We start from the raw sequence: 54,473 nt of genomic DNA, 5'->3' as shown, positions 1-54,473 counted from the left end.
GTGACGCCACACGAGTCGGACAAGAGGAGGCACGGATGGTTCTGGCAACAGCGAAGATCGAAGACTTCGACCGCTTCTGGGGAACGTTCTCGACCAAGGGCGCTGAGAAGCGGAAGGCGCACGGTTGTAAGGGGGCGCACGTCTTTCAGGATCCGAATGAGAGCGACCGGGTGTGGGCGATCTTCGACTGGGACGAGGCGGGCTGGCGCAGCTTCACGTCCGACCCTGAGGTTCCCGCGATCTTCCAGGAAGCCGGGTTCACGCAGGGTCCGCCCAAGTCGGCGGCGCTCCTCCGCGACCACTACGCGTAGACACCCCGCGCGAGTCCACGACCCGATCTAGGCACCAGACCGGGATCGGGCCGAACAGCGCCTCCACCGCCGGGGCGGAGGTAACGCTCGGCCGTCGCCACGAGCCGGAAGCGCGCGGGGAACAGCGCGCGGCCGCCCACCCGCGCAACCGACACGACGCCGTCCTCGAGCGGCTGCCGCAGGGCTTCCAGCACCGAGCGCGGGAACTCGGGCAGCTCGTCGAGCAGGAGCACGCCGCGGTGCGCGAGGCTCACCTCCCCCGGCCGCGGGACGGTCCCTCCACCGATCACCGCCGCGGCCGATGCCCCATGGTGGGGCGCCCGGAACGGTGGTGTCGTGAGGAGCCCTGAGCCCGGTCGCAACGTTCCCGAGACGGAGTGGATGCGGGTCACCTCGAGCGCCTCCTCCTGGGTGAGCCGCGGCAGGATGGAGGGAAGTCGCCGCCCGAGCATGGTCTTGCCCGTCCCGGGCGGGCCGGCGAGCAGGAGGTTGTGCGATCCCGCCGCGGCGAGCTCGAGCGCCCGGCGACCGCGTTCCTGGCCGCGCACGTCGGCGAGGTCCGGGAGGCGCGTGTCGACCGGGAGCGTGTCCTGCTCCGGCGATGCGGGCTCGATGTCGTCCTCGCCGCGGAGGTAACCGACGGCCTCGGCGATGTGCCGCACGCCCACCGCTTCGATCCCCGCGAGCGCAGCCTCCCGTGAGGAATCCGACGCGCAGAGCAGCCGCGAGAACCCTGCCCGAGCCGCTCCCTCAGCGGCTGCGATCGTGCCCACGACCGGCCGGATGCGCCCGTCGAGCCCGAGCTCGCCGATGCACGCGTGCTCGGCGAGCCGCTTGGCCGGCACCTCGTCGGACGCGGCGAGCAGCGTCAGGGCGATCGCGAGATCGAAGCCCGTCCCCTCCTTCCGCAACGCGGCGGGTGCGAGGTTCACGGTGATCACCATGTCCGGCCACGGCAGGAGCGCCGAGTGGACACCGCTGCGCACACGGTGCTTCGCCTCCTGGCAGGCGCGGTCGGCCAGCCCGACGATGGAGAACGTCGGCTGCTGGCCCGAGCGGAGGTGCGCCTCGACCTCGACGCGCCGCGGCTCGAGCCCGACGAGCGCGAACGTGACCGCCCGACCGAACACGCTTCGACCGTACGGCCGAAGGTGTCACGAGTTCGTGCCGTCTTCGAGCCAGGTTTGCGACGGTGGGGCCTCGGCGGCCCCACCGTCGGCGTGTCCTCGTCAGCCCGTGTAGCAGAGGACGTAGAGCGTGAACGTGCTCGTGTTGCCGCTGTCGTTGCCGCCCGTGCCCCGGTAGCCGGTGACAGCGTTGTTCGTGATGACCGGCGTGATCCGCTGCGTCCAGAGCTCGCGGTCCGCGGCGTCGTCGCTCCAGCCGGTCCCGGCCGAGATCGCCTTCTCGTTCGCGTTGCAGTTCACGCCCACCGTCACGGTGTCGTAGGCGCCGTTCTCGGCAACGCCGCCCGGCACGACCGCGCTCGCCTGTCGCACCGTGATCGGGCCGATCGTGCCTGCAGGGCCGGCGGGGCCCGCCGGGCCGGCCGGACCTGCGGGGCCGGCGGGGCCGGCGGGAAGCGAGGCGGATGCGAAGTCGTCCCGCGTGAGCGACCCGTTCAGGACCAACGAGCCCGTGACTGCGTTCCGGGCGATCTTCGCTCCGGTCACGTTGCGGTTCTTGATCTTCGCCGCGGTGACGGCGTTCGCCCGGATCTTTGCCCCGGTGACGGCGCTCGCTCTGATCTGCGCGGTGCCGACGGAGTTCGGCGCGAGCGCCGAGACGGCGGCAACGCTCGTGCCCGTGAGGGCGACGAGGAGCGCGAGGCATGCGACGACCATGGCCGGCGACGGCCGGTGACGGATCAACGTTCTCATGTGACCTCCTGGTCGGGAGCGGATCGATCGCAAGGATGGAACAGCCGTGTGAGGATCCTGCAAAGGGCGTCGAGCGCGCTCAGGCGGCGCGGCAGACGAGGATCGACTCGAAGTACTCCCCTGCGCGACGGCCGGTGCGGCGGTTCACATGGCGCTCGAGGCGGTCCTCGAGGCGAAGCTCGGCACGCCGCAGGATCTCGGGATAGAGGTCGCGGCGATCGTTCACGACGATGCACACGGGGGCGCTCGGACCGAGTCGCCGGCGTGCGTTCGCGAGCACTGCTGCGACGCCCTCGACGTAGGCACGGATCGCATCGCGACCGAGCCCCCGGGCGGGACGACCAAGCTCAGCCTCACGGCGCTCGTCGAGACCGAGCAGCTCGTACGCGTACCGATGCTGCTCGTGGTAGTCGATCAGGCCGGGGTACGGCGGCGAGGTGACGACGCCGTCGAACGGCCCGCCGAGCTCGAGGTCTCGAGCGTCGCCGTGCTGCACCGAAGCGTGGACGTCGGCTGCACGGGCCGCAGTGAATGTCTCGATGCGGTCGAGCGTGTCGAGCGTGTACCGCAGGAGGAACCTCCGCGCCTCGCCGACGGGCGTGCACGTGCGGCGATGCTTGTGACACCAGTACGGCCCGTGCTGCGGCTCGCGGGGGAAGTCGAGGTCGAAGTGCGTCGTGCGGCGGGCCGACCGGGCGGCCCGCGCGAGGATCACGCGCAGCACGTCGGCCGAGGCGACCTGCTCGACGAGCGAGCGAAAGTGCAGCAGCTCGGCGACCGCGCGCGGCGCGAACCAGTCGCGGAGGTAGGGCGTCGCCCCGGAAGGCATCCGCTCGTCGGCCGCAAACGCCGAGGCCTGCTCGTGAGCCCAGAGCAGATCGCGCCGGACCGCGTCCAGGTTGTGACGCCGTGTCTTCACACGCATCAGCAGGCAGTTGAAGCCGGCGATGTCGACGCCGGTCGCGTCACGGCCCGATTCGAGGGCCTGTACCAGGGTCGTCCCCGAGCCTGCGAACGGGTCGAGCACGTGCCCACCCGGAGCGACGTACCGCTCGAGCAGCGCCTCGACGAGCTGCGGCACGAACTTGCCCAGGTACGGATGGAGGCGGTGGACGTGCTTCGTCCGCTCACGCTCGGGCAGCTGTCCTTCCGACCACGAGAGGTCGAGGTCGAGCCGCCCCGCGTACAGGGCCTCCTGCGTCGCCGCCATGGGCGCATATTTCGGCGCCCATGGCTCGGACTCCTCGGAGCTCCTGTCAGAGGCCGCGTGCGGCGTCGAGCGCCTCGAGTCGCGCGATCCGCACCGGGATCGGCGGATGCGTCGAGAAGAGCGACGACATGCCGCCCCTGGAGAGCGGATTGGCGATGTAGAGCGACGCCGTCGCGGGGTTGACCTGCATCGGCAGCGCCTCCACCCCGCGCTCGAGCGTCCCGAGCGCGTCCGCGAGCGGGCGTCCCGTGCCGAGCAGCTCGGCCGCCGTCGCATCCGCGAGGAACTCGCGCTGCCGCGAGATCGCGAACTGCAGCAGCATCGCGGCGATCGGGGCGATCAGGATCGCCGCGATCGTTCCGATGAAGCCGAGCGGGCTCTCGTCGTCGTCGCCGCCGAAGAGCCACTGGAACTGGAGGAAGTTCGCGATCGCCGAAATGGCGGCGCCGATCATCGCCGCGATCGTCGTCACGAGCACGTCGCGGTTGCGGATGTGCGAGAGCTCATGGGCGAGCACGCCGCGCACCTGGTCGCGCGGCATCAGCGCGACGAGGCCCTCGGTCACCGCGACTGCCGAGTGCTGCGGGTTGCGTCCCGTGGCGAACGCGTTCGGCTGCTGCGAGGGGATGACGTAGAGGCGCGGGACCGGGATGCGTGCGCGCGCCGAGAGGTCCTCGACGTCGGCGACGAGATCGGGCATCTGCCCGGCCTCGAGCGGCCGCGCTCGGCTCATCTTGAGGGCGATCCGGTCCGAGAACCAGAACATCGCGAAGTTGAACACGATCGCGATCGCGAGGAAGACGACGATGCCGCCGGTGCCTCCGACGAGCCCGCCGACGGCGACGAAGAGCGCCGAGAGGCCGGCGAGCAGGATCCAGGTACGTGAACGGCTGGTCATGGGGCGGTTCGATTCCTTTCCGGCTGACGTGGATTCCCTGTCAGCCGGAGGTTTCTCCCGCCCCCGCTCCGCGGAGGCCGACGCGCCCGGGAACGTGGGTGCTGCCACCTCACGGCCGTGTTGACGAGCGCGCCCGTTGGGGGATAGTGCCCCCCGGCTCTTTTCTTGGTTACGAGTGTAACGGAACGGGCGTTCCCGTCATTCCCGTCGCCCGAGTGCCCTCAGCTGTCCGCGAACCGGAGTCGCTCGACACGGCTGTCGCTGACGGACACGACTTCGAAGCGGATCTCGAGGGAAGCGGTCTCCGGATGCGCCTGGAGCCACGACGCCGCCGCGCGGCGCACCCTGCGGCGCTTCTCCGCGTTCACCGCCGCGACGCCTCCCCCGAACCGATCGCACGCCCGTTCCTTCACTTCGACGAACACGAGTCGCCTGCCGCGGCGCGCGATCAGGTCGAGCTCGTAGCCGCCGCTTCGGACGTTCGCCCCGAGGATTCGGTAGCCGTGGAGCCGGTAGTGGCGCGCGGCGATCCGCTCGCCGCGGTTCACGCCGCGACGGTCTCGAGGTACGCCCGGGCCTGGAACGACCGGCGGTGCTGCGGGCACGGCCCGTGCGTGAGGACCGCCCGCGTGTGCTCGGGCGTGATGTAGCCGACATGGGAGGAGAAGCCATAGCGTGGGTAGAGCGCGTCGAGCCGACGCATGAGGCGGTCGCGTGTCACCTTCGCGACGATCGACGCGGCGGCGATCGCGGCGCTCTTCGTGTCGCCGTCGACGACGGCCGTGTGCGGCGGCGCCAGCGATCCGAGCCGGAACCCGTCGACCAGGCACGCCTCCGCGGGAGGATGGAGCTCCGTGAGGACCTCTCGGAGCCCGCGGAGGTTCGAGCGGTGCAGGCCGCGGCCGTCGATCTCGGTCGAGGAGATGACGCGCACCGTGACGGCGCTCGCGGCGGTGAGCACGGCGTGGAAGAGGCGCTCGCGTTCCTCGGGGTCGACCTGCTTGGAGTCGTTGAGCAGCGCGAGCGGCCTCACGCGGTGCCCGCGCAGTGCCCCGTAGTCGAGCAGCACGCCCGCGACGACGAGGGGTCCCGCGAGCGACCCGCGACCGGCCTCGTCGGCACCGGCGACGAACCGCGCACCGAGGCGCCGATCGTGGCGGAGCAACCGCTGGCCGGTCGAGAGCGGCACGGCAGGAGGATATCCCGCGTTCTCGGACGGGACCGTGCCGCCTTCGTGCCGTCTCTACACGCCCAGCGTGCAGCCTGCGTCCGGCGAGTCGAGCCGGACCCGCGTCGTGACGGCCGCGCCGACGGGGATCAGGTCGACGTGGAACCAGTCGCAGCCGCCCCCGGCACGCGGAACCGCGCAGATCGACTCGGTTGCCTGCCTCTCCACGAACCAGGGCCGCGGGTTGCCCGTGCAATGAGTCCCGTCGGCCTCGTAGGCGGGGTCCCCGGCCACGTGGGCCACGACCGCCTCGCGCGCGAGCCGCTGCGACGCATCCTCCGTCCCGCCGCAGCCGGCGAGCACGAGCAGCGCGCAACACGATGCCACGAGCGCGAACAGCACGCGCACGGAAGCGAATCTAGCCGGGATCGCGCGCAGCGCGAGACCGGCTACGACTGGCGCAGCTCGCGCACCCGCGACTTCTTGCCGACGCGGCCACGGAGGTAGTAGAGCTTCGCCCGGTTCACGTCGCCGATCATCGCCACCTCGAGCTTCTCGATCTTCGGCGAATGAAGGGGGAAGGTCCGCTCGACCCCGACGCCGAACGAGTTCTTGCGCACCGTGAACGTCTCGCGCGCACCGGAGCCCTGCCGCTTGATGCAGATGCCCTCGAACACCTGGACGCGCTGGCGGTTGCCCTCGATCACCTTGAAGTGGACGCGCAGCGTGTCGCCGGCCTTGAAGGCGGGAACGTCACGCAGCTGACGCTGCTCGAGGCTCTCGATGATCGTGCTCATAGGAAGGTGGCCGGACGGCCGGTCGCGGATCATAGCGAAACGACTCGAGGGGTCTGTCCCCGAAGGGGACCGCCCCTGTGAGCGTCGCGGGGGACGGGCGTCTTCGGGGCCAGTCCCCTAATGCAGACTCAGCCGGTTCGGCGGCCAGTACGTGGCGAAGACCTTGCCGATCAGGTTGCCGCGGGGCACCGACCCCCATTCGCGCGAGTCGCAGGACTGCGAGCGGTTGTCGCCCATCATGAAGTAGTTGTCCTTCCGGACCTTGACCGGCCCGAAGTCCTCCGTCGAGCGCCTGCTCGCCTGGATGTACGGCTCGCGGAGCTCCTTCCCGTTGATGAAGACGTAGCCCAGGCCGCTCCGCAGGCGAACCTCGACGGTCTCGCCAGGAAGCCCGATCAGGCGCTTGACGAACGTCCCGCCCGCGCCGCACTTGATCCGCGCAGCATCGGGTGTGTCGAAGACGACGATCTCGCCGCGCCGTGGGTCGCGCAGGTGGTAGATGAACCTGTTGGCGAGGACACGGTCCGAGAACCGCGCCTCGCAGCCCGATGCAGGCTTGGCGCAGTGGAGCGTCGGCTCCATCGACGACGACGGGATGCGGTACGGGTTGACGACGTACGCCTTCACGAGGAGCACGATCGCGACGGCGCCGACGATCGTGATCACCCAGTCGACGACGACCCGGATCGGGTCGGGAAGGCCGCGCGTCAGCCGGTCGACGGGGTTTCGCGAGTGCCGCTGCGGACGGGCGGCGGCCGACGGCGCCGGCGGCCCACCGGCCTCGTCGTCCGGGCCCTCGAGCGGCTCCGCAGGCGTGGTCGGCCAGCCCGGCTGCGGTTGGTCTCCGTCGGCCTCGGGCAACGGCGCCGGACGGGGCACGATCGGCTCGTCGGGGCGCGTCTCCGGGTCGCCGAGCCCGCTCACGAGAGGCTCCTGGCGCGGCTCTGCTCGCGGCGCCAGCGGTCGATGCGGGCGTGGTCGCCGGACAGCAGGATCTCGGGGACGTCCCACCCCCGATATTCCGCCGGGCGCGTGTAATGGGGGTACTCGAGACCCCTGTCCAGCTCCTCGGAGAAGCTCTCGTGCTCGCCCGACCCCTCCGAGAGGGCGCCGGGCAGCCTGCGGGCGATTGCGTCCAGCAGCACCAGCGCCGGAAGCTCTCCGCCGGACAGGACGTACGGCCCGATCGACACAGCGTCCGTGCAGAGGTGGGTCACGATCCGCTCGTCGAATCCCTCGAAGCGTGACGAGAGAAGCGCGAGCTCGCTTTCTGCGGCGAGCTCCTCGACGAGCATCTGATCCAGCTGTCGGCCCTGCGGCGTCAGCGCGACGATCCGCGACGGCCGGCCACCACCGTAGGCCGTCTCGAGCGCGGCGTCGACGACGTCCACCCGCAGCACCATGCCCGCGCCGCCGCCGTACGGGTCGTCGTCGACCTGACCGGCGCGCAGCGGCGTCGTGTCGCGGTAGTTGAGGAGCCGGAGCTCGAGCTCGCCGCCGAGCACGGTCGCCAGCGGCTTCTGCTCCGTCAGCCAGGCGAAGGCGTGCGGAACCTGCGTGAAGACGTCGATGCGCACGGCGATGCAGGGTACCCCCTCGGGTCGACGGGCCCGAGTCTCCGACCCCCGTCGTAACGTCGGCTTCGCGGCCGAATCAACCGAGAAAGCCGCGGTCGACGACGATCGTTCGGCCCTCGAGGTCGACCGATCGGACGGCGTCCTCGATCAGCGGCACGAGGCGCCCGTCCTCCAGCTCGAGGTTGTCGTTCGCCGCACCGGGATGAACTGCGATCACGCGTCCGAGCGGATCCCGGCCCTCGTCGACGACGACCAGCCCGACGAGCTGGAACGCGTAGTACGTGTCGGGCTCGGGGCTCGGTAGCTCCGACCGCTCGACCGTGAGCTCGGCACCGCGCTCGACCGGTCGATCCAGGCGGATCGCCCGCCGGCCGCTGCCAACACGGCGGGAGACCTCGATCGTGGCCGGAGCGCCGTCGACGTGCAGCGATGCGCCGACCTGCCAGCGCCGGTCGTCGTCGCTCGCGTGCTCGACGACGAATGCGCCGTCGAGCCCGTGCGGCCGCCCGACCCGGCCGATCGGCACGAGCCGTTCGTCCAGGGCTCAGTCCGCGATCTCGAGCACGAGCCGGCGGTCGCCGCGCGCCGCCGCCGACCGCACGACCGTGCGCAGCGCCCGCACGACCCGACCCTGGCGGCCGATCACCTTGCCCACGTCGTCGGGCGCGACGTGGAGCCGAAGGACGACCACGTCGCCCTCGTCGAAGCGCTCGACCTGGACAGCCTCGGGCTCGTCCACGAGCCCGCGCGCGATCCAGGCGAGGAGCTCCTCCACGCCTAGCCTTCGATGCCGGCTGCCTTGATGAGCCGAGCGACCGGGTCCGACGGCTGCGCGCCCTTGGCGAGCCAGTCCTTGACCTTGTCCGCATCGAGGTCGATCGTCGACGGGTCGGTCTGCGGGTTGTAGCGCCCGACGATCTCGATGAAGCGCCCGTCGCGCGGGGAGCGCGAGTCGGCCACGACGACGCGGTAGATCGGGTTCTTCTTCGACCCGACGCGCGTCAATCTCATGCGTACCGCCATGTTCCAGCCTTTCTCATTGGTGAAAGCGTGATTGTGCCCGAAGCCGCTCCGCTGCTCCCGCCACTAGATCTTCTAGCGCCGGCCGCGCTTCGCGCGGCTGGCGCCGGTGAGCTCCGGCGGCAGCGTCGGCATCTTGCCCTTCCCCATCGCCTTCATCATCTTCTCCATCTGCTTGCGCGCCTGAAGCAGACGGTTGACGTCCTCGATCGACGTCCCGCTCCCTGCCGCGATCCGTCGCCGGCGCGGCCCGTTGATGAGATGCGGCGTCCGCCGCTCGTGCGGGGTCATCGAGAGCACGATCGCCTCGATCCGTCCCATCTGGCTCTCGTCCACGTCGAGGCCCTCGAGCTGGCGGCCCATGCCGGGGACGAGCTTCATCACGCCCTTGAGCGGCCCCATCTTCTTCAGCATCCGCGTCGAGGCGAGGAAGTCGTCGAAGGTGAACTGCCCGGCGAGCAGGCGCTTCTCCATCTCCTCCTGCTCGTCCTGCTCGACCGCCTGCTCCGCCTTCTCGATCAGCGTCAGGACGTCGCCCATCCCGAGGATCCGCGATGCCATCCGGTCGGGGTGAAAGACCTCGAGCTGGTCGAGCTTCTCACCGACCGACGCGAACTTCACGGGCCGACCGGTGATCGCCTTGACCGAGAGCGCAGCGCCGCCGCGCGCGTCGCCGTCGAGCTTCGTCAGCACGACGCCGTCGAAGGCGATCCGATCCTGGAACGCGCGCGCGACCGACACTGCCTCCTGACCGGTCATCGCATCGAGCACGAGCAGCACGTTGAGCGGCTTGACGGCGTCGCGGACGTGCGCGAGCTCCTCCATCAGCGCCTCGTCGATCTGGAGACGACCCGCGGTGTCGACGATCACGACGTCGCAGCCGTCGGCGGTCGCGCGCTCGAGCCCCTCGCGGGCGGCGACGACGGCGTCGGTCGTGTCGGTGCGGTAGACGGGGACCTGCAGCTGCCGGCCGAGCTGCTCGAGCTGGTCGATCGCTGCGGGGCGCTGGAGGTCGGCAGCCACCAGACCGGGCGTCTTCTTCTCGTGCTTGCGCAGGTGCAGGGCGAGCTTGGCGGCGGCGGTCGTCTTGCCCGAGCCCTGGAGCCCGCACAGCAGGACGACCGTCGGCGGGCGCCCGAAAGCGAGCTTCGAGTCGGAGGAGCCCATCAGCTCCGTGAGCTCCTCGTGGACTATCTTGACGACCTGCTGGCCCGGCTCGAGCCCCTTCAGCACGTCCTGCCCGAGGGCGCGCTCGCGGACGGACGCGACGAAGTCCTTGACGACCTCGAAGTCGACGTCGGCCTCGAGCAGGGCGAGGCGAATCTCCCGCGTCGCGCGAGTGACGGTCTCCTCGTCGAGGCGCGAGCGACGTCCGAGGTCGCCCATGGCGTCCTGAAGGCGGTTGGCGAGTGCGTCGAACATCGCCCGGAAGCGTAGCCCCGCGCTCCGTCAGGGCGGTCACGCTGACCGGCGCCGGCTCGTGGAACGGATCCAACCGTCCTAGACTCCGGCCGTGGCCGAATGCGACCATTGCGGCGAGCACAACCTCGACTCCTCGCGCTTCTGCAGCGCATGCGGGACGGCGCTGCCGAGACGTGTCCACGAGGGGCTCGAGGTTCGCAAGACCGTCACGATCCTCTTCTGCGACGTCGTGGGCTCGACGTCGCTCGGCGAGGCGACCGACCCCGAGACGACGCGCCGTGTGATGGCGCGCTACGCCGAGTCGATGAGGGAGGTGATCGAGCACCACGGTGGGACGGTCGAACGCTTCCGGGGCGACGAGGTGATGGCCGTCTTCGGGATCCCGGTCGCGCACGAGGACGACGCGCTCCGCGCGGTGCGGGCGGCCACGGCGATGCAGCGTCGTCTCGCCCAGCTGAACGCGGAGCTCCGTGCGACATGGGGCGTCGAGCTCGCGTGCCGCATCGGCGTCAATACCGGTGAGGTCGTCGCGGGTGATCCCGGCACCGGCGAGACGTTCGTCACCGGGGACGCCGTGAATCTCGCCAAGCGACTCGAGCAAGCCGCGGAACCGGGAACGATCCTGATCGGGACGGCGACGTATCCGCTCGTCAAGGACGCCGTCACGGTGGGACCTCGCGAGCGGTTCAGCGCGAAGGGGAAGAGCGAGCCGGTAGCGCGGTTCCGCGTCGACGAGGTCGACGAGGACGCGGCGGGCTACGAACGGCGCCTCGACGCGCCGCTCGTCAACCGGGTGGACGAGCTCGCGACACTCCGCCCCCTCGTCAGCGATGCCTTCACCGAGCGCCGCTGCCGCATCGTCACGGTGCTCGGCCCTGCAGGGATCGGAAAGTCCCGGCTGGCGCGCGAGCTCGCGACAGAGCTCGGCGACGTCGCCGACGTCGCGACCGGACGCTGCCTTCCCTACGGCAGCGGGATCACCTTCTGGCCGCTACAGCAGCTCCTCGCCGATCTGGGCGGCGTCGCCGCGGCCGAGGCCGCGCTCGCCGGGACGCACGACGGGCCGGTCGTGCTCGAGCGGCTCCGTACGGTCACGACGGCGGACGACGGCGGAGCGCCGAGCACGGAGGTGTTCTGGGCCGTCAGGCGCTTCCTGGAGCGGATCTCGGAACGGCGGCCGCTGCTCGTCGTGTTCGAGGACCTCCACTGGGCCGAGCCGACGATGCTCGACCTCGTCGAGTATCTCGCGGCCTTCGCGTCGGGGCCGCTCGTGCTGCTCTGCATCGCCAGGCCGGAGCTGCTCGAGACGCGCCCGGGTCTCGCCTCGGCGATGCTCCAGCTCGAGCAGCTCTCCGAGACCGAGACGGCGGAGCTCGTCGAGGCGCTCGGTGTGGGCGACGCCGAGTTGCAGCAGCGCATCACCTCGACCTCGGAGGGAAACCCGCTCTTCGCCGAGCAGCTGGCGGCGATGACGGCCGATGCCGGGCCCAGCGACGCGATCGAGCTCCCTGCTTCCATCCATGCACTGCTGGCCGCCAGGATCGACAGCCTCGAGGCCGCCGAGCGGAGGACGCTCGAGCGGGCCTCGATCGTCGGCAAGGAGTTCTGGCCGCGCGCCCTCGTCGGCCTTTCGTCGCGCGCGGACGAGCCGTTCGTGACCAACCGCCTGCTCAGCCTCGTGCGCAAGGGGCTCGTGCAGCCGTCACGCGCGGAGGTACCGGGGGAGGACGCGTACCGTTTTCGACATTCGCTGATCTGCGACGAGACGTACGCCGGAATCCCGAAGGCGGTGCGCGCAGAGCTCCACGAGCGCTTCGCCCGCTGGCTCCAGGAGCAGGGCCGCGAAGGCAGAGGCCTGGGCGAGCACGACGAGATCATCGGATACCACCTCGAGCAGGCGTACCGCTGCCGCACGGACTTAGTCCCTCATGGCGACGAGACCCGTGCGCTGGCGCTCGAGGCCGGTGGCCTCCTCGCCGACGCGGGCCGGCGCGCACTCGCGCGGGAGGATGTGCCCGCCGCGGTCGTGATGTTCGAGCGCGCGCTTGCACTGCTGCCGGAGGACGACCGGGGGCGGAGCGAGCTCCTCACCGAGCTCGGGAGCGCGGCGATGCGTGCCGGAGAGTGGGATCGGGCCCGGACGCTGCTGGACGACGCGATCAGCTCTGCGAAGCGCGACGGCGACCGGAGGTCGGAGCTTCGGGCGCTCATCGAGTTGCAGTGGCAGCGCTCCTATACGGAGCCGGAGGGCGCCGCCGACGATGACCGGCGGGTGGCCGAGGCCGCCATCCCGGAACTGGAGCAGCTCGGCGACCATCTCGGGCTCGCCAAGGCATGGTGGCTCCTCAGCGAGTCGCACCTGATCGCGGGTCGGTGGGCGGCGCGTACCGACGCTCTCGAGCGCGCGATCGTCGATGCGCGGCAGCTGCAGAACGAAGGACAGCTGCGTGTGCTCGAGGCGCTCTATGCACAGGCGTTGTACTACGGGCCGACACCGGTGCCCGACGCCGTGCGGAAGTGCATCGAGCTCCTCGCCGAGGCGCCCGGCGCGCCAACGTTCGAGGCGGGAATCGGTACGACGCTCGCCGGGCTTCGAGCAATGGAAGGCCGCTTCGAAGAGGCGCGGGAGCTGTATGCCGACTCCGTCGCCGTGTACGAGGACTTCGGCCTCCGCTTCCGCCGCGCTGCCCGCGCGATCCTCGGCGCGCAGATCGAGACGTTTGCAGGCGATCTCCCCGCAGCGGAGCAGGAGCTTCGGACGGGGTACTCGATGCTCGAGGAGATGGGCGAGACGGGCGTCCGCTCGACACTGGCGAGTCTCCTCGCCGACGTCCTCGCTCTTCAGGGAAACGACGTCGAGGCACAGCGATTCGTCGAGATCACGAGGGCCACGGCTGCCGACTCGGACGTCATGCCGCAGGTGCTCTGGCGTCGTGCCCTCGCCCGAACGACCATGCGGCGCGCTGACACGATCGAGGCGGAGCGGCTTGCTCGGGAGGCCGTCGCACTCGCCGACGCGACCGACTCCCTCGACCTCCGGGCCGGCACCCTCGTAGCGCTCGGCGAGGTGCTGGCGGAGGCCGGCAGGAACGAGGAGGCTGCCGCGAGCGTCGACGAGGCGCGTGCGCTCTACGCGCTGAAGGGCAACGTCGCGGCGGTCGAGGCCGCCGAGACGGCCCTCAGCTCGATGACGTGAGCTTCCTTTCGAGGCGACAGCGTCGTACGATCACCACCCGGCCCAGAGAGAGGTGGAGAGATGTCCGACGATCAGCTGTATCTGTACGAAGGCAGCGCCCGCGAGTTCCTTCGTGAACAGTCGTCCGCGGAGGAGATCACGCTCGAGCACGGCCTGCGGCACGCATACGCGAAAGCCACACAGAATCGGCAAGGACCGTTCCGGCTTCGCGTAGTGGACATCATCATCGAGGGCGACAACCCGCCCAGCGACTACAAGGTGCGCGTGGTCGACCACCCGTAGACGGCGAGGACCGCTCCGCGCGGGACGTCGTCTGTGCGCTGCTGTGCGGCGCTCCTAGAGCGCCGCACCCGCGTACGTGCCCGGGAGCGAAACCGCGCCCATGCGCTCGATCGTGTCCATCTCGACCGCGAACAGGTTGTGCAGCTGCGCGGTCTCGATCGTCGGGCGCGACAGGTAGCCACGCATCTGGAGCGCCGACACGAACCTGTCGTTGAACGCCTGGAAGGCCTGCTCGGTGCGCCAGATCTCCGTCACCTGGATGCCGTCGTCGCTCTGCCCCGCGAGGTGCAGGATCGCTCCGATCGGCGGGTTGGCGTCGAGGTCGAGCGTGGCGACGACCTCGTCGTAGAGCTGCGGGCTCAGGCCCGGGTACCGCGCGGAAACCGTGACGGCCATGTCGCTCGATCCTCCTCTTCCCCCTCGACCCAGTTGTCGAACTTGCGCTGAGCCTACCCCGGAAGGGGGATGACACGCAATCCCCCAGCCGGTTATGCGCGCGTTGCCCGAGCTCAGGCGACGAGCGCGCGCGCGTAGTCGCGTGCGTCGAACGGGCGGAGGTCGTCGACGCCCTCCCCGACGCCCACCAGCTTGACGGGCAAGCCGAGCTCGTGGGCGATCGCGATCGCGACGCCGCCCTTGGCCGACCCGTCGAGCTTCGTCAGCACCACACCGGTGACGCCCGCGGCTTCGGAGAACAGCCGCGCCTGCTGGAGACCGTTCTGGCCGGTCGTGGCGTCGACGACGAGCAAGGTCTCATGGGGCGCACCGTCCAGGCGGCCCGCGATCACCCGGCGGATCTTGGCAAGCTCCTCCATCAGGTTTCCCTGCGTGTGGAGCCGACCGGCGGTGTCGACGATGACGACGTCCGTGCCGCGGGCGCGGCCGGCCTCGAGCGCGTCGAACGCGACCGCGGCCGGGTCGGCGCCGCGCGAGCCGCCCACGAAGTCTGCGCCCGCCCGCTCGGCCCAGATCTCGAGCTGTTCCTCGGCGGCAGCGCGGAACGTGTCGGCCGCGCCGACGAGCACCGAGCGGCCGTGCTCGGAGAGCTTGCGCGCGAGCTTGCCGATCGTCGTCGTCTTCCCCGTCCCGTTGACGCCGACGACGAGCACGACCGTGGGCGCTTCGGCGGAGTGTGCGAGGAGCGGCGGCTCGCCGAACAGCGCTTCGACCTCCTCTGCGAGGGCTTCCCCGAGGTCGGTCAGCTCGCCGCGTGCCTCGAGACGCCGGATGAGCTCTGCGGTGGCCGGGATGCCGACGTCGGCCCGGATGAGCGCCACCTCGAGCCGCTCCCACGCGTCCTCCTCGTTCGGATCGAACGACGCCCCGAGCTCCGCGACGAGCGCGCGCCTGCTCTTCCCGAGGGAGTCGCGCAGGCGAGAGAAGAAGCCGCTCCGCTCCTCCGCCTCGCGCGCCCCGTCCTCGCCGTCCCCGAGCAGCTCCGCCCACGTCCTCGACATGGCGCTCCTAGGCGCGCAGCGCGACGAAGCCCGCGGCGCTGAAGTCGTCGTCGAAGGTCAACACGTTGCTGATGCGCTGTGACCGCATCAATGCGAAGCTCGTCGCGTCCACGAACGAGTAGGCGCGCTCGTCGTGGCGTCTCAGCCAGCGCAGTGCCTGCGTCTCCAGCTCGTGGTCGACGGCCAGGACGCCGAGTTGCCGGGTCCGGTCGAGCATGTCGAGGAAGCCTACGGCGACCCGGTGCCCGTAGCGGCGGTTCAGGAAGGTCCACGTCTCGCCCCGGACGTGGTTCGACGTGACGAGCCCCGACGTTCCATGGGTTCCGAGCAGCTCGACCGCCTCGCCGTGGTGCGAGTCCCGCGCCGCGATCCCGGCGACGAAGACAGACGTGTCGACGAAGATCACTTCGGGCGCGCGCCGTAGACGACGTCGTCCACCGACTCCGAATCTCCCTCCGCGCCCTCGGCGATACCGATCAGACCCCAGAGCGCGTCGTCCTCGATCGGCGGCAGCGGCCGCAGGCGCTCGCCCACGTACCGCCGGATGAGTGCGGCCTTGGAGGTGCCTTCCTGTCGGGCCTGGACGGCGAGAGCGTCGTCGAGCTCTTCCTCGATCATGATCTGGAGTCGCTTCATCCCCTTGAGCTTACATCGTTGAAGTGACGCATACATCACGCGGTCGGCCGACAGCGTCCCGCCGGACGGCCGGCAGCGCTTCCCGCTCAGGCCGTCGCGGCGGCGTGCTGCTCGCGCGGGAGGCGGCGCGAGACGATCTGCGAGACGCCGTCGCCGCCCATGGTGACGCCGTAGAGGACGTCCGCGGCCTCCATCGTCCGCTTCTGATGCGTGATCACGACGAACTGCGCGCGGTCCGCGTATCGGCGCAGGAGCTCGACGAAGCGGGCGATGTTCGTATCGTCGAGTGCGGCCTCGACCTCGTCGAGGAGGTAGAAGGGGCACGGCTTCGCAAGGAACAGTGCGAAGAGGAACGAGATCGCACCGAGCGCCTTCTCGCCTCCCGAGAGCAGCGTCAGCCGCGTGATCTTCTTCCCCGCGGGACGGAGCTCGACCTCGACGCCCGACTCGGCCTCCGCCCCGTCCTCCTCGCCCGGCTCGACGAGCCGCAGCCGCCCGTCGCCACCGGGGAACAGGGTCGCGGCGACCTCCTCGAAGTTCGCGGCCACCGCCGCGAACGTCTCGTCGAAGCGACGGTTGACCGTCTCGGTCAGCTCGTCCCGTAGTGTCGCGAGCTCCGCGAGCGAGGCTTCGAGATCGGCCCGCTGTGCCGAGAGCTCCTCGAGCCGCTCCTTCTCGGCCTCGTACTCCTCCTTCGCAAGCGGGTTGACCTTGCCGAGCGCCTCGCGACGGGACTCGAGGCGGGTCACCCGGGACGCGAGCTCGTCGCGATCGGCGCCGTCCCCGGCGGCGGCCTCGTCAGGCTCGGCCGCCGCACCGTCGGCGACGGCTTCGTCGAGCCGTCGATGAGCCTCCCGCGACTCGCCGTCGAGACGCGCGAGGTCGACCTCGACCGCCGTGAGGCGCTCGGACGCCTCGTCGAGCGACTGCCTGACCTCGACCTCGGCGGCGCCGAGCCGCCGTAGCTCTGCGCCGAGCTCGCCTGCGCGCGTGGCGCCCGCGTCGACCCGCGCTCGGACAGGAGCCTGGAACCGCGCTGCGAGCGCGGACGCGCGGTCGACGGACGCGCCGAGGGCAGTCGCGGTGGCGGCGAGCCGGCGCAGCAGGTCGACGTCGAGTCGGCTCCGGCGCGGCGCGCGCTCGACCAGCGCCGCATCGGCCACGCGGGCTTCGCCCGCGGCGGCGAGCGACGCGGCAGCAGCCTGGTCGGCCTCTGCGAGCGCGGACTCCGCGTCGCGTGCGAGCTCGTCGCGCGACCTCTCGCCGGTGGCGCCCACACCGACCGGAGCCCCGCCGAGCCGGGCGAGCACGACCTCGGACTCGGACGCGCGCCGGCCCGCGTCGGCGGCGTCCCGACGGGCCTCGGCCTCGAGCCCTGCAAGCCGCCGCAGCTCGTCACCGAGCTCACGGGAACGGCGGTCGGAGGCCGCCAGCCGGGCCTCGACGGGCGCCTGGGCACGGGAAATCGCCGCCGTCGCCCGAGCCGTCGCGTCGGAGAGCCCCTCGGCGACGGTCGCGAGTCGCCCAAGGAGCTCGGGATCGAGCGTCGCTCCGCGGAGATGCGCGACCTCCGCGTACGCCGCCTCGGCCTCTCCAGCGCGCGCCGACGCCTCGTCCGCCTCCCGTGCGGAGGTCTCCGCCCGCGCCGCGAGCTCGTCCGCCTCGTCCGCAAGTGCCCGCCGGCGGGCGTCGAGCTCGAGGAGCACCGCCTCGCCGGTCTCGCCCGCGAACCACATCTCGCCCCGGTCGGCGTCGTAGGCGTCACCCTGGCGCGTGACGGCCACGCCCGAGCGCACGCCGCTCAGCTCCTCCGGTTCGACCAGCCAGACGCCGTCGAGGAGACGCATCGCGTCCTCCGGGCCGCTGACCGACGAGACGAGCGGACGGGCACCCTGCCGCGGCGGCTCGCCGCTCGCGCGTCGTTCGCCGCCGATCACGACCGAGAGGCTGCCGAGTCCCCTCTCCCTCGCACGCGAGAGCAGCGCCAGAGCGTTCTCGGCGCCGTCGGCGAGGAGGGCCGACGCGCGCCACGCCAGCGCGGCCGCCACCGCCTGCTCGAGCCCCGGCTCGACCTCGAGCTGCGCGAGTGCCAGCCGCTCACCCTCCGACGCCAGCGTGCGCGCCGCAGGTGCCACTCCCTCCCTCTGAGCGAGCGAGCGCTCGAGCGCCGCCAGGCGTTCCCGAGCGGAGCGGGCGCGTTCGGCAAGGTCGTCGCGGTCGCCGGACGCGGCGCGGGCGAGCGCTCGTGCCTCGTTCGCCCGCTCCTCGAGCTCGGCGGGGCTCGGACCGCCGCTCCGCGCGTGCGCGCGGGCGACGTCGTGCTCGCCGCGCAGCCGTCGAGCGAGCTCGGTGGCGCGCTCGTGCCGGGCCTGCAGGCGCTCGCGTGCCGCTCCGAGCGCCACGAGCCTGCGGTTCGCGTCGCCGTGGCCGCCGGTGAGCTCGCTCATCCCGCGGTCGACCGCCTCGCGCTCGCGACGAACCTCTTCGAGACGCCGCTCGGCCTCGTCCGAGAGTGCCCGCTCGGCGGCCGCGAGCAGCGCCTGGGCGTGGCGCGCGCGCTCGGTCGCCTGTCCGCTGCGCGAAGCTGCGTCACGTGCGGTCGCGGCGGCGGCGCGTGATGCGTCCTCGAGCGCACGGTGCGCCTCGTCGGTCCTTGTCGCGGCCGCACGCTCGGCGTCGGCGAGATCCTCGTGGAGGCGCTCGCTCAGGCCGGCAGCGGACTCGCCGCGCACGGTGAGCCGCTCGCCGGCGCCCTGGAGCCGGTACAGCGCGCCGACGGCCGCCTCACGGGCACCCGCGGCATCGGAGAGCTCTACCTCGGCGCTCTCACGCTCGGCGAGCACGGACTGGAGTCTCTCCTGCGCCGAGCGGCGCGCGAGCGCGGCGGCGGTGCGACGCTCGTCGGCCTCCGCCCGGCGCGCGTCGAGGGCGGCGAGGTCGAGGCGGGCGACCCGCGCGCGCAAAGCCGCGATCTCCCCGGCGAGCTTCTCGGCACGCTCGGCCGCCGTCGCCTGCAGCGCCAGCGGCCGCAGGCGCTTGCGAACCTCCTCCTCCACGTCGCGAGCGCGTTCGGCCTGCGCCGCGACGCGGGCGAGCTTCAGCTCCGCGCGGTGGCGGCGTCGCTTGAACTTCCCGAGCCCCGCGGCCTCCTCGACGAGCGCGCGGCGATCCTCTGGCTTGGAGGCGAGCACGGCGTCGACCTTCCCCTGGCTCACGATCGAGTGCATCGAACCGCCCAGGCCGACGTCCGCGAGCAGCTCGACGAGGTCCGTGCGACGGACCGGCGTCCGGTTGACGAGGTACTGGCCCTCGCCCCCGCGCACGAGCCTTCGCGCGATCGCGATCTCGGAGTAGTCGAGCTCGGCCCCGAAGCCGCCGTCCTCGTTGTCGAATAGGAGCTCGACCTCGCAGTGGTCGGCGGAGGGACGTGTCGCGGAGCCGCCGAAGAGGACGTCGTCGGGCTTCTCCGCGCGCAGCTCGGACGGCGTCAGCGAGCCGGCCGCCCAGACGATCGCATCGGACACGTTCGACTTGCCGGAGCCGTTCGGGCCGACCACGACCGCGACCCCGGGCTCGAGCTTCACCTCGACCGGGTCCGGGAACGACTTGAAGCCGCGCAGCTTGATAGAGCGCAGGTGCACCGGGCCCGAACGCTAACTGCGGCGACGGACGGCGGATCCCACCGTCGAACGAGCTCTCAGGCGGCGGAGGGGTGCACGCCCAGGGCGGCGAGCGCCTCTGCGGCCGCTTCCTGCTCCGCGGCCTTCTTCGTCGAGCCGCTGCCCGTCCCCAGCCGCTCGCCGTCGATGAGCGCCGCGCACACGAACCGGCGCTCGTGCGGCGGGCCCTCGACGTCGAGCACCTCGTACTGCACCGCGCGACCCGTCCGGGCGAGAGCTTCCTGGAGCTCCGTTTTCGAGTCCACGTGGCCGGTGCTCGCGTACTCGATCCGCTCGTCGAACGCCTCGACGATCGCCGGCGCGACCCCGTCGTAGCCCGCCTCGAGGTAGACGGCGGCGATGGCCGCCTCGAGCAGGGCGGCGAGGACATTGCGGCTCAGCGAGATGCGGTGCAGCTCTGGGCTGGGAACGTCCTGAGCGCGGGCGACGAGCACCGCCCCGAGGTCGAGGTCGCGCGCGACGGCGGCGCAGCTCTGTCGGGAGACGACGTGCGCGCGGATCTTCGCCAGCCGACCCTCGGACGCGTCCGGGAAGCGGTCGAACAGCGCGCGCGCGATCGCGAGCTCGAGCACGGAGTCGCCGAGGAACTCCAGACGCTCGTACGAGGACGCGCGGTCGGGCGCCCACGACGTATGCGTGAAGACCTGCTCCCGGCGCTCGGGGGGAAGGGCGTCGATCAGGCGCGCGAGCGCCTGGCCCTCCCCCTCGCGCACGTCAGGAGTCTGCACTCACTGATGCTGTACGACGTAGTCGACGGCCTGGCCGACGGTCGTCAGCTTCTGGGCGTCCTCGTCCGGGATCTTGATCCCGAACTGGTCCTCCAGCTCCATGATCAGCTCGACGAGGTCGAGCGAGTCGGCGTTCAGATCCTCCTGGAACGCCGCGTCCTCCGAGATCGCGCTCTCGTCGGTGCCGAGCTTGTCGACGAGCGCCACCTTGACGCGCTCGTACACCTCATCGCGGGATAGGGCCACGGTTCGAACCTCGCTGTCGCACGGGTGGATTGAGTCGCACGACTCTAACAGGCAGCTGCGGCCGTTACTCCGCCGAATCGGCGCGGGTGGAGGGCAGCCGCTCCGCGAGGCGCTCTACGAGACGGTGCTCGACGCCGCGGGCCGCCATGCGGATCGCGTTCGCGATCGCGACGTGCGAGCTCGACCCGTGTGCGATCACGACGAGACCCTTTAGACCGAGGAGGTAGCCGCCGCCGTAGGTGTCCGGATCGAGGCGCGAGCGCAAGCCGCGCGCAGCCGGGCGGACGAGCAGGCCGCCGAGCCGGCCGGTGAGGGACGAGCGGATCTCGGTGCGGAGCGCCTCGAGCACGCTCCGGATCGTTCCCTCGAGAGTCTTGAGCGCGACGTTCCCCGTGAAACCGTCGCAGACCACGACGTCGGAGTCGCCATCCAACAGCGTGCGGCCCTCCGCGTTGCCCTCGAAGCGAAGCCCGTCCGCCTGCGCCAGGAGGGCGTGCGCGTCGAGCGTCAGCTGGTTGCCCTTCTCGGGCTCCTCGCCGATCGAAAGCAACCGCACAGACGGGTCGCGGACGTCGAGCATCTCCTGAGCGAAGACCGTCCCCATATGGGCGAACTGCAGGAGATGCTCGGGCCGGGCGTCCGCGTTCGCGCCGGCATCGATGAGCACCGTCGGGCCGCGCCGGCCGGGGATCACTATGGCGATCCCGGGACGGAGGACGCCGGGGAGCCGCCGGACATGGAGGAGCGACGCGGCGAGCATCGCTCCCGTGTTCCCGGCGGAGACGACCGCGTCGGCCTCGCCGTCGCCAACCGCGCGGACGGCGCGTGCCAGCGTCGAATCCGGCTTTGCCCGGACGGCTTCGGCCGGCTTCTCGTGCATCGCGATCAGGTCTCCGCAGGCAATCAGCTCGAGCCCGTGCGGGTCGAGGTCGGCCCGGCCGAAGAGGACCGGGGCGATCGTCTCGGAGGCGGCTGCGACGGCGCCCGCGAGGATCTCGCCGGGCGCGTGGTCGCCGCCCAGGGCGTCGACCGCGACGCGGGTCGCCATTGAGCTCGGCTCTACGGCGCGGGCGCCCGCAGCGGCCTGATCTCGCGCCCGCGGTACGTGTTGCACGTCGGACAGACGCGGTGCGCCTGCTTCGGCGAGCCGCAGTTCTCGCACGTCGAGACGCGCGGTGCGGAGATCGCGTGCTGCGCCCGGCGCTTGTCGCGGCGGGACTGCGAGGTCTTTCGCTTCGGGACGGCCATGAGCGGCCGGGAGTGTACCTGCTAGCCGAGCGCGAGAGCCCTTGTCGGCCCGACGGCCTCCAGGAAGCGGCGGTCGTGCGAGACGACGACGAGTGCGCCGTCCCAGCTCGCGAGCGCCTGTTCGAGCTGCTCGACCGCCTCGAGGTCGAGGTGGTTCGTCGGCTCGTCGAGGACGAGCAGATTGACGCCTGCCGCCTGCAGCTCCGCGAGGTGCGCCCTGGTGCGCTCGCCGGGCGAGAGCGTCTCGCACGGGCGCAGGACGTGCGCGGCGCCGAGGCCGAACTTCGCCAGCAGTGTCCGCGCGTCCACGGCGTGCATGCCGGCTCGACCTCTGAACGCGTCGAGCAGCGGCTCCGACGAAGAGTACGAGACTCGCTCCTGCCCGATCACGCCTGGGACGACGCCGCGACCGATCTGGAGGCTGCCGGCGGAGAGCCCCACTTCGCCGAGGAGTGCGCGGATCAGCGTCGTCTTCCCGCACCCGTTCGGCCCGGTGATCGCGAGCCGCTCGCCGGGCTGCAGCTCGAGGTCGAGCGGCCCCAGACGGAACGCACCGCGCTCGAGAACGGCGCCGGAGAGTCGGAGCACGGGCGAGGGTAGGCGTCCCGCGGCCCGGAGCTCGAGCCGGAGCTCCCACGGCTCGAACGGCTTCTCGGGGAGTGGATTCCGTTCGAGCAGCTTCTCTGTCTGCCGCACTTTCGTCCGCAGCGCATTCGTGCCGCGGCGGTCTGCCCCGCCGGACTTCTCGCCGAGCCCCGTGCCCTGCGACCGCGCCTCCGTCCGTCTCGTCGACAGAAGAGTCGCCAGCTCGCGGCGACGGCCCTGCACGTCGGCGAAGCGCGCATACGCAGCGCGGCGTGCCTCGTCCCGACGCGCGGCGTAGTCCGACCAACCGCCAGCCCACTCGACGATCGCGTGCGAGCGAGGGTCGATCTCGGCGATCCGCCGCACGGTCAGGTCGAGGAACGCACGGTCGTGGGACACGGCGACGATCGCGCCCCGGAAGCCGTCGACGAACTCCTCGAGCTGGGCGAGCCCGTCTGCGTCGAGGTCGTTCGTCGGCTCGTCGAGCAGGAGAAGGTCGGCCTGCGCGAGGAGGACTGCAGCGAGCGAGGCGCGCGCCGCCTCACCGCCAGACAGCCCATCGAACGGCCGGTCGAGGTCGACGCCGAGCCCGAGCCGAGCACACGTGGTGGCAGCCCGCGCGTCGAGATCCCCGCCTCCCAACGCCAGGAACCGGGTGAGCGCAGCGTCGTAGCGCGACGCGGCATCGACGCCACCGGCGGCGAGCGCCCTCGCCTCTCGCTCGACCGCCCGCTCTGCGGCCGCGACGCCGGTCAGGCGCGCGAGGCGGGCCTGCAGCGTCTCGCCCGGCCGGCGCTCCGGCTCCTGGGGAAGATGGGCAACCGTCGCGTGCGGCGGGTCGATCGCCGCGACACCCGAGTCCGGCGCCTCCTCTCCTGCGAGCAGGCGAAGGACCGTCGACTTGCCGACGCCGTTCGGCCCGACGAGACCGATGCGTGCGCCGGGGCCGATCTCGAGCGATGCCTGCTCGAGGACGACCTGCGCACCATGGGACTTCGAGACACCGGAAAGACGGGCTCGCACGACGGAAACCTCCTGACGGGACGTCGCAGCGCCTCCGTGGAGGGCTGCCGGGGCATGTGTCCGCGTTCAGTCCGTCATGGGCGAGCGCCGAAGCGCCCGCCCACCGTAGCAGCGCTATCCGTCCGTCTCCGTGCGGAGCGCCTCGAGCGCGGCCCAGCGGGGATCGACCGCCTCGTCATCATGGGTGTGCGGCTCGACGTTCAGGTCCTTGCCGCAGACCGGGCAGAGGCCCGCGCAATCGGGTCGGCAGAGGATCTGGTCGGGAACCGCGAACGCCACCTGGTCGCGCACCCACGCGTGGACGTCGAGCTCGCCGTCCGAGACGTACTCCGAGCGGAGCTCCTCGTCGGCTCCGGGGTCGCTGGCCTCGTACTCCTGCGCGTCGACGTCCACCCGGGCGACGGCCTCGGCGAGACAGCGCATGCACGGGCCCTCGAGCTGTGTCGAGACGTTCAGTCCGAACACGTCGCCCGTGGTCGCGCGCTGGACGACCAGCTCGGCGGGAGCCTCGGACGGGTTGGCCACGTACTGCTGGCCGCCGAAGACGAATGGCTCGAGCGTGACGGGGACGACCTCACGGTGCTCCTCACCGGGTCGGAGCCGAAGTCGTCTGACGGGGAAGCCGGCCATCCGCCCGAGGGTAGCGCCACGCGGTGAGTGCTCAGGCCGGCGTGCCGTCGAGGAACATCCGCAGCTGCGTCCGCACCTGGTCGAGCAGCTGGTCGCGCGGCGCGCCGTCGAGCGCAAGGGCAAGCGGGAGGGTCACGGCGGCGCGGCAGATCCAGCCGAGGCGGAGCGCTGACGCCATCGCCCGCGCGAGGTCCTCGCGCTCCTCGCGACCCGAGAATGGCTCGAAGTAGGCGTCGCGGAACGGCGTCGTGTCGACCGACCCCTCGACGTCGTCGAGGCCCCACGCGAGAAGGCCCTCGAGCGTGACGGACATCGTCGTGAAGGGATGCGAGACGCACGAGTCGCCCCAGTCGAACACGAGACTGCGATCCCCCGAGACGAACACCTGACCATCGTGGAGGTCGTTGTGCTGGATCGTCTCGGGGACTCCCAGCTCCGCGAGCTCCCGGCACATCGCTTCGACATCGGCCGCACGGTCGATCAGGCGATTGCGTTGCTCCGGCGAGAGACCCTCGGTCTCGCCGACGAGGCGCGAGTAGACCCGAGGGAGACTCGCGAGCCGGAGATCGGGCGTGCCGAGCGCGACCAGCTCCTCGGCCCGGGGCGCGGCGGCGAGCTGGAGCTCGGCGTAGAGCGGGAGGACGTCGAGCCACCGGTCGAGCCGGCGCTCCTCCGCGACGACCTCGCGCAGCCGCTCACCGCCGGCGCGCATGAGCATCCAGCCGCGCTCTGGCTCCACCCCGACGAGCTCGGGAACGAGGTCTGGACGCACTCGCGAGAGGATCTGGACGACGCTTGCCTCGTACCGGAGCAGCGGGGCGTTCGCCTTGAACCAGAGGTCGCCGGCCGAGGTCGGCACACGCATGGCCGTCGACCACGGGCGGACGTGCGGCTGCTCGATCGGGCCCGTCCGGCGGGCGCCCAGACCGCCGAGGCGTTGCTCGATCCACTCGTGCGCCTCGGCGAGCCAGGCGCGAGCCGTCCAGTCGACCACGGGAAGAAGGTAGTCGGGTCGCCGCCGCCTGTCAGCCGGCTGTCAGCGGAGCATGAAGGATCCGTAAACGGGGTGAAACTTCCGTAAGCAGGCGGTTCGGCGCCTGGGATCGCGGATATCTCCTGTCTCGTCTCTCCCATCGAGGAAAGGACGCGCGATGCGTACGACACGCAGGACCACAGTTGCCTGGACGCTCGCGGCCGCCGCGCTCGCGTCGCTCGCGACCGTCCTGGCGCTGCCGGGAGGCGGAGGAGCCGTCACCACGGCGACGCCGGACAACACGGCAGAGCCGCGGATCAGCGGCAGCGCCGTCGTCGGCTCGGAGCTGACGGCGAGCCAGGGGTCGTGGAACGGCTCGCCCACCAGCTTCGCGTATCAGTGGGTGCGCTGCCCGCGGGGCGGCGGCCTCCCGTCCGGAGGCGACTGCGCCGCGATCGGCGGAGCCACGACGACCAAGTACGTCGTCGCGACGGCCGACGTCGATCATCGCCTGCGAGTCAGGGTGACCGCGTCGAACGCGGACGGTTCGAGGACCGTCGCGTCGAACGCGACCGCGCTCGTCCGGGCAGCTGACGCCGGACGCCCGGTCAACGTGCAGGCTCCGACGCTGAGCGGGACTCCCGCGCAGGGGCAGACGATCCGCGTCAACCCCGGGACGTGGAACGGCCAGCAGCCGATCGCCTTCACGTTCAACTGGCTCCGCTGCGACACGGGAGGCAACAACTGCATCGTGCAGGCGGGCTTCCGCGACGACTCCTACGTGCTCCGCGAGGGTGACGTCGGCAAGACGATGAGGGCACGCGTCATCGCGCGGAACTCGCGGGGCGAAGCGACCAGGCTGACGGCGCAGAGCGGCGTCGTGCAGGGCCCGCAGGCGCCTCCGGGGCCTGCCGGCGTGATCACGCTGCCGAACGGCGAGAAGTCGATCCCGGTCACGAGCGTCCCGTCGAACGAGCGGCTCGTCGTCGACCAGGCGCAGTTCTCGCCGAGCCCCGTGCGGTCGCGCACGGAGCCGATCACCGTCCGCATCAAGGTGAAGGACACGCGCGGTTACGTCGTCCGTGACGCGCTGGTGTTCTTGCGCTCCACGCCGCTCGTGACCCGGAACGCCCAGGACCAGAAGACGGGGCAGGACGGCTGGCTCCAGCTCACGGTCACTCCGGAACAGGACTTTCCGGAGATCCGGCCCGCGTACGCGGTGCAGTTCTTCGTCAAGGCCTGGCGCCAGGGCGATCCCGTGCTGGCCGGCGTCGCCGGCTACCGGCTCGTCCAGGTTCCGATGGGCTGACGGACGAACGGACGGGGATCCGCCGGAGGGCGGATCCCCGCCGACTCGATCCTCCGGACGCGAGGCGGAGCCTCGCGTCCTACTGGTAGCTCTCGACCTCCGGCACCGCCCCGTCGCGATCGATCGGGCCGATGCCGGCGACGACCGTCTCCTGTGAGCGCTCGTGGAGCCGCTCGCGGCCTCGCCGGACGGCGCCGAGGAACTTGTCGAGGTTGACCTCGAGCGTCGAGAGGATCCCGTCGGCCCAGTCCTCCATCTCGAGACGCGTCTCGCGTGCGTCGCGCCGCGCCTCTTCGACGATGTCCTGTGACTGGCGCTCGGCCAGCTTGACGATCTCCGTCTGCGACGCTTCGCGCATCGCCTGCTCGCGGGCCTCGCCGATCAGGCGGTCGCATTCGCGCTTCGCCTCCGCGAGCATCTCCTGGCGCTCCTTCACGATCCACCGGGCCTGCTTGATCTCCTCGGGGATCGTCGCGCGCATCTGGTCGAGAATGTCGTAGATCTCCTCGCGGTCGATGCGGACCTGGTCGGTCAGCGGCACCGCCTTCGCGTTGTGCACGAGATCGTCGAGCTTGTCGATGAGTACGAGGACGTCCATGCCCCGGATGGTACTTGTGGTGCCGGATTGCGTGTGTGCGGCCGAGGTACGACCGCAGTGCCGCATCGTCGTGCCGCTCGCACGGTTACCGACCGTTGCGGCGGGAGGCCGGACAGCGGGGGCGATGGCGGAACGCGAACGGAGGGCCGGTGGGGGAACCATGGCTCCCCCCGCGCCTGGCTAGTCCTGAGGACTGAGAGGCGCACCCGGGCGGCCGTTCGGGTAGAGCTCGCGGAAGCGCTCGGCGACTGCGGGGGTGACGAGGCTCTCGACCCTGCCGCCGAACGACGCGATCTCCTTGACGCCGCTCGAGGAGACGAAGGCGTACTCGGGGCTCGACATGACGTACATCGTCTCGACCTCGGGCGCGAGCAGGTGGTTGAGCCGGTTCATCTGGAACTCCCACTCGAAGTCGGCGATCACGCGGAGGCCCTTCACCATCGTCCTGGCGCCGTGCTTGCGCGCAAAGTCGACGACGAGCTGGCTGAAGACGTCGACGACGACGTTCCCGACGTCGGCGAGCGCGTCCTCGAGGAAGGCGACGCGCTCCTCGACGGTGAACAGCGTCTGCTTGTGGTGCGGGTCGCGGACGACGCCGATGACGACCCGGTCGAAGATCGCGGCTGCGCGCTTGATCACGTCGACGTGCCCGAGCGTGACGGGGTCGAAGGTCCCCGGATTGATGGCGACGATGGGCTCGCGGTCGGTCATGGGTCGAAGAGGGTGAGACGGGCGGAACCGTACCGCCGCGTCGTCCGGAGGGACAAGGGGAGCGTCGGCTGGATCGCGGCGTCCGTCTCGACGACGACGACGGCCGCGTCGGCGAGCACGGGCGCGAGCAGCCGGCCGAGCCGTTCCTCGACGTCGGCCCAGCGCCCGTAGGGCGGGTCGAGGAGGACGAGCTCGTGGCGGCGTGCGGCCGACGCCTCGTCCCTCAGCACGGCGAGCGCGTCGCGCTGCACCACGAGGCCGCCGGTGAGCCCGAGGCTCGCGAGATTCGCCCGGATGACCCGGCAGGCGGCGGCGTCGGTCTCGGCGAACAGGCACCGGCGCGCACCGCGCGACAGGGCCTCGAGTCCGAGCGCGCCCGAGCCCGCGTAGAGGTCGAGCACCGACGCGCCGTCGACGGGGCCGAGCAGGTTGAAGAGCGCCTCGCGCACGCGATCCCCCGTCGGCCGCGTGTGCGCGCCCTTCGGTGCCGCGATCCTGCGCCCCCCGTGCGTGCCGGCGATGATCCGCATGCCGCTACGACTCGCCGACGTGCTCCGCCTCACCGAGGAGCCGCTCGACCGCCGCGTCGAGGAGTGTCTCGCCGTCGAGCGTCACGGCAAGCTCGCGGGCGCGCTCGAGCAGGTCGCGGTCGGCGCGCAGACTGGTGAAGCGGAGGTCCGTCAGCCCCGACTGGCGGGCGCCGACGAGCTGGCCTTCGCCGCGGATCTCGAGGTCGCGCTCGGCGAGCTCGAACCCGTCGGTCGTCGAGACCATCGCCTCGAGGCGCTCGACCGCAGTCTCCGAGAGCTCGTCGCGATGCCGCGAGACGAGCAGGCAGTACGACTGCTCCGCGCCGCGCCCGACGCGCCCGCGCAGCTGGTGCAGCTGGGCGAGGCCGAAGCGGTCGGCCTCCTGAACGATCATGATCGTCGCGTTGGGCACGTCGACTCCGACCTCGATCACGGTCGTCGCGACCAGCACGTCGAGCTCCCCGTCCTTGAACGCCGCCATCGTCGCCCGCCGCTCCGCCGTCTTGAGCCGGCCGTGGACGCAGCCGACGCGGTAGCCGGAGAGCTCATGGGCGCGCAGCCGCGCCGCCTCGTCCTCTGCTGCCCGGGCGAGGGTCGTCTCCGACCCCTCGACGAGCGGGCAGACGACGTAGGCCTGCCGACCGTCGTCGAGGTGCGTTCGCAGGCGCGCGTAGGCCTCGGGGCTTCGTTCCTCGGTCACCCATGCGGTCTTGATCGGCTTTCGGTTCGCGGGCGGGGCCGCAATCTCCGAGACGGCGAGGTCGCCGTACACCGTCAGCGCCAGCGTGCGCGGGATCGGCGTCGCGGTCATGTGCAGCACGTGCGGGCTGCGTCCCTCGGCGAGGGCGGCCCGCTGTTCCACGCCGAAGCGATGCTGCTCGTCGACGACCGCGACGGCAAGGTCGGAGAACTCCACCTCGCGCTGGATGAGCGCGTGGGTCCCGACGGCGATGCCGACGTCGCCCGATGCGACGAGTTGGTGGGCGGCGCGCCGCTCGCGCGCCGTGAGGCTCGACGTGAGCAGAGCAACCCGGACGCCGAGCTCCGTGCAGAGCGCCTCGATCGTCAGGAAATGCTGCTCGGCGAGCGTCTCCGTCGGCGCCATCAGCGCGCCCTGGCGGCCTCCCTCGACCGCCCGCAGCAGCGTGTAGAGCGCGACTGCCGTCTTCCCCGAGCCGACGTCTCCCTGCAGGAGGCGCTGCATCGGCGTCGAGCGGGCGAGATCGGCGTCGATCTCGGCGATCGCCGTGTCCTGCGCGTCGGTGAGGACGAACGGCAATGCATCGCGGTAGCGGACGACGAGCTCAGCCGGCGGCGGCAGCGGCTCGGCCACGAGCACCTCGCGTTCGGTCGCGCGGCGGCGAAGCGCGAGCTGGAGCGTCAGGAGCTCGTCGAGCGCGAGGCGGCGGCGTGCCCGCTCGGCCTCGTCATCGGAGCGCGGCCGGTGGAGGCGGACGACGGCATCGGCGCGCAACGGCCACGACTCGGCGGTGCGGACGGCGGCCGGAAGCGGCTCGCCGCCGTCCCGCGCGAACGCGAGCGCCGCCTCCGTGATCGAGCGCAGCGTCTTCTGCGCGAGGTCGGCCGTGGACGGGTAGACCGGTGCGAAGTCGGCCGTCTCGGCAGCCTCACCGATGTCGTAGGAGGAGACCTGAAACCCGTAGCGGCTCGGCTTGCCCCGGAGCCGCAGGCGCGTACCGTGCACGAGCCTCGCCTCGAGCCAGGGCTGGTTGAACCACGTCGCGCGGATGTCGCCGGTCGCGTCGGCGACATGGGCGGTGAGGATGTGGAGGCGGCCGCGGCGCCGGGCCGACGCGCGGCGCACCGTCACGTCGAGCACGGCCTCGTCGTCCCCGAAGAGCTCCGAGATCGTCCGCTCCTCGGCCGCCGACTCGTAGCGCCGAGGCCGGTGGGCGAGGACGTCGCCCACCGTCGCGATCCCGAGGCGCGCGAGCTTCCGTCGCAACCCCGGGCCGACCCCGGGCAGCGTCTCGACCGGCTGCTCGAGCAGCGTCGGACGGGGAATCGAGCGCGTCCGGGGCAGGCGCTCGGGCTGGTCCAGCCCTGCAAAGCCGGCTCGCGGCCGGGTGCGTGGCGTCGCGGAAGGCACCGGGACCGAGTCTACGACCCGGAGCCGGACGTGCCCCCCGCCGCGCCGGAGGCGAGCGGGAGACGCACGACGGCGACCGCTCCCCCGGCGGGCGCGTCCTCCAAGTGGATCGTCCCGCCGTCGAGCTCGACGAGCCGACGGCTGATCGCGAGCCCGAGGCCGGAGCCCGGAGTCGTGCGCTTGCGCCAGAAGCGCTCGAACGCATGGAGCTTCTCTTCGTCGGAGAGCCCCGGCCCGTCGTCCCGGACGCGGAGCTCGCCGTACGCGCCCGTCGCAGCGGTCGACACCTCGACCTCGCCACCCGGGCCGACCGCCTCGAACGCGTTCGAAAGGAGGTTGTCGAGCACCTGCTCGACCCGGTCGCGGCCCGCGCGCACGACCGGCGTCGAGGACGAGCCGAACCGGAGCCCGAGGCCGCGCTCTTCGGCGAGGGCAGCCCAGGCGTCCACCCGGTCTCGCACGACGGCCGCGAGGTCGACGTCGCCCGGCGGGCGGGTGACGTGGTCCGCGCGCGCGATCGCGAGCAGCCCGTCGACGAGATCCGACAGCCGCTCGACCTCGGCCGTCGCTGCGGCGAGGCTCGCCTCGCCCTCCGACCCGACGTCGCGCTCGAGGTTCTCGAGCCGCAGCCGGAGCCCGGTCAGCGGCGTCCGGAGCTGGTGGGAGGCGTCCGCGACGAAAGCCTCCTGGGCGGAGAGCAGCTCCTCGAGCCGGCCCACCATCGTGTTGAACGCCGTCGCGACCGACCGGACCTCGTGCGGCCCCTCGACGGGAGCACGAATGGTGAGGTCACCTGCCCCGGCGCGCCCGGCCGCGGACTCGAGCTTCGTCAGCGGCCGCGTGGCCCAACGCGCGAGCAGCACGCCCACGACGGCAGCGGCGGCCAGCGCGCTCAGGGAGATCGCGCTCAGCACGAGCCAGAAGCGCCGGACACGGCGGTCGGCCTCGGATGTCGGATACGTCACCCGCACGGCGCCGTGCACCCGTCCGCTCGACGCCACCGGCACGGCGACGTAGAGCAGGTCCGTGCCGAGCGTCCGCGAGGGACGGGTGCCGACCGAGATGCGTCCGTCGAGCGCCGCGGCGATCTCGGGCCTCGAGCGAAAGCTCCGCCCCACACCTCCCTCCGAGTCGACGACCGCGACGCCGTTCCGACGGACGACCACGACGCGGCCGCCCGTGCGCGCCTCGTACGCACGGGCGACGCGCGCACCGCTCGCGATCACGGCCGGGTCGGCGCGCTCGAGCCCGTCTTCCACGATGGACGACAGCGCCTGGGCATCCCGCTCCACTTTCGACTCGAGGTCGCGTCGCTCCGAGCGCGCGTTCGCGATTCCGAGGGGAACGACCAGAGCGGCGAGCACGACCGTGGTCATGCCCACCGCGGCGACGAGCAGTCTCGCGGTCACGCGCGGATGCGAAGCCCGACGCCGCGCACGGTCTGGACGACGTCCGGGTCGCCCAGCTTGCGTCGGAGCGAGGCGACGTGCACGTCCACCGTCTTGCCCGCTCCGAGCCAGCTCCCGCCCCACACCTCCTGGAGCAGACGCTGCTTCGACACCACGGCGCCGTCGGCGCCCACGAGCGCGACGAGGACGTCGTACTCCTTGGGCGTCAGCTCGACACGGCGGCCGTCGACGGCGACGCTGCGGGCGCGCGTGTCGATCTCGACCGGCCCGGCGACGAGTCGCGTGCTCCCTTCGCGGCGCGTCGTGCGCCGTGTGACGGCACGGATCCTGGCGACGAGCTCGCGGACGCCGAACGGCTTGACCACGTAGTCGTCCGCTCCGAGCTCGAGCCCCACGACCCGGTCGATCTCCTCTCCCTTCGCCGTGACCATGATGATCGGCACGTCCGACCGCGAGCGGAGCTCCCGGCACACGGTGAACCCGTCGACGTCGGGCAGCCGTACGTCGAGCAGGACGACCTCCGCGTCCGCCCCATGAGCGAGCCCTTCCTCGCCGGTGGCGACGCGCGTCACGTCGAACCCCTCCCGGCGCAGCCCCTCGGCGAGCGGCTCGGCGATCGCGTCCTCGTCCTCGACGATCAGCACGCGCATGCGCGAATCGTAGGGACGCCGGGCGGTCGTCCCCAGGAGCCTTGGCCTCTGTCTGGCGTTTCCTGGCCATCCCTTTGCCCGGCGCCGGAACGCGTCGCCGTACCGTCGGGATCAGCCGAGATCGAACGACGGAGGTGAAACCGTGAAGCGCCGACACGCACTGCTCACGAGCCTGCTCCTGGGACTGGCCGTCGTCGCCGGCGCGCTCGCCCTGACGCGCACGATGGCGCTCGGCCAGCACGCCTCGGCCGGCGACGCGCAGATCGCACGCCGCGCCGCACAGCTCGACCGCGCGGAGGCCCAGGTCCGGCGGCTCCGCGCGGAACGCCCTCCGGCCCTGCCGGCCGCCCCGGCCGCGCAGTCGGCGCCGCGCGTCGTCGTCGTCCGCGCGTCGCAGTCGCACGGCGAGCCGTACGAGCACGAGGGCGACGAGCACGAGGACGGCGGCCACGATGACTAGCTTCCTGGGCCGCGTCTACGTCGTCGCAGGGTCGCTGCTCGCCTTCTTCGTCCTCTGGGCCGGGATCGCCGCCCGTCCCTGGTCGTCGGCCGCCTCCACGTCCGACCCCCGCGTGGCGGCGCTCGACCGCCGGGAGGCGCGCGTCCGGCTGGAGGCCGCCGCTGCGCAGACCGCCGCGGCGCAGCGCTGGGCCACGTATCGCGCGAAGGTCGCCGCCCGCGCCGCGGCGACCGCCGCGGCTCCGCCGCCCGTTCGCATCGTCACGGTCCCCGCGATCACCTCGACGAGGACCTCCTGATGCTGCGACATGCCTTCCGGGCGATGGGAACGGACGTCGAGCTGCTCCTCGACGCGCAGCCCGGCCCCCCGGCGCGCGACCTGCTGCGGTGTTGCGAGGCGGAGGTCGAGCGGCTCGAGCGGCTGCTCTCCCGGTTTCGCGAGGGCTCGGAGCTCTCGCAGCTCAACCGCCGCGGCGCGATGCGGTGCGGCCCGGACCTCGTGCGGGTCGTCGAGCTCGCGCTGGAGGCGCGCGAGCGCACATCGGGACTGTTCGACCCGACGGTGCACGATGCAGTCGTCGCCGCAGGCTACGACCGCTCGTTCGAGCTGCTCGGCGACGTCGCCACCGACGGGCGTCCGCGGCGCTGCGGCGGTCGAGTCCAGGTGGAGGGGGACGTCGTCTCGCTGGGCGACGGCGTGAGACTCGACCTCGGCGGGATCGCGAAGGGCTACACCGCAGACCGTGTGGCGGAGCGACTCGCGACGGCAGGCCCGTGCCTCGTCAACCTCGGCGGCGACCTCACCGTCCGCTCCGGCCGCTGGCCGGTCGCCGTGACCGACGACCTGACGCTCGAGCTGACGGCGGGCGCGCTCGCGACGAGTGGGCGCGACCGCCGCCGCTGGCGGCGGCGCGGAGTGGAGGCGCACCACCTGATCGACCCGACGACGGGCTTGCCCGCGAGAATCGACGTCGTTCGCGCGACCGTCTTCGCGGCCACGGCGGCCGAGGCGGAGGCGCTCGCAACGGCGGCGTTCCTCGGAGCCGAGCTGGACGTCCCACGTGTCCTCGTCCTGGCGGACGGCCGCACGATCGTCGCCGGAGGGCTCGCGTGAGACACGACCCGACGTTCTGGATCCTCGCCCGCGCGTCGGGGCTGACGGCCTACCTCCTCGTCACCGCCTCGATGCTCGCAGGGCTCGTCCTGAAGTCGCGACCTCTCGGGAAGGCCCTTCGTCCGGCCGCCGTGACGGACGTCCACCGGACGCTCGCCCTCGCGGCGCTCGGGATGACGAGCCTCCACGGCGTCGCGCTCGTGCTCGACAGCACGGTGGCGATCGGCCCGCTCGCGCTCGTGGTTCCGGGGCTCGTCCCCTACCGGCCGGTCTGGACCGGCCTCGGTGTCGCGAGCGCCGAGCTGCTCGCCGTCCTGATCGCGTCGTTCTCGGTGCGGAAGCGGATCGGCACGCGCGCCTGGCGGCGCCTGCACTGGGCGAGCTACGGCCTGTTCGCGGCGGCCACCCTGCACGGCCTCGCCGCCGGGAGCGACAGCGGTGCGCCGTGGGCGATCGCGCTCTACGCCGGCGCTCTCGGAACGGTCGCCGTCGCCACGGTGTTCCGCGCCCTCTACCGGCCGAGTCCGGCGCGCGGCCGGTCGCCGGCCAAAGTGCCGTCGGCCGTATCCTCGACGTCGTGAGAGGCGCCCGCGGCATCTGGGTCTTCCTCGTCCTGGCCGGGGTGGCGGCCGTCGTGGTCGCGAACGTCGCGCTGCTCGGGCTCGCCTCGGAGCGCCACGACCCCGTCGGCCGTCTCCAGCCGGTGACGACCCTCGACCTCGGACCGGCGACGGGCACCGTCCCCGGAGTGACCACGACCGATACCGGCACGCAGACGGAGCCCGACGACCACGGTCACGGATCCGGCCACGACGGGCGGGACGACTGACCCCGACCCGCGGCCGGGTCAGTCCTGGAACCAGAAGAACCCGACCGCTCCGGGGCCTGCGTGCGTGCCGACGACCGCGCCGAGCGGCTCGACGAGCTCGAGCGTCGCCTTCGGCCTCACCTTGGCGGCCATGTCCGTGAGCACCTCCACCCACTCCGGCGCGTCCGCGTGCGCGATCGCGATGCGCAGCCCGTCACGGTCCTCCGTCTTCTCGGCGAAGAGCTTCGCGAACTCCTCGAGCGCCTTCTGCCGGCCGCGGACGCGACCGAGCGGCACGATCACGCCGTCCTCGACCGTGAGGATCGGCTTGACGTTGAGCAGGGACCCGGCGAGCGCCTGGGCCTTGCCGATCCGCCCGCCCTTCTGCAGATACTCGAGCGTCGCCACGGTGAAGACGACGCCGTTCGTCTCCTTGAACCGCTCGACGAGGCTCTCGATCTCCTCGTCGCTCGTCCCGGCGTCGAGTCGGCGGTCGACGGCCTCGGCGAGCAGGGCAACGGCGAGAGACGCCGTCTCGGTGTCGACCAGCCGTACCCGGTCGCCGCCGAGCTGCTCGGCGGCGCGGACGGCGGACTCGAACGTGCCCGAGAGCTTCGACGTGAGGTGGAGCGACCAGATCCGCTCGTAGCCGGCGGCGACCAGCTCCTCGTAGCAGGCGAGGAAGTCGGCCGGCGTGGGCTGCGACGTCGTGGGAAGCGTCCTCGCGGCCGCGAGCCGCTCGTAGAACTGCTCGGGGCCGATGTCGACGTGATCGCGCAGCGACTCGCCGTCGAAGAGGACGTACAGGGGGACGAGCCTCATGTTCGCGTGCCGGTCGCGCGCGTCGACGAAGTCGGAGGTCGAGTCGAGCACGATCGCGGTGTTCTCGCGCGTCAGCCGCACGCGCGGAAGCCTACGCGGCGGCGGCGCGGATCGCGCCCGCGAGACCGTCGATCGGGCTCCCCTTCTCGACGAGCGCGACGGCTCCGGCGCGCAGGATCTCCTCCCGCTCTTCCGCAGTCGCCTCGGCGGTCAGGCAGACGACGGCCGCGCCGGACGCGGCGATCACCGCGCGGGTCGCGGCGGCGCCGTCTAGCCCCGGCAGCCGGTAGTCCATCAGGACGACGTCGGCGGCGAGCTCGCGCGCCGCCTTCGCGGCCTCGTCCCCCGTGCCGACGGCGCCGACCACCTCGAGCCCCGTCTGCAGCCCGAGCAGGAGCTCCAGCGAAGAGCGGTACACCGCGTTGTCCTCGACGAGCAGGACGCGGGTCGCCACGTTCTACTCCGCCCAGAGGAGGACCGGGTAGTGCGGCTGCCCCCCCTGCGAGACCACGGTCTCGAGGCCGTGCGCCTCTGCGCGAGCGCGGAGCTCGTCGTCGCCGGGCGCGCCCTCCCCGCGGAGCACGTGGACATACGAGCGGCCGTCGGCGGCGAACCGCTCGAGCAGCGCGTCGAGCGCGTCCCAGAGGTTCCCCCCGGCCGCGACTGCACGTCCGTCGACGAGCGCCAGGAAATCGCCCTCGGCGGCGGTCACGCCGTCGACGGTCGCGTCCCGCGACGCTCGTGTGATCTCACCCGTCTCGATCGCCCCGGCAGCGTCGCGCATCGCCGCCTCGTTGACGTCCACGTTCCGGGACGCGTCGAACTCGAACGCCGCGACGATGCCTTCCGGCACCGACGCCGTGGCGATCACACGGACGTCCTTCGTCGACTCTGCCGCCGCGTTCTCCGCCGCGAGCCGCACGTTCGGGTTGTTCGGCAGCACGATCACGTGGTCCGTGTTCACGGCCGTCACTGCCTCGAGGATCTGACCCACCGACGGGTTCATCGTCTGCCCGCCCTCGATCACGATCGAGGCTCCCTCGCTCCGCAGGATCTCGCGGTTGCCCGCGCCCTGCGCGACTGCGACGAGCGCCACGTCGGACGGCAGTGCCTGCGCTGCCGCGTGGAGCTGCGCCAGCCACCGCTCGCGCTCCGCGGCCTGGCTCCGCATGTCGCCGATCTCGACGCGCTCCTGGTCGACGACGCCGACAGCGCGGCCGATCGCCAGCGCGCCGTCCGGCTCGTCGGTGTGGACGTGGATCTTGGCCACTGTCTCGTCTCCCGTCACGAGGAGCGAGTCGCCGAGCGGCTCGAGCTGCGAGTGGAGGGCATCGAGGTCGAGTGCCTGTCCTTCGACCACGAACACCGTGCAGTACCGAAACTCCGATTCGTCGAGATGGATCGCCTCCTCGGTCAGCTCCTCGGCGACGCCGGTCGCGTCGGGCAGCTCTTCCCCGGTCAGCCCGTGGAGCACTCCTCGCACGAGCTCGACGAGCCCCGCCCCCCCGGCGTCGACGACGCCGGCCTCTCTGAGCTTGTCGAGCATCTCCGGCGTCCGCTCGACCGCGTCGTCACCGCGCGCCACGATTCGGGTGAGCCCCTCGACGACCGGCAGCGCGCGAACCTCCGGAAGCTGGGCCTCCTCGGCCATCTCCCGGATCACGGTGAGCATCGTCCCTTCGACGGGAACCTTCACCGCCTGGTAGGCGCTCGTCGCGCCGGCGCGGAGGGCCTCGGCCATCACGGCGCCGTCGACGCGCTCGGCCTCGCCGAGCACGCGGGCCATGCCGCGGACGATCGTGGAGAGGATCACTCCCGAGTTGCCCTTCGCCTCCATCGTCGCGGCGCGCTGGACTTCCGCTGCAAGGCTCGCCGTCGTCGACGCCTCCGAGCGCTCGAGCGCCGCGACGATGCCCTCCATCGTCTTCTCCAGGTTCGTCCCCGTGTCCCCGTCCGGGACGGGATAGACGTTCAGCGCGTTGATCCGCGTCCGCTGTCGCGTGATGCTCTCGAGCGCCGACCCCGCGAGCAATCGCACGGTCGCGAGGTCGATCACTCCGCTCTCCGCGCGCTGTCGACGTGCACGTCGACGGCCTTCACGGGCAGGCCCGTATGCCGCCCCACCTCGTACGCGACGCGCGAGCGCACCATCTCGGTGACTTCGGCGAGGTTCACCCCGTAGTCGACGACGACGTGCAGCTCGAGCGCGAGGCCGTCGTCCGACTGCCGCACGCGGACGCCGGGGTCGTGCTTGCGGACGAGCAGCCGCAGTGGGCCCCGGCGGTCGGCCTGGTCGACGACGCCGAACGATTCCTCGACCGCCCTCCCCGCGATCGCGGCGATGGCGCCCGTCGTCATCGTCACGCGGCCGAGCTCGGTCTCGCGCAAGAGGACGGTGCCCTTCCTCACGGCGCGAGTCTAGGCCCTCGGCCTATCGGCCGCGGGCTAGACGGCCTTGACGACCTTGCCGGCCTTGAGACAGCGCGTGCAGACGTACTCGCGGCTCGGCTTGCCGTCGAGCACCAGGCGGACGCGCTGGAGGTTCGGATTGAAGCGCCGCTTCGTGGCGACCATCGAGTGCGACCGGTTGTTGCCGGTGGCGGGCTTCTTCCCGCAGATGACGCAGACCCTGGACATGCGGCCGAGGATGGTAGCAGCGCCAGGGGTCTGTCCCCGAGAGGGGACTGACCCCCGCCACACGGGCCGTTGCGACCGCGAAGCGGGCGCCTTCAGGGATCTGCCCCGCCGCAGGCGGGGATCAGGCCGCAGGATTCGGCTCCTGCCGAATCCTGCTCGGCGGACGAGTCAGCGAGCGGCTGCAGCGCGCAGGTTCGAGAAGAGGTCAGCCATCTCGAGCGCGGTGCGGACTGCCTCGGCGCCCTTCTCGAAGCGAGGCTCCGCCTGGTCGGCACGGTCGAGCGTCAGCACGCCGAACGCGACTGGCACACCGGTCTCGATCGCCGCGAGCTGCAGGCCGGATGCGGCCTCGCCGGCGACGTAGTCGAAGTGCGGTGTGTCGCCGCGGATGATGCAGCCGAGGGCGACGACACACGCGAAGCGCCGCGTCTTGGCGAGCGCCATTGCCGCGAGCGGAAGCTCGAAGGCTCCCGGGACGGGCATCACGGTGATCGAGCCGGCGTCGACCTCCCGCGCCTCGAGCTCCGCGAGGGCCGAGTCGAGGAGCGCCCCCGTGACCTCGCCGTTGAAGCGCGAGACGACGATCCCGACTGCCCGGCGTCCGCCGCGCGGCTCGCCCTCGAGCACCGCGTAACCAGGCGGGATCGTGAGCTCGCCGGGCGCGTGCTCTGCGATTGCCTCGCCCGCTGCGGCAGCCGGGTCCTCGTTCGCCTCGAGCTCCTCGTGGACGGCAGCGTCGGGCGCCGAAGCGGCCTCAGGGGGCACGGCGTCGTCCGGAGCCTCGAACGGCGGCGGCTCGACGACGGTGTCGAACGGCGGCGGCTCCTCCGCCTCGGTGCTCTGTGCCTGCGCGGGCTCGGTCGGCCACGACTCCAGCACGTTCTCGCTCGCATGCTCGAGCCCGCCCTCCTCGGGGTCCCAGCCGCCTTCCTCGTCGTGCTGCCGTGCGTCGTCCTCTTCGATCCGGCTCATCCCACCGTCCTCAGAACTCGGCGCCGTCGTAGCGCTCGTTTTGATGGTGCAGCCTCATGCCGATCGTGTGCCCGAGCTTGTCCCGTTTCGTCTCGAGGTAGCCGCGGTTCTCGGCGTTCGGCTCGATCTCGATCGGCTCCTGCGAGACCGCGGTGAGCCCGTAACCCGAGATCCCCGAGATCTTGCGCGGATTGTTCGTCAGCACGCGGATCGTGCTCAGCCCGAGGTCCGACAGGATCTGGGAGCCGATGCCGTACTCGCGCGGGTCGGCCTGGAAGCCGAGCTCGAGATTCGCCTCCACGGTGTCGAGCCCCTGCTCCTGCAGCTCGTACGCGCGCAGCTTGTTGAGGAGGCCGATGCCCCGGCCCTCCTGCGCGAGGTAGAGAAGGACGCCGAGCCCCTCCTGCTCGATGCGCGCGAGTGCCCGCTCGAGCTGCTCGCCGCAGTCACAGCGCCGCGAGTGGAAGACGTCGCCGGTGAGGCACTCCGAGTGCACCCTGACGAGGACGTTCTCCTTGCCGTCGACGTCGCCCTTCACGAGCGCGACGTGCTGCTTGCCGGTCAGCGTCTCGCGGTACGCGACCGCCTGGAAGTCGCCGTACTCGGTCGGGAGACGCACCGAGACGACCCGCTCGATCAGCCTCTCCGTCTGCTTGCGGTACTCGATCAGGTCGGCGACGGTGACGAGCTTGAGATCGTGGCGCGCGCAGAACTCGACGAGGTCGGGAACGCGGGCCATCGTCCCGTCGTCGTTCATGATCTCGCAGACGACGCCCGCCGGAGCCAGGCCGGCGAGGCTCGCCAGGTCGACGGCCGCCTCGGTCTGACCCGAGCGCTGGAGGACACCGCCGTTCCGCGCCCGGAGCGGGAAGACATGGCCCGGCGAGACGAGGTCGTACGCCGTCGAAGTCGGGTCGACGGCGACCTGGATCGTCCGCGCGCGGTCGGCGGCGGAGATGCCGGTGGAGACGCCGTCGCGCGCCTCGATCGTGACGGTGAACGCGGTCCCGAACTGGGCCTCGTTCTGGTCGGTCATCTGGCGCAGGCCGAGCTCCTCGCAACGCTCGGGCGTCAGGCAGAGGCAGATGAGGCCGCGGCCGTGGGTCGCCATGAAGTTGACCGCGTCCGGCGTCACGAACTGCGCGGCGATCGTGAGGTCTCCCTCGTTCTCGCGATCCTCGTCGTCCACGACGACGACGAACCGTCCGGCACGGATCTCCTCGATCGCCTCTTCGATGCTGGCGAAGGGGCTCGTCTGGGGCTCGGACACCGTCGTCACCGGGCCATCGTAGCCTGGGTCAGCGAGGCGCCAGCAGCCGCTCGACGTACTTCGCGAGCACGTCTACCTCGAGGTTCACCGCCTGCCCCGGAGCCAGGTCACGCAACGTCGTCGCCGACAGCGTGTGCGGCACGAGCGCAACCGCGAACGCGTCCTCGAGGAGCTCGGCCACGGTCAGCGAGACACCGTCGACCGTGATCGACCCCTTCTCCACGCAGTAGCGGAGGATCTCCGGCGACGCCTCGACGACGACCCGCAGGCCGTCTCCCTCCCACTCCACCGACGAGATCCGGCCCAGCCCGTCGACGTGGCCCTGCACGACGTGGCCGCCGAGCGGCTCGCCGGCCCGGAGCGCGGGTTCGACGTTGACCTCGCCACCCGCTGCGAGACGGCCGAGGCTCGTGCGGCGGAGCGTCTCCGTGACGGCGTGGAAGCGGATCCGGCCGGCGTCGACGGACTCGGCGGTGAGACAGACGCCGCCGATCGAGACCGAGTCGCCGACCGCGGTCGACGCCGCGGTCTCCGGGGCTTCTACGACCAGCGTCCGGCCGCTCTCGCCGCCGTCCGCCGAGACGACGCGGCCGACTTCCCGCACGATGCCCGTGAACATGAAGCGAGGCTACCGTGGATCGGGCGTGGGTACGGGGCGTGACTTCCGAGGCGTGGCGTCAGCCTCGCCGCTTCGTTCACACCTCGCGAAGCCGCCACTCGAGCAAGACGTCGCCTCCGAGCCGCTCGACCTCCGGTGCGCCGAGGTCGACCGGCTCGGGCAGCTCGCCGAGCATCGCTACGCCGCCGCCGGCGATCACCGGTGCGACGAAGACGAGGAGCCGGTCGACGAGGCGGTCGAAGAGGAAGGAGGTCGCGATCGTCGGGCCGCCCTCGAGCAGCAGCGACTGGACGCCCTCCGCGGCGAGCACGGCGAGCTCGTCCGCGAGCCGGCCCGTGTGCAACTCGAGCTCCGACCCCGCCGGGAGCGGGCCGCGGCCGAACGCGAGACGACGCGGTTGTCGCGCCACGGGGACCTCGCGCGCGTCGAGGCGCGGCGCGTCCGCCCTCACGGTTCCCATGCCGACGCCGACGGCGTCGACGGACGCTCGCAGCTCGTGCACCCTGCGCCGCGCCTGAGGGCCGGTGACCCAGCGCCGCCCCGGCACCACGGCGCGGCCGTCGACGGAGACCGCGAGCTTGAGCGTCACGTGCGGCCGCCCGAGCGCCGCCCACGTCCGCCAGGCTTCGTTCTGGCGCCGCGCCTCGGCGAGGTCGAGGAGCTCGACCTCGACGCCTGCGGCCCGCAGGCGCTCCGCTCCCCCGCGGGCCTCCGCGCTCGGGTCGGCGCACGCGGCGACGACCCGCGCGACACCCGCCTCGACGACGCGGTCGACGCAGGGCGGCGTTCGGCCGTGGTGGGCGCACGGCTCCATCGTCACGTAGAGCGTTGCGCCTCTCGCCGCCTTGCCGGCCGTGTCGAGGGCGACGACCTCCGCGTGCCGCCCGCCCGCGGGCTCGCTGACCCCCTCGCCGAGAGTCTGACCTCCTGGAGCGACGACCACCGCGCCGACGGTCGGGTTGGGATAGCCGCCCCCCTGCGCGGCGTCGACCAGCGCGAGCGCCCGCTCGAGGCTCACGCGACGGCCGCGGCGAGCCCGCGATACGCCTCGGCGGGATCGGGAGCGCCGAAGATCGCGCTGCCGGCGATGAACAGCGAAGCCCCCGCCGCGTGCAGCGTTTCCACGTTGTCGCGGCCGACGCCCCCGTCGACCTGGATCGGCACGTCCACGAGCCCGGCGAGCGTCTCGATCCTCCCCAGCGCCTCGGGCATGAACGCCTGGCCCGAGTAACCGGGGTGGATGCTCATGCAGAGCACGATCTCCGCTGCGGCCGAAGCGGCCGCCTCGGCTGCCCGCTCGGGGCTCGTCTCCGGGTTGAAGACGACCCCCACGGCGAGCCCGTGCGCGCGTGCGCGGTCGGCGATCGCGGCCGGGTCGTCCGCGACCTCGACGTGAAACGTGACGGAGTCGGCGCCCGACGCAGCGAACTCCTCGAAGTGATGGACCGGATCGTCGACCATCAGGTGGCAGTCGAGGACCCCGCCCGCCTCGTGGATCGACGGCGCGATCGAGCGGAGCACGACGGGGCCGATCGTCACCGGCGGGACGAAGTGCCCGTCGCCGCAGTCGAAGTGGAACACGCGGCACCCCGCGACCAGGAGGCTGTCGATCTGCTCTCCGAGCCGCCGGAAATCCGCTGCGTAGAGGGAGGGCTCGACCTCGGTATCGCCCCGGATCCAGTCGCTCCACCCCACGGCGCGATCGTACTCGCGGCGCCTCAGGCGACCAGCAACCGGGCGACGAAGAACCCGCTCGTGCCGTGGACGTGCGGCAGCGTCTGCAGGAACTCGGGCCGCGTCCGGTGTCGGAACATCGGCCAGTCGTCGCCGAGCGTCGGATCGACGGCGGCGCGCCCCTCCGCGACGGTCGCGTCCACCACGTGCTCGCACTCGTCCACGTTGATCGTGCAGACCGAGTACACGACCGTGCCGCCCGCGCGCAGCCGCGCGATCGCCGCCCGCAGGAGCTCGAGCTGGAGCGCGGGGAGCGGCTCCGCGCGCCAGCGGAGGTCGGGTCGCGAGGCGAGGACGCCGAGGCCGGAGCACGGCGCGTCCACGAGCGCGCGGTCGAAGCCGTCGAGCTCGGGCGGGAGCGCGCGGCCGTCGGCCTGGACGACGCGAACGTTGGCCGCGCCGAGCCGGCGCGCCGTCGCTTCGAGCTGCTCCGCGCGTGCCTCGTCGATCTCGACCGCGTCGACGTCGCCGGCAAGCATCGTCGCCTTGCCTCCCGGGGCGGCGCAGAGGTCGAGCGTCCGCTCGCCGGGGCGCGAGCCGACGACGTGGCCGACGAGCTGCGAGGCGCGGCTCTGCGGCCAGATACGTCCCTCGGAAAGCGCCTGCTCGTCGACGCGGTCGACGACCCATGCGCCCGAGACGACGGGGTCGGGTCGTCCCTCGATCTCGCCGCGGACGAGGCGCACTGCGGTCTCGGGCTCCTCGTTCTGCACGGTCATCAGCGCCCGCGCGTCCTCCGACCCGAGGTCACGCCACCAGGTCTCCGCGACCCAGTCCGGGTACGAGTGCCGCAGCGCGGCCTCTGCGGGCGTCGCCTCGGGAAGCGCGGCGACGAGCCCGCGGGCCCCGTCGGCGAGGCGGCGCAGGACGGCGTTCGCGAACGGCACGGCGCGCTCGAGGCGCGCCCGCCGGACGAGCTCGACCGACTCGTTGACCGCCGCGTAGCGCGGCACGCCGTCGAGGAACGCGAGCTGGTAGCAGCCGAGGCGCAGCGCGGCGCGCACGGGTGGGTCGAGCTTCCGCACCGGCCGGCGGCCGAGCGTCTCGATCGCGTGGTCGAGCGTGCGAGCCCGCTGGATCGAGCCGTACGCGAGGTGTCGCGCGAGCGCGCGGTCGCGCTCGTCGAGCCCCTCCGAGGCCGATCGGAGCGCCCGGTCGGCGTAGGCACCGTCCTCGAAGACGCGCTGCAGGACCGTGAACGCGGCGCGACGCGCCGGGCTCACCTGAGGCCGCGACGCCACGCCCCGACCTCCATCCGCCGGCCGCCCTCGGGCTGCACCTCGAGCGGCTCGAACGAGCCCTTCTCACCGACCCGGGCCCGCCAGACGGTGACGCGCCGCCCTTCGAGCTCTGCCCTCGCGCCGATGTGCGGGCTCAGCGCACGCACGACGCGGACGAGCTCGGCCGCGGGCCGCTCCAGATCGAGCACGCGGTCGCCCGGACGGATCTTCTCCGCGTACGTCGCCTCCCCCACCTGCGGCCGAAACCGCGGCTCAGGCTCCGCGAGGACACCGTCGAGCAGCCGGACAGCGACCTCGGCGGCACGAGTGAAGACGTCGCCGGCGTCGGCGTCCGCCCCGATCGGGAAGGCCTCCTGTGCCGCGACAGGTCCGGCGTCGAGCTCGGCCACGGTCTCGTGGATCGTGACGCCGGTCTCCGTATCGCCGGCCATGATCGCCCGCTCGACCGGAGCCGCGCCACGCCAGCGCGGGAGGAGCGACGGGTGGACGTTGAGCCAGAGCCGCTCGGCGAGCGTCTCGGGCGGGACCAGCAGGCCATAGGCGCAGACGACGACGACCGGCGCGTCGAGCGCGAGCCCCGGGAGCGGGCGCTCGGGCTGGAGCACGGGGATCCCGAGGCGGTCGGCGACAGCCTTCGCGGGCGGCGCCGTCAGGCGGCGGCCCCGTCCCGCGGGTGCGTCGGGACGCGTGAGGAGCGCCGCGACGTCGTGCCGCGCGGCGAGCCGCCCGAGCACGTCCGCCCCGAACGGCGCGGTCGCGGCGACGGCGATCCGTGCCACGCGCGGGCGACGCTAGGAGGAGAGGACGAGCCGCGGCCGCAGGGCCCGGAGCGCCTCGCGCCTCGACTCGTCGTCGGTGCGGTCGAGCATCAGCCTGCCGTCCAGGTGGTCGACCTCGTGCTGCACGACGCGAGCCGGATACCCCTCGAGCTCGAGCGAGACCGGCTCCCCGGAGACGTCACGCGCCTCGACGGCAACCTTCGTCGTCCGCTCCACAGGAACCCGCACCGAGCCGAGCGAGAGGCATCCCTCCGAGTCGACGTCGGTGTCCTTCCCGAGCTGGGTGACCACCGGGTTGACGAGCACGCGGTCCTCCCCGTCGATCGTGCAGACGAAGAAACGGCGCAGGATGCCGACCTGGGTCGCGGCGAGCCCGACACCCTCCGCGTCGTGCATGACGCCGGTCATGCGCTCGGCGACGGCGCGCAGCTCCTCGTCGAACTCCTCGACCTCCTCCGCGCGCATGCGCAGCGCGGGATCGCCGTACTGGCGGATCTGCGCGAGCGCGATCTCCTTGCGGACGAGACGCTCGGCCTCCGCCTGCGCCTCCTCCTCGGTCAGCTCGTCGTGCTCGTGCTCGTCGTCGGGCTCGTGCTCGTCGTCGTGCTCGTGCTCGGCCATCGAGGCGAGTCTAGCCGCCGTTTCCCTCGATCACGGCCTGTGTCTGGAGCGTCCGCGTGACCAGTCGGCCCGCGTCGTCGGTCACGTCGACCTGGATGACGATCGTCCTCCGGCCCGCGTGCACGAGCTCCGCCCGCGCCGTGACCGAGCCCTCCCGCACGGCCGCGAGGAAGTTCGTCTTCGCCTCGATCGTCGCCGTCGTGGCGCCCGTGGGCACGTTCAGGTACGCGAGCGTGGCGGCTGCGGAGTCAGCGAGCGTCATCAGGTAGCCGCCGTGAAGCACTCCCGCCGCGGTGCAGCGCTCCTCGGCCCAGGTACCGCGCACGACGACCGCTTCGGGCCCCGCTGCGACGCCCTCGAAGGCGAGCAGCGCCGCGAGCGGCATCGCGTCGCGGATCATCGCGGTGACGCGGTCGTCCATCCGGCGTGTTCTACAGCGACTGAGGGTCGACGTCGACGACTGCGGTGAGGCCGTCCCGCCGCATCGTCCGTGCAGCGGCGGCGAGGAGTGTCGAGGCGTGCCGGGCGACCGAGCGGGGCTGCGTCGTCTTCGCGACGAGTTGCGCCCGGTAGCGGCCGCGCAGCCTGAGGACCGGTGCCGGACCGAGCAGGTTCCCTTCGGCCCCGGCCCCCTCGAGCCTCGCGCGCAGCTCCCGCAGCGCGGCGAGGGGCGCGTCGGGCGCCGGCCCCGAGACGAGGATCGCGACCAGATGACGGTACGGCGGGTAGCCGAGCGCCTCGCGGCGCTCGAGCTCGCCGGCGAGAAAGCCCGGCACGTCGTGGTTCTGCGCGTGGCGAAGCGGCGTCGCGTCGGGCTGGAAGGTCTGCACGAGGACGCGGCCGGGGGCGTCGCGGCCGCTTCTCCCGGCGAGCTGCGTGACGAGCTGGAAGGTGCGCTCCTCGGCGCGGAAGTCGGGCAGCGAGAGACCCGTGTCCGCGTCGACCACGGCGGCGAGCGCGACCCCGGGAATGTGGTGCCCCTTCGCGACCATCTGAGTGCCGACGAGCACAGCCGCTTCGGCGGCGCGGAAGCGTGAGAGCACGTCGTGTACGGCGCCGGGCCGCCGCGACACGTCGGCATCGAGGCGGAACCGCTCGAGCTCCGGGATCCGCTTCGCGAGCTCGGTCTCGAGCTTCTGCGTGCCGGCACCGATCCGCGCGAGCTCGACCGAGCCGCACTCCGGGCAGCGCCGCGGAACGTCCTCGACGTAGCCGCAGTGATGGCAGTGGAGCCGCTCGTCGGTGTGGAGCGTGAGCGCGACGTCGCAGTTCGAGCATCGGCGCGAGACGCCGCAGGCGCGACAGTGGATCGCGGGCGCGACGCCCCGGCGGTTCAGGAGGAGGATCGCGCGGCCGCGCCCGTCGGCGACGCGGCCGAGCGCCTCGAGAAGCGGCGCGGAAAGCGGATACCCGGCCTCGCGGCGGAGGTCGACCAGCTTGACGGACGGGAGGGGCGCGCCGATCCTCGCGCCGAGCGGCAGCCGCGCGAGCCGCGCCCAGCTCTCGGGCCGCGGCGTCGCGGAGCCGTACACGGCGACGGCCCCTTCGAGCGCCGCGCGCTTCGCGGCAACGGTGCGCGCGTCGTACCGGGGGTCGGACTCCTGCTTGTACGCCGTGTCGTGCTCCTCGTCGACGACGATCAGCCCGACGCCGCGCATCGGCGCGAAGACGGCGGAGCGTGCGCCGACGACGATCCGCGCCTCACCGCTCGCGATCCGGTCGCGCTCGTCGCGGCGCTCCGCGTCGCCGAGCGACGAGTGCAGGATCGCGACGCGATCGCCGAACCGGCGGCGGAAGCGGCCGACCGTCTGCGGCGCGAGCGCGATCTCCGGCACGAGCACGATCGTCCCCAGGCCGCGCTCGAGCGCCGCCGCGCAGGCCTGGAGGTAGACCTCCGTCTTGCCGCTCCCGGTCGGCCCGGCGAGCAGGACGTGCTCGCCGACGCCCTCGTCGAGCGCCGCGACGATCCGCTCGACCGCGGCCTCCTGGTCGGGCGTCAGCTCCTCCGGCTCGGCTTCGCCGCCGAGCGCCTCGCGTGCGGCGGGCGAGGGTCGCTCCCCGCGCGGCGTGCGGCGCACGGGGGCGACGAGCTCGAGGGCTCGCGCGGGCGTCGATCCGTAGTAGTCCGCCACCCAGAGCGCGAGGTCGACGAGGGTCGCCGGAATCTCGTCGAGCAGCCGGCCGACTGGCGCCGGCTCGATGCCCATGGGAGCGTCGACCCCCACGTCGGCGACGACGCCGCGGGTCGAGCTCCGCCCCAGGCGGACGGACACCACCGCGCCCTTGCCGACGGTCTCGGGCACCTCGTACGTGAACGGCTTCGCGAGCGCGCGGGTCGAGACGAGCGGGTAGACCGACGCGAGCGGCATGCGACCCAACGTAACCGCCGCACCGTACGGACAGGGCCTGCGAGCCCGGGTAAGGTTTGCCTTACACGATGGGAACGGCGATCCGACTCGAAGGGGTGACCAAGCGCTTCGGCGACGTCTCGGCCGTGCGTGACGCAACGCTCGACGTCGCAGGCGGCGAGATCCTCGCGCTGCTCGGTCCCTCCGGCTGCGGCAAGACGACCCTGCTGCGCACGATCGCGGGCTTCGAGCGACCGGACGCCGGGACGATCGAGGTCGGTGGGCGGGTCGTCGCGGGTGCGGCCTGGGCGCCGCCCGAGGCGCGCGGCGTCGGGATGGTGTTCCAGGACTACGCGCTCTTCCCCCACCTGACGGTCGCCGAGAACGTCGGCTTCGGCCTCGCGCGGCGCGACCGCGCCACGCGCGTGCCCGCCCTCCTGGCGCTCGTCGACCTCTGCGGCCTCGGCGCACGCTATCCGCACGAGCTGTCGGGCGGCCAGCAGCAGCGCGTCGCCCTCGCGCGGGCGCTGGCTCCGGCTCCGAGGGTCGTGCTGCTGGACGAGCCGTGGTCGAACGTCGACCCGCAGCTCCGCGCGGAACTCCGAGCCGAGGTCTCGGCGGTGCTGCGTCCTCTCCACGTGACGGCGATCCTCGTCACACACGACCGGGAGGAGGCGTTCTCCGTCGCCGACCGGATCGCGCTCATGCGCGACGGCTCGATCGTCCAGGTCGGCACGCCGGAGGAGCTCTACTTCGCGCCGGTCGACCGGTGGGCGGCCGAGTTCCTCGGCGCGGGGAACGTCCTCACCGGCGAGGCCCACCGAGGCGTCGCCCATACGCCCCTCGGCGCGGTCGCCACGAACGGGGCCGCAGGAGCGGTGGCGCTTCTCGTCCGTCCCGAGCTCGTCGGGCTGGCGCCGGATCCCGACGGCGATGGTGAGGTGGTGAGCCGCGAGTTCCGCGGCCACGACGTCTTCTACCGGGTGCGCGTCAACGGCCTCGAGCTCGTCTCCCAGCGTCCGTCGAACGAGGTGGTCCCGCTCGGCTCTCGGGTCGAGGTGACGCTGCACGACGGGCAGGTCGCCATCCTCTCCTGACTCTCAGTAAGGTCAGCCTTACATCAATCGCAGGGCGAACCTTACGGGAGGTCGGATGAAGGGAATCACGACGATCGTCGTGCTGGCACTGGCGCTGCTTGCCGCGGGCTGCGGCGGCGACGAGGCGGCAGGCGGGCCGCTCACGGTGTACTCGGGTCGCGAGGAGGAGCTCGTCGCGCCGCTCTTCGAGAAGTTCACCGACGCGACGGGCGTCGACGTCGAGGTTCGCTACGGCGACTCCGCGGAGCTCGCTGCGACGATCGCGGAGGAAGGGGACAACTCGCCCGCGGACGTCTTCTTCGCGCAGGACCCGGGATCGCTCGGAGCGGTCGACCCGCAGCTCGAGGAGCTGCCGCAGGCGACGCTCGACCGCGTCGCGGCGCGCTTCCGCGACGCCGAAGGACGATGGGTCGGGACCTCCGGGCGCACGCGCGTCCTCGCGTACAACACCGACCGCGTCCAGGAGAGCGATCTCCCGGCGTCCGTGCTCGAGCTGACGAGGCCGGAGTGGAAGGGCCGCGTGGGCGTCGCGCCGACGAATGCGTCGTTCCAGGCATTCGTCACGGCGATGCGCCTGTCGCTCGGCGACGAGCGCACGCGCGAGTGGCTGGAGGCGCTCCGGGCGAACGGCGCGAAGACCTACGAGAAGAACCTCCCGATCGTCGAGGCGGTCGCGGCGGGCGAGGTCGACGTCGGACTCGTCAACCACTACTACCTCGCGCTCGTCAAGGAGGAGCAGCCCGACGCTCCGGTCGCGAACCACCTCTTCGAGGCGGGCGACCCCGGCACGCTCGTCAGCGTCGCGGGGGCCGGCGTCCTCGCGAGCACCGACCAGCGCGACGACGCCGAGGCGTTCGTCGAGTTCCTGCTCTCCGAGGACGCGCAGCGCTTCTACGTCGACCAGGCGGAGGAGAACGAGTACCCGCTCGTGGCCGGGATCGACCCGCCCGCGGGGCTCGTCCCCCTCGACGAGATCCAGGGGCCGGACGTCGAGCTGACCGCGTTCGGCGCCGAGCTCGAGTCGACCGTGGAGCTGCTCCGCGAGACCGGCTGGCTCTCATAGTGTCGTCCGCGGGTCGGCGGCCGCCGTTCGCGCTCGCCCTCGCCGCGACCGTCGTCGTCGCACTCCTCCTGCTGCCGCTCGCGTACCTGGTGATCCGGGTCGCGGGCGGCGGGCAGGTGCTCGACGTCATCTGGGACGAGTCGACGCTCGACCTCGTCGTGAACACCGTCCTGCTCGTGGGCGGGGTCGTCGTCGCGGCGATCGTCGTCGCCGTGCCGACCGCATGGCTCGTCACTCGCACCGACCTCCCCGGACGGCGGGTCTGGGCGGTCGCGACCGCGTTGCCGCTCGTGATCCCGAGCTACGTCGCGGCGTTCTGCCTGCTCGGCTTCTTCGGTGAGCGCGGCCTGCTGCAGCAGGCGCTCGGCGTCGAGCGGCTTCCCGATCCGACGGGGTACTGGGGAGCCGTCGCGGCCCTCACGCTCTCCACCTATCCCTATGTCTTCCTGCTCACGCAGGCCTCGCTCCGCGGGCTGGACCCGTCCCTCGAGGAGGCGGCGCGCGGGCTCGGCGTCACACGGGCTCGCGCCCTCGCGCGAGTGACGCTGCCCACGGTGCGGCCGTCTATCGCGCTCGGCTCGCTGCTCGTCGCGCTCTACGTCCTGTCCGACTTCGGGGTCGTCTCGCTCATGCGCTACGACTCGCTCACGCGGGCGATCTACCTGCAGTACCGGAGCCTCTTCGACCGGACGCCCGCGGCGGTGCTCGCGCTCGTGCTCGTCGGGCTCACAGCAATCGCCCTCGCGTTCGAGCTGCGGGCACGCGCTCGCGGCCGGCTCTGGCGTGCAGGCCCCGGGACGGCGCGCCGACTGCGCCCCGTGGAGCTCGGGAGGGCCCGCTACGCCGCCCTGGCGTGGTGCACGCTCGTGACGGGAGTGTTCCTCGTCCTGCCCGCGAGCGTGCTCGGCTACTGGCTGGCCCGCGGGATCGCCAACGACCGCGAGCTGGAGATGCCGTGGCGCGAGGCGATGCATTCGCTCGGCGCCTCCGGCCTCGCGGCCGTCGTCACGCTCGCGGCCGCGCTTCCGATCGCGGTCCTCGTCGCACGCTACCCGTCGAGGCTCTCACGGCTGCTCGAGCGCCTCGCGTACGCGGGGAACGCCCTTCCGGGAATCGTGATCGCACTCTCGCTCGTCTTCTTTGCGGCCCGGTACGCGTCGCCCGTCTACCAGACGCTCGCACTGCTCGTCTTCGCCTACGCCGTGCGGTTCTTCCCGCAGGCGCTCTCGGGCCTCGACACCGGCCTCGCGCGCGTGGGGCCGCGGGTCGAGGAGGCCGCGCGCGGCCTGGGGCGCGGCCCGATCTCGACCGCGTGGCTCGTCACCGTGCCGCTCGTCCGGTCGGGGGCCCTCGCGGGCGCCGCGCTCGTCTTCCTGTCCGCCATGAAGGAGCTTCCGGCGACGATCCTCCTGCGGCCGATCGGGTTCGACACGCTCGCGACGGAAATCTGGGGCGCGACCCAGGTCGGCGCCTACTCGCAGGCCGCCGTTCCCGCGCTGCTGCTCGTCGTGCTCTCGGCGCCGGTGCTCTGGCTCGTCCACGGTGACCGGGGGCTTGCGGAGACCGGCGGGTAGACTCGGCCCCATGGCGGGCCATGGCCACTCGGTCGACGAGTACCTCGAGGTGATCTATTTTCTCGCCTTCCCGATCGGCGAGTACCGGCCGGCGGGAGAGAGCGCGATCGCCTCGCGCGTCGCCGAGATGCTCGGCGTCTCGCGCGCCTCGGCGGGCGAGATGCTGAAGCGACTCGAGGCCGAAGGGCTCGTCGAGCGCGGCGAGCAGAAGGAGGCGATCCTCACGCCGAGCGGCATCGAGCGGGCGGAACGCGTCGTCCGCAAGCACCGGATCATCGAGCGCTTCCTCACCGACTTCATGGGCTACACGGCCTCGGAGTCCCACGTGTTCGCGGACGAGATGGGCGACACGTTCACCGACGAGATGATCGAGCGGATGTACGAGCGCCTCGGGCGCCCCGACCGCTGCCCGCACGGCTGGCCCGTCGAGCCCGAGGTCGAGCAGTCGGAGAACCAGGGCCTCTTAGCGCTCGCCGAACTCGAGCCCGGACAGCGTGGCGAGATCGTCCGGCTCGCCGAGCACGACGGCGACCTGCTCCACTGGTTCTACGACGAGGGCTACGTCCCGGGCTCGAACGTCGAGATGCGCGAGGCGCAGCCGGCGGCGGGTCAGCTCAAGGTCGTGCTCGCAGACGGCGAGCGGGCGATCGGCGAGAAGGCCGCGCAGGGTCTCTACGTCCGGGTCGCCGCCTAGCCACGCGCGTTCGGGGCGTCGCTTCAACCACGCCCTCTTCCTTCGGGCTTACCTGCACTTTACGCAACCCTCACGGAGCGCCAACGGCGCGGTGATTCGCTTGCCGGAACGTCCCCGCCCGAGGAGAATTCAGGCATGACCAGAATCGTCTCTCTCGCCGCATCGCTCGTCGCCGTCGCCGCGCTCGCGGTCGGAGCCGCAGCCGCGGGTGCCGCCGACCGGCCGCCGCTGGCGGACGACGTGGCCGCCCGCCTCGGCATCCCGCCCGAGAAGCTCCGCGACGCGTTCAAGGCCGCGCTCACGGCCAGGATCGACGCCGCAGTCGCCGCCGGCCGGCTCACGCCGGAGCAGGGCGCCAGGCTGAAGACGCGGATCGCGAACGCGAAGGGCCTCGGGCTCGGGATCCGCAACGGGTTCACGAGGAGGCACCACGCGTTCGTGGGACGGGTCGTCGCGCACGGCAGGGCGATCGGTGCCGCAGCCACCTACCTCGGGCTCAGCCGCGAGGCGCTGCGGGCGGAGCTCGCCAAGGGCCAGTCGCTCGCGCAGCTCGCGAAGGCGAAGCAGAAGACCACGGACGGCCTCGTCGCGGCGATGGTCGCTCCGGCGAAGGCCGCCCTTGCGAAGGCGGTCGCAGGCGGCAGGCTCACGCAGCAGCGTGCAGACGCGATCCTCGCGCGACTGACGGCGCGCGTCGAGGCGCTCGTCGAGCGCGTCCCGCCGAAGAAGAAGTAGCGCGCTTCAGACGGCGGCCGGAGCCGCGAGCCCTGCGGCGACGCGGAGCGCGTCGGCCTTGTCCGTGCGCTCCCACGTGAAGTCCGCCGAGTCCGTACGGCCGAAGTGCCCGTACGCCGCCGTCTTCCGGTAGATGGGGCGTCGCAGGTCGAGGTCGCGCACGATCGCGCCCGGGCGCAGGTCGAAGTACTGGAGGACGAGCTCGGAGATCCGCTCGTTGGTCAGCCCCTCGGCTTCGGTGCCGAACGTGTCGACGAGCACGCTCATCGGGTGCGCGACGCCGATCGCGTAGGCGACCTGCACCTGGCAGCGATCCGCGAGACCCGCCGCGACGACGTTCTTCGCCACGTACCGCGCCGCATACGCTGCGGAGCGGTCGACCTTCGTCGGATCCTTGCCGGAGAAGGCGCCGCCGCCGTGCGGGGCCGCGCCGCCGTAGGTGTCGACGATGATCTTGCGCCCGGTCAGTCCCGTGTCGCCCATCGGCCCGCCGATCACGAACTTTCCCGTCGGGTTGACGAAGAAGAAGCCCTTCGCGCCGAGCTTCGCGGGGTCGAAGAGGTCGCGGTAGTCGGCGTGCAGGATCGGCTCGACCACATGCTCGAGCAGGTCGGGCTTGATCAGCGACTCCGCGTCGAGCCCGTCGCGGTGCTGCGTCGAGACGAGGACCCGCTCGATCTCGACCGGCCGCTGGATCCCACGGTCGTCGATCTCGTAGCGCACGGTCACCTGCGTCTTGCCGTCCGGTCGCAGGTAGGGCAGCACGTCGGCCTTCCGCACCGCGGCGAGCCTCCTGGCGAGCTTGTGCGCGAGCATGATCGGGAGCGGCATCAGCTCGTCCGTCTCGTGCGTCGCGTAGCCGAACATCATCCCCTGGTCGCCCGCGCCGATCCGATCGATCGGGTCGGTGTCGCCGTGCTGCGCCTCGAACGACTCGTCGACGCCCTGGGCGATGTCCGACGACTGGTCGTCGATCGCGACCATCACACCGCATGTCTCGGCGTCGAATCCGTACTTCGCGCGCGTGTAGCCGATGTCCTTGATCGTGTCGCGCACGATCGAGCGGACGTCGACGTACGTGTTGGTCGTCATCTCGCCGGCGACGACGACGAGGCCGGTGGTGATGAGCGTCTCGCAGGCGACCCGCCCCTGCTCGTCGTCCTTCAGGACGGCGTCGAGGACGGCGTCGGAGATCTGGTCGGCGATCTTGTCGGGATGACCCTCCGTCACCGACTCCGACGTGAACTGGAACGTGCGCGCGGCCATGTGCGCGTCGAACCTTAGCCGGGATCTCCGGCGCCGCCAGCCGCGGCGGTCACTCGACCGTCGGGTCGCGGCGCATCAGCTGTCCGAACAGGTCCGAGAGCGCGACGCCGTCGAGGACGGCACAGACGCCTTCGGTGATCGGCATCTCGACGTCGAGCCGGTGCGCGAGGTCGCGCAACGTCGGTGCCGTGGTCAGCCCCTCGACGGCCATGCCGATCGAGCGCGCGCCCTCGTCCGGCGTCATTCCCTGCGCGACGAGCTCCCCGCAGCGGCGGTTGCGGCCGGACGGCGACCAGCACGTGACGATGAGATCGCCCATCCCGGCGAGGCCGGCGA

At 72.2% G+C, this 54,473-nt stretch carries 63 protein-coding genes; 14 read left to right on the top strand and 49 right to left on the bottom strand.

The window, feature by feature from the left end:
• Positions 1 to 35: 35 nt before the first annotated feature.
• Positions 36 to 311 (top strand): hypothetical protein, encoded by a 276-nt coding sequence (locus VNM44_RS03400; protein ID WP_325622623.1) that lies wholly within the window; start codon positions 36 to 38, stop codon positions 309 to 311.
• Here the strand turns inward: VNM44_RS03400 and VNM44_RS03395 are convergent.
• The 14 genes from VNM44_RS03395 to ffh form a co-directional block, all read right to left on the bottom strand.
• Entirely contained in the window at positions 302 to 1,441 is a 1,140-nt protein-coding gene (locus VNM44_RS03395; RefSeq protein ID WP_325622621.1) for a YifB family Mg chelatase-like AAA ATPase, read from the bottom strand. The genes VNM44_RS03400 and VNM44_RS03395 overlap by 10 nt on opposite strands.
• 99 nt (positions 1,442 to 1,540) lie before the next feature.
• Positions 1,541 to 2,191: a hypothetical protein gene (locus tag VNM44_RS03390; protein ID WP_325622619.1), complete on the bottom strand. Its 651-nt coding sequence runs from the start codon at positions 2,189 to 2,191 to the stop codon at positions 1,541 to 1,543.
• Between the two features lie 79 nt (positions 2,192 to 2,270).
• On the bottom strand, positions 2,271 to 3,401 hold the full coding sequence (locus VNM44_RS03385; protein ID WP_325622617.1) for a DNA methyltransferase: 1,131 nt from the start codon (positions 3,399 to 3,401) through the stop codon (positions 2,271 to 2,273).
• A gap of 46 nt (positions 3,402 to 3,447) precedes the next feature.
• The gene (locus tag VNM44_RS03380; protein WP_325622615.1) at positions 3,448 to 4,299 is read right to left on the bottom strand and encodes a M48 family metalloprotease; all 852 of its coding nucleotides are present in this window, start codon (positions 4,297 to 4,299) and stop codon (positions 3,448 to 3,450) included.
• 221 nt (positions 4,300 to 4,520) lie between these two features.
• Positions 4,521 to 4,847, bottom strand: a complete 327-nt coding sequence (locus tag VNM44_RS03375) for a YraN family protein (protein ID WP_325622612.1) — start codon at positions 4,845 to 4,847, stop codon at positions 4,521 to 4,523.
• A complete protein-coding gene (locus VNM44_RS03370; protein WP_325622610.1) occupies positions 4,844 to 5,488 on the bottom strand; it encodes a ribonuclease HII in 645 nt (214 codons plus the stop codon). The genes VNM44_RS03375 and VNM44_RS03370 overlap by 4 nt, the downstream gene beginning before the upstream one ends.
• A gap of 54 nt (positions 5,489 to 5,542) precedes the next feature.
• The gene (locus tag VNM44_RS03365) at positions 5,543 to 5,875 is read right to left on the bottom strand and encodes a hypothetical protein (protein WP_325622608.1); all 333 of its coding nucleotides are present in this window, start codon (positions 5,873 to 5,875) and stop codon (positions 5,543 to 5,545) included.
• Positions 5,876 to 5,916: 41 nt separating this feature from the next.
• Entirely contained in the window at positions 5,917 to 6,264 is a 348-nt protein-coding gene (rplS, locus tag VNM44_RS03360) for a 50S ribosomal protein L19 (RefSeq protein ID WP_325622606.1), read from the bottom strand.
• 117 nt (positions 6,265 to 6,381) lie between these two features.
• Positions 6,382 to 7,188 carry a signal peptidase I gene (gene lepB / locus VNM44_RS03355; protein ID WP_325622604.1) on the bottom strand — a complete coding sequence of 269 codons (807 nt, stop codon included), beginning with the start codon at positions 7,186 to 7,188 and terminating at the stop codon, positions 6,382 to 6,384.
• Complete coding sequence (gene trmD / locus VNM44_RS03350) at positions 7,185 to 7,841, bottom strand: tRNA (guanosine(37)-N1)-methyltransferase TrmD (protein ID WP_325622602.1); 657 nt, start codon at positions 7,839 to 7,841, stop codon at positions 7,185 to 7,187. The genes lepB and trmD overlap by 4 nt, the downstream gene beginning before the upstream one ends.
• Positions 7,842 to 7,917: 76 nt before the next feature.
• Entirely contained in the window at positions 7,918 to 8,367 is a 450-nt protein-coding gene (locus VNM44_RS03345; protein WP_325622599.1) for a hypothetical protein, read from the bottom strand.
• Between the two features lie 18 nt (positions 8,368 to 8,385).
• Complete coding sequence (locus tag VNM44_RS03340) at positions 8,386 to 8,616, bottom strand: KH domain-containing protein (RefSeq protein ID WP_325622597.1); 231 nt, start codon at positions 8,614 to 8,616, stop codon at positions 8,386 to 8,388.
• A 2-nt stretch (positions 8,617 to 8,618) separates the two neighbouring features.
• A complete protein-coding gene (gene rpsP, locus VNM44_RS03335; RefSeq protein ID WP_325622595.1) occupies positions 8,619 to 8,864 on the bottom strand; it encodes a 30S ribosomal protein S16 in 246 nt (81 codons plus the stop codon).
• Between the two features lie 72 nt (positions 8,865 to 8,936).
• Positions 8,937 to 10,283, bottom strand: coding sequence for a signal recognition particle protein (gene ffh, locus VNM44_RS03330; RefSeq protein ID WP_325622593.1), 1,347 nt, complete (start codon positions 10,281 to 10,283; stop codon positions 8,937 to 8,939).
• A 91-nt stretch (positions 10,284 to 10,374) separates the two neighbouring features.
• Between ffh and VNM44_RS03325 the strand changes: the two genes are divergently transcribed.
• The gene (locus tag VNM44_RS03325; RefSeq protein WP_325622591.1) at positions 10,375 to 13,479 is read left to right on the top strand and encodes an adenylate/guanylate cyclase domain-containing protein; all 3,105 of its coding nucleotides are present in this window, start codon (positions 10,375 to 10,377) and stop codon (positions 13,477 to 13,479) included.
• A 60-nt stretch (positions 13,480 to 13,539) separates the two neighbouring features.
• Positions 13,540 to 13,761 carry a hypothetical protein gene (locus VNM44_RS03320; RefSeq protein WP_325622589.1) on the top strand — a complete coding sequence of 74 codons (222 nt, stop codon included), beginning with the start codon at positions 13,540 to 13,542 and terminating at the stop codon, positions 13,759 to 13,761.
• 54 nt (positions 13,762 to 13,815) lie between these two features.
• Here VNM44_RS03320 and VNM44_RS03315 read toward each other — a convergent pair whose 3' ends face one another.
• From VNM44_RS03315 to VNM44_RS03260, 12 genes are all read right to left on the bottom strand, one after another.
• Positions 13,816 to 14,157, bottom strand: a complete 342-nt coding sequence (locus VNM44_RS03315; RefSeq protein WP_325622587.1) for a hypothetical protein — start codon at positions 14,155 to 14,157, stop codon at positions 13,816 to 13,818.
• A gap of 113 nt (positions 14,158 to 14,270) precedes the next feature.
• Positions 14,271 to 15,218, bottom strand: a complete 948-nt coding sequence (gene ftsY, locus VNM44_RS03310) for a signal recognition particle-docking protein FtsY (protein WP_325622585.1) — start codon at positions 15,216 to 15,218, stop codon at positions 14,271 to 14,273.
• A gap of 7 nt (positions 15,219 to 15,225) precedes the next feature.
• Positions 15,226 to 15,624, bottom strand: coding sequence for a type II toxin-antitoxin system VapC family toxin (locus VNM44_RS03305; protein ID WP_325622583.1), 399 nt, complete (start codon positions 15,622 to 15,624; stop codon positions 15,226 to 15,228).
• Positions 15,621 to 15,854: a CopG family transcriptional regulator gene (locus VNM44_RS03300; RefSeq protein ID WP_325622581.1), complete on the bottom strand. Its 234-nt coding sequence runs from the start codon at positions 15,852 to 15,854 to the stop codon at positions 15,621 to 15,623. Before VNM44_RS03300 ends, VNM44_RS03305 begins: the two co-directional genes overlap by 4 nt.
• Before the next feature lie 86 nt (positions 15,855 to 15,940).
• The gene (gene smc, locus VNM44_RS03295) at positions 15,941 to 19,495 is read right to left on the bottom strand and encodes a chromosome segregation protein SMC (RefSeq protein ID WP_325622579.1); all 3,555 of its coding nucleotides are present in this window, start codon (positions 19,493 to 19,495) and stop codon (positions 15,941 to 15,943) included.
• A 56-nt stretch (positions 19,496 to 19,551) separates the two neighbouring features.
• Positions 19,552 to 20,247 (bottom strand): ribonuclease III, encoded by a 696-nt coding sequence (rnc, locus tag VNM44_RS03290; RefSeq protein WP_325622577.1) that lies wholly within the window; start codon positions 20,245 to 20,247, stop codon positions 19,552 to 19,554.
• 15 nt (positions 20,248 to 20,262) lie between these two features.
• Positions 20,263 to 20,508, bottom strand: a complete 246-nt coding sequence (gene acpP / locus VNM44_RS03285) for an acyl carrier protein (RefSeq protein WP_325622575.1) — start codon at positions 20,506 to 20,508, stop codon at positions 20,263 to 20,265.
• Positions 20,509 to 20,572: 64 nt separating this feature from the next.
• Positions 20,573 to 21,556, bottom strand: a complete 984-nt coding sequence (gene plsX, locus VNM44_RS03280; RefSeq protein WP_325622573.1) for a phosphate acyltransferase PlsX — start codon at positions 21,554 to 21,556, stop codon at positions 20,573 to 20,575.
• An 11-nt stretch (positions 21,557 to 21,567) separates the two neighbouring features.
• Complete coding sequence (rpmF, locus tag VNM44_RS03275; protein WP_325622571.1) at positions 21,568 to 21,756, bottom strand: 50S ribosomal protein L32; 189 nt, start codon at positions 21,754 to 21,756, stop codon at positions 21,568 to 21,570.
• A 21-nt stretch (positions 21,757 to 21,777) separates the two neighbouring features.
• Positions 21,778 to 23,364, bottom strand: a complete 1,587-nt coding sequence (locus tag VNM44_RS03270; RefSeq protein ID WP_325622569.1) for an ABC-F family ATP-binding cassette domain-containing protein — start codon at positions 23,362 to 23,364, stop codon at positions 21,778 to 21,780.
• Between the two features lie 114 nt (positions 23,365 to 23,478).
• On the bottom strand, positions 23,479 to 23,994 hold the full coding sequence (locus tag VNM44_RS03265) for a DUF177 domain-containing protein (protein WP_325622567.1): 516 nt from the start codon (positions 23,992 to 23,994) through the stop codon (positions 23,479 to 23,481).
• Positions 23,995 to 24,025: 31 nt separating this feature from the next.
• Positions 24,026 to 24,988 (bottom strand): phosphotransferase, encoded by a 963-nt coding sequence (locus VNM44_RS03260; protein ID WP_325622565.1) that lies wholly within the window; start codon positions 24,986 to 24,988, stop codon positions 24,026 to 24,028.
• Between the two features lie 157 nt (positions 24,989 to 25,145).
• Between VNM44_RS03260 and VNM44_RS03255 the strand changes: the two genes are divergently transcribed.
• A complete protein-coding gene (locus VNM44_RS03255; RefSeq protein WP_325622563.1) occupies positions 25,146 to 26,276 on the top strand; it encodes a hypothetical protein in 1,131 nt (376 codons plus the stop codon).
• 79 nt (positions 26,277 to 26,355) lie between these two features.
• Here the strand turns inward: VNM44_RS03255 and VNM44_RS03250 are convergent, their stop codons facing one another.
• The 6 genes from VNM44_RS03250 to VNM44_RS03225 form a co-directional block, all read right to left on the bottom strand.
• A complete protein-coding gene (locus VNM44_RS03250) occupies positions 26,356 to 26,874 on the bottom strand; it encodes a hypothetical protein (RefSeq protein WP_325622561.1) in 519 nt (172 codons plus the stop codon).
• A 180-nt stretch (positions 26,875 to 27,054) separates the two neighbouring features.
• Positions 27,055 to 27,585, bottom strand: coding sequence for a pantetheine-phosphate adenylyltransferase (gene coaD, locus VNM44_RS03245; RefSeq protein WP_325622559.1), 531 nt, complete (start codon positions 27,583 to 27,585; stop codon positions 27,055 to 27,057).
• Positions 27,582 to 28,115 carry a 16S rRNA (guanine(966)-N(2))-methyltransferase RsmD gene (rsmD, locus tag VNM44_RS03240; protein ID WP_325622557.1) on the bottom strand — a complete coding sequence of 178 codons (534 nt, stop codon included), beginning with the start codon at positions 28,113 to 28,115 and terminating at the stop codon, positions 27,582 to 27,584. The genes coaD and rsmD overlap by 4 nt, the downstream gene beginning before the upstream one ends.
• Before the next feature lie 4 nt (positions 28,116 to 28,119).
• Positions 28,120 to 30,225, bottom strand: coding sequence for an ATP-dependent DNA helicase RecG (gene recG / locus VNM44_RS03235; protein WP_325622555.1), 2,106 nt, complete (start codon positions 30,223 to 30,225; stop codon positions 28,120 to 28,122).
• An 11-nt stretch (positions 30,226 to 30,236) separates the two neighbouring features.
• Positions 30,237 to 31,634 (bottom strand): HAMP domain-containing sensor histidine kinase, encoded by a 1,398-nt coding sequence (locus VNM44_RS03230; protein ID WP_325622553.1) that lies wholly within the window; start codon positions 31,632 to 31,634, stop codon positions 30,237 to 30,239.
• Positions 31,631 to 32,284: a response regulator transcription factor gene (locus tag VNM44_RS03225; protein WP_325622551.1), complete on the bottom strand. Its 654-nt coding sequence runs from the start codon at positions 32,282 to 32,284 to the stop codon at positions 31,631 to 31,633. Before VNM44_RS03225 ends, VNM44_RS03230 begins: the two co-directional genes overlap by 4 nt.
• A 142-nt stretch (positions 32,285 to 32,426) precedes the next feature.
• On the opposite strand from VNM44_RS03225, the gene VNM44_RS03220 reads away from it, so the two are divergent.
• From VNM44_RS03220 to VNM44_RS03200, 5 genes are read left to right on the top strand one after another with little or no spacing between them, the layout of a single operon-like run.
• Positions 32,427 to 32,744, top strand: coding sequence for a hypothetical protein (locus VNM44_RS03220; RefSeq protein ID WP_325622549.1), 318 nt, complete (start codon positions 32,427 to 32,429; stop codon positions 32,742 to 32,744).
• On the top strand, positions 32,737 to 33,042 hold the full coding sequence (locus VNM44_RS03215) for a hypothetical protein (protein ID WP_325622547.1): 306 nt from the start codon (positions 32,737 to 32,739) through the stop codon (positions 33,040 to 33,042). Before VNM44_RS03220 ends, VNM44_RS03215 begins: the two co-directional genes overlap by 8 nt.
• Positions 33,042 to 33,857, top strand: a complete 816-nt coding sequence (locus tag VNM44_RS03210; RefSeq protein WP_325622545.1) for an FAD:protein FMN transferase — start codon at positions 33,042 to 33,044, stop codon at positions 33,855 to 33,857. The genes VNM44_RS03215 and VNM44_RS03210 overlap by 1 nt, the downstream gene beginning before the upstream one ends.
• Positions 33,854 to 34,438: a hypothetical protein gene (locus tag VNM44_RS03205; RefSeq protein WP_325622543.1), complete on the top strand. Its 585-nt coding sequence runs from the start codon at positions 33,854 to 33,856 to the stop codon at positions 34,436 to 34,438. Before VNM44_RS03210 ends, VNM44_RS03205 begins: the two co-directional genes overlap by 4 nt.
• Positions 34,435 to 34,686 (top strand): hypothetical protein, encoded by a 252-nt coding sequence (locus VNM44_RS03200; RefSeq protein ID WP_325622541.1) that lies wholly within the window; start codon positions 34,435 to 34,437, stop codon positions 34,684 to 34,686. The genes VNM44_RS03205 and VNM44_RS03200 overlap by 4 nt, the downstream gene beginning before the upstream one ends.
• Positions 34,687 to 34,704: 18 nt before the next feature.
• Here the strand turns inward: VNM44_RS03200 and VNM44_RS03195 are convergent, their stop codons facing one another.
• From VNM44_RS03195 to priA, 15 genes are all read right to left on the bottom strand, one after another.
• Entirely contained in the window at positions 34,705 to 35,568 is an 864-nt protein-coding gene (locus VNM44_RS03195; protein ID WP_325622539.1) for a DegV family protein, read from the bottom strand.
• A 10-nt stretch (positions 35,569 to 35,578) separates the two neighbouring features.
• Positions 35,579 to 35,941, bottom strand: coding sequence for a response regulator transcription factor (locus tag VNM44_RS03190; RefSeq protein WP_325622537.1), 363 nt, complete (start codon positions 35,939 to 35,941; stop codon positions 35,579 to 35,581).
• A 3-nt stretch (positions 35,942 to 35,944) separates the two neighbouring features.
• On the bottom strand, positions 35,945 to 37,543 hold the full coding sequence (locus VNM44_RS03185) for a DAK2 domain-containing protein (protein WP_325622535.1): 1,599 nt from the start codon (positions 37,541 to 37,543) through the stop codon (positions 35,945 to 35,947).
• Complete coding sequence (locus VNM44_RS03180; protein WP_325622533.1) at positions 37,540 to 37,896, bottom strand: Asp23/Gls24 family envelope stress response protein; 357 nt, start codon at positions 37,894 to 37,896, stop codon at positions 37,540 to 37,542. The genes VNM44_RS03185 and VNM44_RS03180 overlap by 4 nt, the downstream gene beginning before the upstream one ends.
• A 36-nt stretch (positions 37,897 to 37,932) precedes the next feature.
• Entirely contained in the window at positions 37,933 to 38,124 is a 192-nt protein-coding gene (rpmB, locus tag VNM44_RS03175; protein WP_325622531.1) for a 50S ribosomal protein L28, read from the bottom strand.
• A gap of 168 nt (positions 38,125 to 38,292) precedes the next feature.
• On the bottom strand, positions 38,293 to 39,096 hold the full coding sequence (ribH, locus tag VNM44_RS03170) for a 6,7-dimethyl-8-ribityllumazine synthase (RefSeq protein WP_325622529.1): 804 nt from the start codon (positions 39,094 to 39,096) through the stop codon (positions 38,293 to 38,295).
• Between the two features lie 10 nt (positions 39,097 to 39,106).
• Positions 39,107 to 40,375 (bottom strand): bifunctional 3,4-dihydroxy-2-butanone-4-phosphate synthase/GTP cyclohydrolase II, encoded by a 1,269-nt coding sequence (locus VNM44_RS03165; RefSeq protein ID WP_325622527.1) that lies wholly within the window; start codon positions 40,373 to 40,375, stop codon positions 39,107 to 39,109.
• A gap of 19 nt (positions 40,376 to 40,394) precedes the next feature.
• Positions 40,395 to 40,985, bottom strand: coding sequence for a riboflavin synthase (locus VNM44_RS03160; protein WP_325622525.1), 591 nt, complete (start codon positions 40,983 to 40,985; stop codon positions 40,395 to 40,397).
• A 76-nt stretch (positions 40,986 to 41,061) separates the two neighbouring features.
• Entirely contained in the window at positions 41,062 to 42,003 is a 942-nt protein-coding gene (gene ribD, locus VNM44_RS03155; protein WP_325622523.1) for a bifunctional diaminohydroxyphosphoribosylaminopyrimidine deaminase/5-amino-6-(5-phosphoribosylamino)uracil reductase RibD, read from the bottom strand.
• Positions 42,000 to 42,680 (bottom strand): ribulose-phosphate 3-epimerase, encoded by a 681-nt coding sequence (locus VNM44_RS03150; RefSeq protein ID WP_325622521.1) that lies wholly within the window; start codon positions 42,678 to 42,680, stop codon positions 42,000 to 42,002. Before VNM44_RS03150 ends, ribD begins: the two co-directional genes overlap by 4 nt.
• Positions 42,681 to 42,703: 23 nt before the next feature.
• Positions 42,704 to 43,960 (bottom strand): transcription antitermination factor NusB, encoded by a 1,257-nt coding sequence (locus VNM44_RS03145; RefSeq protein ID WP_325622519.1) that lies wholly within the window; start codon positions 43,958 to 43,960, stop codon positions 42,704 to 42,706.
• Positions 43,939 to 44,739: a methionyl-tRNA formyltransferase gene (locus VNM44_RS03140; protein WP_325622517.1), complete on the bottom strand. Its 801-nt coding sequence runs from the start codon at positions 44,737 to 44,739 to the stop codon at positions 43,939 to 43,941. The genes VNM44_RS03145 and VNM44_RS03140 overlap by 22 nt, the downstream gene beginning before the upstream one ends.
• A gap of 12 nt (positions 44,740 to 44,751) precedes the next feature.
• Positions 44,752 to 45,360, bottom strand: coding sequence for a peptide deformylase (def, locus tag VNM44_RS03135; protein ID WP_325622515.1), 609 nt, complete (start codon positions 45,358 to 45,360; stop codon positions 44,752 to 44,754).
• A 10-nt stretch (positions 45,361 to 45,370) separates the two neighbouring features.
• Entirely contained in the window at positions 45,371 to 45,781 is a 411-nt protein-coding gene (locus tag VNM44_RS03130) for a PaaI family thioesterase (protein WP_325622512.1), read from the bottom strand.
• Between the two features lie 10 nt (positions 45,782 to 45,791).
• A complete protein-coding gene (priA, locus tag VNM44_RS03125; protein ID WP_325622510.1) occupies positions 45,792 to 47,729 on the bottom strand; it encodes a replication restart helicase PriA in 1,938 nt (645 codons plus the stop codon).
• A gap of 68 nt (positions 47,730 to 47,797) precedes the next feature.
• On the opposite strand from priA, the gene VNM44_RS03120 reads away from it, so the two are divergent.
• The 5 genes from VNM44_RS03120 to VNM44_RS03100 all read left to right on the top strand — a co-directional run bounded on the left by VNM44_RS03120 (position 47,798) and on the right by VNM44_RS03100 (position 52,871).
• Entirely contained in the window at positions 47,798 to 48,805 is a 1,008-nt protein-coding gene (locus VNM44_RS03120) for an ABC transporter ATP-binding protein (protein ID WP_325622508.1), read from the top strand.
• 55 nt (positions 48,806 to 48,860) lie between these two features.
• Complete coding sequence (locus VNM44_RS03115) at positions 48,861 to 49,868, top strand: iron ABC transporter substrate-binding protein (protein ID WP_325622506.1); 1,008 nt, start codon at positions 48,861 to 48,863, stop codon at positions 49,866 to 49,868.
• Positions 49,868 to 51,442 (top strand): iron ABC transporter permease, encoded by a 1,575-nt coding sequence (locus VNM44_RS03110; protein ID WP_325622504.1) that lies wholly within the window; start codon positions 49,868 to 49,870, stop codon positions 51,440 to 51,442. The genes VNM44_RS03115 and VNM44_RS03110 overlap by 1 nt, the downstream gene beginning before the upstream one ends.
• A gap of 10 nt (positions 51,443 to 51,452) precedes the next feature.
• Positions 51,453 to 52,136, top strand: coding sequence for a metal-dependent transcriptional regulator (locus VNM44_RS03105; protein WP_325622502.1), 684 nt, complete (start codon positions 51,453 to 51,455; stop codon positions 52,134 to 52,136).
• Between the two features lie 135 nt (positions 52,137 to 52,271).
• Positions 52,272 to 52,871, top strand: coding sequence for a hypothetical protein (locus VNM44_RS03100; protein WP_325622498.1), 600 nt, complete (start codon positions 52,272 to 52,274; stop codon positions 52,869 to 52,871).
• Positions 52,872 to 52,877: 6 nt separating this feature from the next.
• Here the strand turns inward: VNM44_RS03100 and metK are convergent, their stop codons facing one another.
• Entirely contained in the window at positions 52,878 to 54,137 is a 1,260-nt protein-coding gene (metK, locus tag VNM44_RS03095; protein ID WP_325622496.1) for a methionine adenosyltransferase, read from the bottom strand.
• A 49-nt stretch (positions 54,138 to 54,186) separates the two neighbouring features.
• Positions 54,187 to 54,473: NAD(P)H-dependent glycerol-3-phosphate dehydrogenase (locus VNM44_RS03090; RefSeq protein WP_325622494.1), on the bottom strand; the 287-nt coding region annotated here is incomplete at its 5' end.

This window comes from Gaiella sp. (assembly GCF_035558935.1).
Classification (GTDB): domain Bacteria; phylum Actinomycetota; class Thermoleophilia; order Gaiellales; family Gaiellaceae; genus Gaiella.
This window is presented reverse-complemented; position numbering and strand designations above follow the sequence as displayed.

Excerpts from the sequence above, each read along its gene's own strand:
- VNM44_RS03400 (WP_325622623.1), top strand. The coding sequence starts at position 36 with ATGGTTCTGGCAACAGCGAAGATCGAAGACTTCGACCGCTTCTGGGGA.
- VNM44_RS03390 (WP_325622619.1), bottom strand. The coding sequence starts at position 2,191 with ATGAGAACGTTGATCCGTCACCGGCCGTCGCCGGCCATGGTCGTCGCA.
- VNM44_RS03385 (WP_325622617.1), bottom strand. The coding sequence starts at position 3,401 with ATGGCGGCGACGCAGGAGGCCCTGTACGCGGGGCGGCTCGACCTCGAC.
- VNM44_RS03380 (WP_325622615.1), bottom strand. The coding sequence starts at position 4,299 with ATGACCAGCCGTTCACGTACCTGGATCCTGCTCGCCGGCCTCTCGGCG.
- rplS (WP_325622606.1), bottom strand. The coding sequence starts at position 6,264 with ATGAGCACGATCATCGAGAGCCTCGAGCAGCGTCAGCTGCGTGACGTT.
- rpsP (WP_325622595.1), bottom strand. The coding sequence starts at position 8,864 with ATGGCGGTACGCATGAGATTGACGCGCGTCGGGTCGAAGAAGAACCCG.
- ffh (WP_325622593.1), bottom strand. The coding sequence starts at position 10,283 with ATGTTCGACGCACTCGCCAACCGCCTTCAGGACGCCATGGGCGACCTC.
- VNM44_RS03320 (WP_325622589.1), top strand. The coding sequence starts at position 13,540 with ATGTCCGACGATCAGCTGTATCTGTACGAAGGCAGCGCCCGCGAGTTC.
- VNM44_RS03315 (WP_325622587.1), bottom strand. The coding sequence starts at position 14,157 with ATGGCCGTCACGGTTTCCGCGCGGTACCCGGGCCTGAGCCCGCAGCTC.
- ftsY (WP_325622585.1), bottom strand. The coding sequence starts at position 15,218 with ATGTCGAGGACGTGGGCGGAGCTGCTCGGGGACGGCGAGGACGGGGCG.
- VNM44_RS03300 (WP_325622581.1), bottom strand. The coding sequence starts at position 15,854 with ATGAAGCGACTCCAGATCATGATCGAGGAAGAGCTCGACGACGCTCTC.
- plsX (WP_325622573.1), bottom strand. The coding sequence starts at position 21,556 with ATGGCGACCCGCGTCGCGGTCGACGCCCTGGGCGGCGACCACGCGCCC.
- rpmF (WP_325622571.1), bottom strand. The coding sequence starts at position 21,756 with ATGGCCGTCCCGAAGCGAAAGACCTCGCAGTCCCGCCGCGACAAGCGC.
- VNM44_RS03265 (WP_325622567.1), bottom strand. The coding sequence starts at position 23,994 with ATGGCCGGCTTCCCCGTCAGACGACTTCGGCTCCGACCCGGTGAGGAG.
- VNM44_RS03255 (WP_325622563.1), top strand. The coding sequence starts at position 25,146 with ATGCGTACGACACGCAGGACCACAGTTGCCTGGACGCTCGCGGCCGCC.
- VNM44_RS03250 (WP_325622561.1), bottom strand. The coding sequence starts at position 26,874 with ATGGACGTCCTCGTACTCATCGACAAGCTCGACGATCTCGTGCACAAC.
- coaD (WP_325622559.1), bottom strand. The coding sequence starts at position 27,585 with ATGACCGACCGCGAGCCCATCGTCGCCATCAATCCGGGGACCTTCGAC.
- rsmD (WP_325622557.1), bottom strand. The coding sequence starts at position 28,115 with ATGCGGATCATCGCCGGCACGCACGGGGGGCGCAGGATCGCGGCACCG.
- VNM44_RS03225 (WP_325622551.1), bottom strand. The coding sequence starts at position 32,284 with ATGCGCGTGCTGATCGTCGAGGACGAGGACGCGATCGCCGAGCCGCTC.
- VNM44_RS03215 (WP_325622547.1), top strand. The coding sequence starts at position 32,737 with ATGACTAGCTTCCTGGGCCGCGTCTACGTCGTCGCAGGGTCGCTGCTC.
- VNM44_RS03210 (WP_325622545.1), top strand. The coding sequence starts at position 33,042 with ATGCTGCGACATGCCTTCCGGGCGATGGGAACGGACGTCGAGCTGCTC.
- rpmB (WP_325622531.1), bottom strand. The coding sequence starts at position 38,124 with ATGTCCAGGGTCTGCGTCATCTGCGGGAAGAAGCCCGCCACCGGCAAC.
- ribH (WP_325622529.1), bottom strand. The coding sequence starts at position 39,096 with ATGAGCCGGATCGAAGAGGACGACGCACGGCAGCACGACGAGGAAGGC.
- VNM44_RS03160 (WP_325622525.1), bottom strand. The coding sequence starts at position 40,985 with ATGTTCACGGGCATCGTGCGGGAAGTCGGCCGCGTCGTCTCGGCGGAC.
- def (WP_325622515.1), bottom strand. The coding sequence starts at position 45,360 with ATGGCCGAGCACGAGCACGACGACGAGCACGAGCCCGACGACGAGCAC.
- VNM44_RS03130 (WP_325622512.1), bottom strand. The coding sequence starts at position 45,781 with ATGGACGACCGCGTCACCGCGATGATCCGCGACGCGATGCCGCTCGCG.
- priA (WP_325622510.1), bottom strand. The coding sequence starts at position 47,729 with ATGCCGCTCGCGTCGGTCTACCCGCTCGTCTCGACCCGCGCGCTCGCG.
- VNM44_RS03120 (WP_325622508.1), top strand. The coding sequence starts at position 47,798 with ATGGGAACGGCGATCCGACTCGAAGGGGTGACCAAGCGCTTCGGCGAC.
- VNM44_RS03115 (WP_325622506.1), top strand. The coding sequence starts at position 48,861 with ATGAAGGGAATCACGACGATCGTCGTGCTGGCACTGGCGCTGCTTGCC.
- VNM44_RS03105 (WP_325622502.1), top strand. The coding sequence starts at position 51,453 with ATGGCGGGCCATGGCCACTCGGTCGACGAGTACCTCGAGGTGATCTAT.
- VNM44_RS03100 (WP_325622498.1), top strand. The coding sequence starts at position 52,272 with ATGACCAGAATCGTCTCTCTCGCCGCATCGCTCGTCGCCGTCGCCGCG.
- metK (WP_325622496.1), bottom strand. The coding sequence starts at position 54,137 with ATGGCCGCGCGCACGTTCCAGTTCACGTCGGAGTCGGTGACGGAGGGT.